Consider the following 43301-nt stretch of genomic DNA (forward strand, 5'->3'; position numbering starts at 1 on the left):
CTCCCATAACACCCACGCTATTAACCGGTAATAACATTGCACCTGCCTGCCAAACTTTATCGTATAAATTCCAAGAACGCAGGTTATTAATGAAAATTGCATCTACCTCCTGTAATATACGTACTTTCTCACGCGTTAGATCTCCAAGTATGCGTATTGCCAATCCTGGACCAGGAAATGGATGTCTGCCCAACAAATGAGAATCCATATTCATAGAAGCGCCTACACGTCTAACCTCGTCTTTAAACAAGGCCTTCAATGGTTCTACAACCTGAAGCTTCATAAAGTCTGGCAATCCACCAACATTATGATGACTTTTAATAGTTGCACTTGGTCCACCTGTTGCAGAAACACTTTCAATTACATCAGGATAAATGGTACCTTGAGCTAACCATTTAACATCTTTAATACGATGTGCTTCATCATCAAAAACTTCAATGAACACGCGACCAATTATTTTTCGTTTTTCTTCTGGGTCGCTCTTTCCTGCTAAAGCATCCAAAAAGCGTGCCGAAGCGTCTACACCTTTTACATTTAAGCCCATATCCGCATACTGATGCAGGACATCCTCAAACTCATTTTTTCGTAATAAGCCATTGTTCACAAAAATGCAATACAAGTTTTTACCTATGGCTTTGTGCAACAACATTGCCGCAACTGAAGAATCAACACCACCTGACAAACCTAATACTACCTTATCATTACCTAACTTTACTTTTAACTCATAAACTGTTTCTTCTACAAAAGCATTTGGCGTCCAGTCTTGATTTACATTTGCAATTTTAATTAAGAAATTATGTAATAGCTGGTGACCATCGGTTGTATGATATACTTCTGGGTGAAATTGAATAGCGTAGGTATCCTCACCCTCTATTTTATAAGCCGCATTTTCAACATCGTGCGTACTCGCTAGCAAAACACCATTTGTTGGTAGTTTCTTAATGGTATCACTATGGCTCATCCAAACCTGGCTATCTTCATGAATATTTTCAAAGAAATCTTCACCTTCTTTAATGAAAGCTAATTTTGCCCTTCCGTATTCCCTTGTATTTGATTCTGCTACTTCTCCACCTGAGAAATGTGCTAAATATTGAGCACCATAGCATACAGCCAGCATTGGTTTTTTTCCTCTGATTTGAGATAAATCTGGATGTAATGCATTTTCTGATCTTACCGAAACAGGACTGCCAGAAAGAATAACGGCGTTGAAGCTGTCAACTTCTTTAGGAATTTTATTAAAAGGATGAATTTCGCAGTAGATATTTAACTCTCTCACACGTCGCGCAATAAGCTGTGTATATTGCGAACCGAAATCTAAAATAAGGACTTTATTATGTTGCATGTGCAAAAGTAATAATTGCAACTAAAAATGAAAGGTCTGTAAAACAAAAATTACCTCAAATTGTTAACACTGTAAATTCGCCCTTCAAGGGTTCTAACACTCGCATTAACTCTGTAACAAGTTCGTCTCCAAATTCGAGATATAATTCAGAAAAATTCAGGTTTCGCTCTTGCAAACTTTGATTTGGAAATAATTGTTCTTGCAAATCTGTACATCGTTCTATTTGATCTGCCAATTTTCTCTTTTGGGCCTTTAATAATCGTTTCTCAAGATGTTTTAAACCTTTTAACTGCTTAACTTCTTGAGCTTTAACCGCACCTAAGAATGACTTATCCGTTTGTTGTGCTAATTGATGAAGTGCTATAAATTGATTTTCTAAATGTTCAATCTGCTCTGAAAAATCAATATCAATATTAGAGATTTTACGAACTCGTTTATTAATAAAGGTATTGCGATTTAAAAACAAATCCTTATCCAAAATCTCCAGCTTATCAAGTTTCTCCTTTTGTTTTTGGGTTTTAACCAAAACCGAATTTCTTAATAAAAGAATTGGGAATATTACTCTGTTAGCCTTAAAATTAGATTTTAACTGCAACCAGTAAATCATTTCCCCTCCTCCACCAATGTAGCAAAGATTTGGTAAAATAACCTCCTGATATAACGGTCTCATAATTACATTTGGTGAAAACCGTTCTGGATATTCCTGAAGATGACTTTTCAATTCTTCTTCCGTCCAACGTATATCAGTTTCTAAAACAGAATAAACACCATCTTCTACAGTGATACGTTCACGTATTCCACTATTTATATAAAAAAGATTAACCTCTCTTGGGTTTACTTGAATTTTAAGGTCTAAGGCTTCAAGTGAATTGTTGGTATCAGTGACATTTTTAAAGGCTACATTCTCTAACAATTCCGCTGTCATTTGCGGAATAAAAAGACACTTTAAGTCTTTATGATCAGCATCAATTATAACCAAACCATATTCACCAAAGAGCTGATTTGCCAAATATCTTGTAGCATCAGCCAAGTTATCATGATTAATATAGGCCTCTTTAAACCATTCTCTTAACTGATCTGCATTTTTTCCCGGTCCAAACTCAGAAGTAATTACATTAAAAACTTCCTCTAATCCATTAGTATTAAAATGCCCAACCGCACCAGTTTGTTCACTGTTCCAACGGATTTTTTTCCCTTTAAAATTGAAATAATTTATCTCATCAAAATCATGGTCTTCTGAGGCCATCCAATAAACAGGAACAAAATTATACTCAGGATAGGTTTTTTTCAACTGATTTGCGAGGTTAATGGCAGAAATAATCTTGTATAAAAAATATAACGGACCAGTAAATAGGTTTAATTGATGACCAGTAGTAATGGTGAATGTATTCTCCTTTGAAAGTAAATCAATATGTTTCAAAGTGGCTTTAGACATTTTAAGATGAGCATATTGCTCATTTAAAACTTTTACTAGAACTTTTCTGTTTTCATCGCTATAATTACTAGCTTTTTCTTCAATTTGATCCTTAAAATCATCTAATGTTGGAAAACGGTTGTAGAATTGCGCCAACTCTGGTTTTTGATCCAGGTAATCACAAATAAACTTAGAGAAATAATTGGTTTCTCTAAACGGTAAATAATCAGTTGGCATGTTAAGTTTAATTATGGCATAAATATAAGGCTCTTCAATTTTCTAACTGCTAATTTTTAGTTAATTCAAATTAACAAATTATAGAATCTAATCTGCAGTCTTTATATTTACTAGCTTTGAAACAAAACTAACTAAACATGCGCAACTTTTTCTTCATTTTGCTAATTGCATTAAGTTCTTCAACCATTGTAAACTCACAAAATTTAAAATCCCCAAGTGAATTTTTAGGTTATAATATTGGCGAACAATTTAGTCGTCATCATCAGGTTATAGATTATTTTGAGCATGTTGCACATGAAATGCCCAAGAATGTCATTTTAGAAAAATACGGCGAAACCAACGAGAGAAGATCCTTAAATCTAGCCTATATTTCTAGCGAAGAAAATCTCAGAAATCTTGAAACAATAAGACAGAACAATTTAAAACAGACCGGTATTTTAGAGGGCACTTCTGAATCTTCAGATATTGCAATAGTTTGGTTAAGCTACAATGTACATGGTAACGAAGCATCTAGTTCTGAAGCTTCAATGCTTACGGTTTTCAAACTTCTTACAGAATATAAAAATCTGCTCGATAATACAGTTGTTATAATGGATCCGTGTATTAACCCAGACGGAAGGGATCGCTATGTTAATTGGTATAACGAGACAGCGAGCAAGCCATATGACATAGATAGTCAAGCTAGTGAACACAATGAACCTTGGCCAGGTGGTAGAGCAAACCATTATCTTTTTGATTTAAATAGGGACTGGGTTTGGGCAACCCAAGTTGAAACTCAAAATCGACTAAAAGTATACAACAAATGGTTACCTCACATCCATGTAGATTTTCACGAACAAGGCATGAATGAACCTTACTATTTTGCTCCGGCAGCAAAGCCATACCATGAAATCATTACCGATTGGCAAACTGATTTTCAAACCCAAATCGGTAAAAACCATGCTAAGTATTTTGATGCTGAAGGTTGGTTGTTTTTTACTAGGGAAAGATTTGATTTATTTTATCCAAGTTATGGTGACACCTACCCAACTTATATGGGAGCTATAGGAATGACATACGAACAAGGCGGTCATGGCAGAGCTGGATTGGGCGTATTAAATGACGAAGGGCATGTTTTAACTTTGGTAGAGCGTTTAACACATCATACCACCACTGGAATATCGACTGTTGAAATTGCTTCTAAAAATGCAAAACAGTTAAATGTGGAGTTCAAAAAATTCTTTGATAATAGTAAACTGAAATACAAGAGTTACGTCCTTAAAGGTGAAAATGATAAAATTGAAAGTCTAAAAAGCTTATTAAACAAACATGAAATTGAATTTGAATACGCATCAGGCACCAAGGCTTCAGGTTATCAATATAGCAAAGGAAAACAAGGTAGCATGAGTCTTACATCAGAGGATTTGGTAGTACATACCAATCAACCAAAAGGTAAAATGGTAAAAGTACTTTTCGAGCCAAATGCAAAACTTTCAGATTCTCTGACTTATGATATTACGGCTTGGTCACTTCCTTATGCGTACGGATTAGATGCAATTGCCAGTACAACAAAGGTGGCAAGTCAATCTATATCAAGTGACCAAAGACAATCGAAAATAAGTGATGCTTACGGTTATGTAAGTAAGTGGAATTCATTAAAAGATGCTCAATTTTTATCCTCATTGCTAAAGAACAACTTTAGAGTTAGATTTACTGAAAGACCTTTCACCTCAAATGGAAACACATTTAAGCGTGGCTCATTAATAATTACAAAAGGTGATAATAAACACATTGACAATTTCCTTGATGCATTAAGAGATCTTACTGAGAAACACAACCAATTGCTCACTCCAATTTATACCGGATTTTCTCAAACCACACCAGACATAGGTTCTCCTGACATAAAACTGATAAACAAACAAAAAGTTGCCGTATTATCAGGTGAAGGTACATCTTCATTGAGCTATGGTGAAATTTGGAATTTCTTTGAAAATCAATTGAATTACCCTTTAACATCCATAAATACTGATAATTTGGGCAGAACAAATTTAGCCAAGTATAATGTCCTTATTATACCAAATGGATATTATGGTAATGTCTTAAACGAAGACAATTCTAAAAAGATTAAGGATTGGGTGCGCTCAGGTGGTAAGATAATTGCAATTGATGGTGCCTTAAGAAGTTTTGCTGGCAAGGAAGGGTTCGGATTAAAATTCAAAGCTACAGATAAAATGGAATCATCAGATAATCTAATACCATATGCAGAGCGCGAGCGTTTATATACAAATAGTATGATTACAGGTGCTATATTCAATGTTAAATTAGATAATACACATCCTATGGCATATGGTTATGACAAGGAGTATTTTACGTTAAAATTGGGTAGCTCTAGTTATAATCTTTTAGATAGTGGATATAATATTGGCCATATAAAAGACACTAAAGTATATTCAGGTTTTGCAGGTAAAAATGCCATTGAGAATTTAAGCAACTCTCTAGTATTCGGTGAAGAAAGAAAAGGTCGAGGAAGTTTTATCTATTTAGCAGACAATGTTTTATTTAGAAACTTCTGGGAAAATGGGAAGCTCTTTTTAATCAACTCCATATTTTTTGTAAATAACAACGTATTTGAATTATAATTATTAATTAATTACTCATGAAAATTTTAAAAAATCTAGCCGTAATCTTCAGCCTAATTATTATTAGTGCGGCATGTAAGCAAAACAATACCGAAGATGAGACCAAAGAATTCTCTGTAGATTTTGAAAAAATCACACTAGACAACGGATTACAAGTTATTCTCCACGTTGACAAGTCTGACCCTGTTGTAGCTGTAGCTTTAACTGCGCATGTTGGCTCAGCGCGTGAAAAAGAAGGTAGAACAGGTTTTGCACATCTATTTGAACATTTATTATTTCTGGAATCCGAGAACTTAGGTAAAGGTGGTTTAGATAAAATGAGTGCACGCATTGGTGGATCTGGTGCTAATGGTTCTACCAGTAGAGATAGAACTAATTATTTTCAAACAGTCCCTAAAGATGCTTTAGAAAAAATGATTTGGGCAGAAGCTGATAAATTAGGTTACTTTATAAATACAGTTACGGAACCTGTTTTAGCTAAGGAAAAACAAGTTGTAAAAAATGAAAAACGACAACGTGTGGACAATCAACCCTATGGACATAATTCTTATGTTATTAATAAAAATCTATATCCAGAAGGCCATCCTTATAGCTGGGAGGTTATTGGTTCTTTAGAAGATCTCCAAAATGCAACATTAGATGATGTTAAAGAATTTTATAGACGTTGGTATGTCCCAAATAATGTAACCTTAACCATAGCAGGAGATATAGATGTAGATCAAACTAAAGCATGGGTTAAAAAATATTTTGATGAAATACCTAAAGGAGAGGAAATTTCAGAAACAGAAAAACAACCTGTTATTTTAAAATCTTCTAAACGTCTTTTTTATGAAGATAATTTTGCGAGACTACCTCGTTTAACTATGGCTTGGCCAGGAGTACCTCAATACGATAAGGAGTCTTATGCCTTAAGTATATTGACAGAGTATTTATCTGTGGGAAAAAAAGCACCTTTAAACCAAGTCTTAATAGATCAAGAAAAACTTACAGATCGTGTGAATTTTTATCAAAACAATTCTGAACTAGCTGGACAAATTATGCTTTCAGTTACAGCATTTAACCAAACAGATTTAAATGCGGTTTCTACTGCACTTTCAGATGGATTTAAGGATTTTGAACTCAATGGCATTTCAGATAATGACCTTAATAGAATAAAAGCAGGCCAAGAAACATCATTTTACAACCGCTTGTCTAGTGTATTAGGTAAAGGGTTTCAACTCGCACAATATGAAATCTTTGCAGGTGACCCAAGTTTCATCAACCAAGATGTGAAGAATATTTTAGCAGTTACGCCAGAAGATGTAATGAATGTCTACAACAAGTATATTAAAGACAAGAACTATGTAGCTACTAGCTTTGTTCCGAAAGGGCAAATTGATCTGGTTTTAGACAACTCTCAACTAGCTAGTGTTGTTGAAGAAAAAATTGTAGATGGAGCAGAAGAATCTTTTGATCCAAGTATAAATGCTACCTACGAGAAAACACCAAGTAGTTTTGATCGTAGTATTGAGCCATCTTATGGTGAGAGCCCAGAATTAAATATACCAGAAGTCTGGAAGCAAAATTTAGATTCTGGCTTAAGCATTCTTGGTATTGAGAATACTGAAGTACCTCTTGTACAATTTGAATTACAAATTGAAGGTGGACTTTTATTCGAAAACAAGCACAAAGTTGGTGTTTCAAATCTATTGGCAAATCTAATGACTAAAGGCACTAAGAATAAAACACCTGAAGAGTTAGAAAATGCCATTCAGAGTTTAGGTGCTCGTATTAATGCCTATGCTACAGATACTAACATTACTATTTCGGGTACTACACTTTCCAAGCATTTTGATAAAACTATAGCTCTTGTCAATGAGATCTTATTAGAACCACGATGGGATGAGAATGAATTTGAACTCTTAAAAGCAAGTACAAAAAGTAGTATTAAACGCAGAAAGGGTAACCCTAACAGTATAGCATCTAACGAGTTTGCCAAGATAATTTACGGTGACAATAACATATTAGCGTACAGTAATAGTGGTACTGAGGATTCTGTTGAATCTATAACATTAACAGACTTACAAGACTATTATAATAAATACTTATCACCTCAACTTGCAAAGATGTTTGTGGTAGGATCTATTTCCCAAGATAAGGTGATAGAAGCGTTAAAAACTATGAATAGTAATTGGGAATCCAAAGCAGTTGAAATTCCAGAATTACCATTGGCTAAAGTTCCTGACGCTTCAAAAGTATATTTTTATGATGTACCAGGTGCCAAACAATCTGTAATTAGGTTTGGCTATCCTGCCCTAAAAGCAACAGATGAAAACTACTATGCAACCACAGTAATGAATTACCGCTTGGGTGGTGGTGGATTTGCTTCACAGCTCACTCAACAATTAAGAGAAGGTAAGGGTTATACTTACGGCATAAGATCTGGATTCTCTGGATCAAATTATACTGGTGAATTTGCAATTAGTAGCGGTGTTAGAACAAATGTCACTTTTGAATCTGCAACCCTAGTAAAGGAAATTCTAGAAAATTATGGAAAAAATTATAGTGAAGAAGATTTAGAAGTAACCAAAGGTTATACTATTAAAAGTACGGCAAGAGCATTTGAAACATTAGGCGCTAAACTTAATATGCTTTCTAACATTGGTAATTATGGCCTAAAGGATGATTATGCAAAACAACGTGAAACCATAGTAAAAAATATGTCCGTAAACGATGTTAAACTGCTAATCGATAACTATATAAAACCTAATAAGATGATTTACCTAATTGTAGGTGATGCAGAAACTCAATTAGATAAACTAGAAAATCTCGGATTTGGTAAGCCAATACTTTTAAATAAATAGCAATTATGCCCTTTCAGGAGCATTGATTTGATTTTACTACCTTTAAGTACTAATCAAAATCAAAATTTATGAAACTTGGTGCATTTTCCGTAAGCTTGGCAGTAAAAGACATAAAGGCGTCTAAAGAGTTTTACGAAAATTTAGGATTTTCTGTATTTGCAGGTGAAATTGAACGTAATTATCTGATTATGAAAAACCAATCTACATTGATTGGATTATTTCAAGGAATGTTTGAGAATAATATTTTAACATTCAATCCGGGTTGGGATCAGGACGCTAACACCTTGGAAGATTATGACGATGTTAGAAAAATCCAAAAGCAACTAAAGTCTAAAAATGCCACCTTCGCCAGTGAGATAGAAGCTGCTGATTCTGGCCCAGCAAGTTTTGTAGTTTTAGACCCAGATGGAAATGCAATTCTAATTGATCAACATATTTAGCGATGAATTGGGATGACGCTTTAATAATTTACGATAAAATAGTTGATGCATGCAATGGGTTTGAGCGTAAAGGCAAAAAAATGATTTATACCTCATCAAATGGGTATATGTTTACGCTTTTAAATAAAGATGCTGAAATTGGTATAAGATTACCTAAGGAGAAAGCGGCTAAATTTATGGAAGATTACGATACTGGTCCTTATTATTCTCATGGTGCAAAAATGAAAGACTATGTCTTGGTACCAGAATCACTTTGGGGCGAATTAGGGCTAATGGTAGCTTATTTTGAGCAAAGCTTCGCTTATGTTGACAGCTTACCATCTAAGTAAGTAGGTAGCTTACAGTATGATGTTCCAAATAAACACACTTAAAACTGTGTAGATTGAAAGCAAAACTATCTTTAATTTATTTCTTTGTGCCGAATTTTTCATAATTAGGGTGTTTAGTTATCTAATAATAAGACACAGCTTTTTTTTAAAGGTCACATTTTGAATGCTTTGGATAATTAGCTCAACTATTTTTTAGCTTTATTTTATAACCTAATGATTTTATATTTACACTAGATTAGCTGTTATATTTTATGCCACAAACTACTATCATCTCTTTTTTTAAGTATGAGGGACTTCGGAACAAATGGAGGGCCTTAGGTCGTATGGGTAGACCGCTTTTAATTGACAAGAATATCAATGGACTTACATTTTGGAAATCTTTAGGTAGTGGCAGTGGAAATGGATTTTCAATTTGGCCAGATTTCTCAACCTTTGGTTTACTCACAGTATTTAACTCGGAATCTGAAGCACAAGCATTTTTAAAATGTGATGTAATTCAATCTTATACAAACGAAGCCAAACAATACAGTCATATACTGATGCATTCCATAAAAGCACATGGAAAGTGGGATAATCAAGAACCTTTTAATTCTTCTATACCATATACTAACGACAAACCTTTGGCTGTAATCACAAGAGCGACAATTAAACCCAAACTAGCCTATAAATTTTGGAGACATGTGCCTTCGGTATCCAAATCTATGGATGGCTATAAAGGACTTGTTTATTCTAAAGGTATCGGTGAATGGCCCATATTTATGCAAGCTACATTCTCATTATGGACCAATGGTGATGATATGATGAACTATGCCTATAAGAATAAAAAACATGCAGATATGGTGAAGAAGACAAGAGAACTAGGATGGTATTCAGAAGAACTTTTTTCTCGATTTCATCCTTTTGAAATCAAAGGAACTTTATTAGATTTTAAGATTAAATAACCTCACCATAAAGGTCAAAATCTTCTGCCTCGATTATTTTCACGTTTGTAAATTCGCCTGTTTTTAAATAGGTTTTTGTAGCATCAATTAAAACCTCATTATCTACATCTGGTGAATCATACTCGGTACGACCAACAAAATAATTTCCTTCCTTACGGTCAATGACAACTTTAAACTCCTTCCCTATCTTTTCTTGATTTAACTCCCAAGAAATCTGAGATTGGATTTCCATAATTTCATTTGCGCGTTGCATCTTTACATCTTCTGGCACATCGTCCTCCAAATTATAAGCATGGGTATTCTCCTCATGCGAATAGGTAAAACAACCTAAACGCTCAAAACGCATTTCTTTAACCCATTCCTTTAAGGTTTGAAAGTCTTCCTCAGTTTCACCTGGATATCCAACTATCAAAGTAGTTCTAATTGCCATTTCTGGTACTTTGGCCCTAAATTCTCTTAGAAGTTTTGTGGTTTTTTCCTTTGTTGTACCACGTCGCATACTTTTTAAAATTGAATCTGAAATATGCTGTAAAGGAATATCTAGATAATTACAGATTTTAGATTCGCGATTCATAACATCTAGTACATCCATCGGAAAACCAGTTGGGAATGCATAATGCAATCTTATCCACTCTATACCTTCAACCTTAACAAGATGTTCTAATAACTCGGCAAGATTTCGTTTTTTATAGAGATCTAATCCATAATATGTTAGATCTTGAGCGATCAATATTAATTCCTTGACACCATTAGAGGCTAATTTTTCAGCTTCAATAACCAACTCTTCAATAGGTGTACTTTTATGTTTACCTCTCATAAGAGGGATTGCACAAAAACTACAAGGCCTGTCACAACCCTCAGCAATTTTTAGATATGCATAATTTTTTGGAGTCGTTGTTAATCGTTCACCTATTAACTCATGCTTGTAGTCAGCACCTAAGGCTTTTAATAAACCTGGTAGCTCTGTAGTACCGAAATACTGATCAACATTTGGTATTTCTTTTTGTAAGTCTGGCTTATAGCGTTCACTCAAACAACCTGTAACAAAAACTTTATCAACTTCACCTGCCTCCTTCTTTTGCATATACTCTAAAATAGTATTTACACTTTCCTCCTTAGCATTATTGATAAAACCACAAGTATTAATAACAACTACATTACCTTCTTGCTCATGCACTACATCTTTACCGCTTGCCTTTAATTGACCCATCAATACTTCACTGTCGTAAACATTTTTACTACAGCCAAGTGTCACCACATTAATTCTATTCTTTTTAATTGTCTTAGTGCGCATACCTTTAACTAAATGAGTGCGCAAAGATAAGCAATGATTTACGATATTTGATTGCTGATTGACTATTGTTAATAATGAGCAATTAAACGATTAACACTAATTGTAGTCTAAAAACCAAATAATTGATATGAGAATTAGTTTTCCTTATTTATTGATGTTTTCCCTGCTTTTATTTTCCTGTTCATCAGATGATAATGCTTCAGATAATAACAATCCTCAATTAGAAGGCATCTATTTTCCGCCTTTGGCATCAGATATTTGGGAAACGAAATCTTTGGAGGAATTGAATTGGGACACAAATGAGCTTCAAGAATTATTAGACTATTTAGAAATTAACAATAGTAAAAGTTTCATGGTTTTACACGATGGGAAAATTGTTGTGGAATCTTATTTTGATGGTCATACAAATACCTCTCCTTGGTATTGGGCAAGTGCAGGCAAAACACTTACAACTTCAGTTACGGGAATCGCACAGGACGAAGGATTACTAAATATAAACGATAAAGTTTCCGATTATATTGGAACTGGTTGGACAAGCACACCGTTAGAAAAAGAAGATCTTATTACTTGCGAAAATTTATTAACCATGACTTCTGGATTAGATGATAGTTTAGGAGACAATGTATCCTCATCTAACCTACAATATATTACAGATGCTGGAGAGCGTTGGGCGTATCATAATGTTTATGTGAAACTTCAAGATGTTATTGCAAGTGCGAGTGGACAAAATTGGTCGTCTTATTTTAATGCAAAATTGAAAGACAGAATTGGTATGTCTGGTGCTTGGATTCAAAATGGTGACTTTAGCGTCTATTGGAGCAACACTAGAAGCATGGCACGTTTTGGTTTATTGACTTATGCCAATGGGAAATGGCAAAATGAACAAATAATTCCAGAGGCATTTTTAAATGATGCCGTAAATACATCCCAAAACCTAAATGAAGCTTATGGTTATATGTGGTGGCTTAATGGAAAGTCTTCTTTTAGATTACCACAAACTCAAATTCAATTTAGTGGAGAACTTATACCAGACGCACCTGGCGATATGTACAGCGCACTAGGAAAAAACGATCAAAAAATATACATATCACCTAGTAACAAGTTAGTTGTGATAAGGATGGGTAACGCAGCTGATAGTGAAAATCTAGCACTATCAGATTTTGATAATCAACTTTGGATTAGAATAAACGCAATGATTAATTAATTATAATTTAGGTGCCTTTCTCGCTTTTGATGCTTGTTCATATACATAAGCCCATTCTAACAACATCTTCTCTTGTAATCGCTTTGCAATAAATGTTAAGCCCTTTGGTTTACCTTCTTTTGTATATCCCATAGGTACCGTAATTGCAGGATATTCAGCCACAGCGGCGAAACCTGCATGATAATTATTAATGGACAAGAATCCATCGAGCTTATGATTTCTCATAGGTATATCAAAATACTGCTTACCATTGGTATTTAAAGTATCTTTAATACGCTCTAAGAAAAGCGAGTCACCTTGATCCTCCACAATACCCTTAAATAAACTTTGACCATACGGCATTGTTGCAATTGAGTCTTGAAGATTATACTCCATTACATCAGCAACAGACATCAGCCCAATATCTTTGTTGGCATAATTTTCCAAATAAGTAGGTAAGTCCTTTTTCATATCAAGATTTAAAAGCCTTAAAAAATTTGGTAAGCCTAGTTTTTCTTCATCTATTTCAACAATTTCTGCACCTTGATTTTTCAATACCTCTAATGCATTTAGGTATAACGTATCTTCTAACAAACGTTTGGGTGCACCAAACCTCTTGCCTACAATGCTAGCTTCCTTTATATCATTGGTATAAAAACCTAGATCCCAAAGTGCATATATGGATTTAGAATCTGACTTGTCTTCGCCAAAAATTGCATCTAAGACAATTGCATTGTCCATAACCGTTCTTGTAATGGGTCCTGCAGTATCTAGCGTTGAAGAGATTGGTACAATTCCCGATCTACTTACCAATCCTATAGTTGGTTTTAATCCTACAGCTGAATTCTGGCTTGCAGGTGACAATATTGATCCAGACGTTTCACTTCCCAAAGTTGCAGCCGCAAAATTTGCTGAAACAGAGACTCCACTTCCTGAGCTTGAACCTCCAGTATCAAACACACGTCTTCCATAAGGATTAAGTGTCTGTCCTCCTATTGCACTATAACCGCTAGGACAATCTCCACAGAAAAAATAAGCCCATTCACTTAAATTTGCTTTACCTAATATTAAAGCTCCCTTAGATTTTAATTGTTTGACAATAAACGCATCATCCACATAATTGTCTTTTAGGGCAACAGCACCAGCTGTTGTAGCCATACCTGAAGCATTTATATTGTCTTTCAACAGTATTGGCATTCCGTAAATAGGATGTGTTTTTTCATTTTTTTGTTGGTCTAATTTCTTTGCTTGGTCAATCACATTAGGGTTAACTGCAATAACAGAATTCAAAGACTTAGGGTTTTCCCTATCGTACTTTCTAATTCGGTATAAATAGAATTTGGTTAGATCTTCATACTTTAAACTACCATCTTTGACATGTTCTTGTAAACTTAAAATATCTTGTTCTACAACAATTGGCATAAGTCTTTGGTAATCTTCCTCTGTAAAATCATCCAATTGTTTGTTAACTGAATCCCAAATTTCAGCTTTAGTCAAATTCTTAGAATCCAAAACCTTAAATTCAGTGAAATCTTTTGTAGATATTGCTTTTACACCAGATGTGTCATCAGAATTTGAGGTCACTTCATCAGTCTGACTTTCTTGAGGTATAGTTGATTTTGATTGTTTGTCCTTTTTACAAGAAACTATGGACAAAAAAAGAATGAAAATAAGGGTGAAACGCATGGTTAGTTTTTTTATAAAAATACGAAAACCATTTGTTTAGAAAATAAAAAAAGCCCTATTAGACTATCGCTAACAAGGCCTTATAATATATCTATACTAAATATTACTTAAAGAAAGAATCTACAAATTCAAATTTATTGAATACTTGCAAATCTTCGACACCTTCACCCACACCAATGTATTTCACAGGTACTTTAAACTGATCGCTTATACCAATTACAACACCGCCTTTAGCCGTACCATCTAATTTAGTAACTGCCAATGATGTAACCTCTGTTGCAGCCGTAAATTGCTTTGCCTGCTCAAATGCGTTCTGACCAGTAGAACCATCTAAAACCAGTAGCACATCGTGTGGTGCTTCACCTAATACTTTTTGCATCACTCGCTTAACCTTAGTCAGCTCGTTCATTAGATTCACTTTATTATGTAATCTTCCAGCAGTATCAATAATAACAACATCTGCATCTTGATTAACTGCACTTTGCAAGGTATCGAATGCCACAGAAGCAGGATCACTTCCCATGTTCTGTTTTACAATGGGTACATCAACTCTATCAGCCCAAACCTGTAACTGGTCAATCGCTGCCGCTCTAAAAGTATCTGCAGCACCTAATACTACTTTTAATCCTTGCTTTTTAAATTGATACGCCAACTTACCAATAGTAGTGGTTTTGCCAACACCGTTAACACCAACCACCATCATTACGTATGGCTTTTTGTCTTGAGGCACTGTAAATTCTGTAGCTTCACCAATATTAGTTTCTGATAGCAATGCTGCTATTTCTTCTCTTAAGATTTGATTAAGTTCTGAAGTGCCTAAATATTTATCTCTAGCTACGCGTTCTTCTATACGCTCTATAACTTTTAATGTTGTATCAACACCTACATCGCTGGTCACTAAAACTTCCTCAAGATTATCTAGTACATCATCATCTACTTTAGATTTACCTGCAACAGCCTTATTTAATTTGTTGAAAAAGGATGTTTTAGATTTTTCTAGGCCTTTATCGAGGGTTTCCTTCTTTTCTGAAGAAAATATTTTTTTAAAAATACTCATATTATCTATTTGCTTTGCTAACAGCAACAACCTTGCCTTTTATAGGATTCTGCAAAGTTGTCATATGCGCTCAAATATAGCCATAAAAAAACTGCTTTCAAACGAAAGCAGTTTTATGAATCTTATATTGGAAATATTATTATTTCTTATTTAAAAAGTCATTGACAAACTCTGGTGACATCACTGATTCTACAAACATGTAGGCACCAGTTTTAGGTGATTTTACCATTTTAATAGCTTTTGTCAAACGCTTAGATCCTGTCTGTAAGGTTGCTACTGATTTCTTTGCCATGATTCTATTATTTTATCTCTTTATGAACTGTCATACGCTTTAGGATTGGGTTAAATTTCTTAATCTCCATTCTATCTGGCGTATTCTTTTTATTTTTAGTTGTAATATATCTTGAAGTTCCTGGCATTCCAGAAGCTTTGTGCTCTGTGCACTCTAAGATTACTTGAATTCTATTTCCTTTCTTTGCCATGGTAAATTGACTTTAGCTTTTGCTATTATTTATAAAAACCTTTTGCTCTAGCTTCTTTAAGTGCTGCAGAGATACCAATTTTATTGATAGTCTTTAATGCAGACGTAGAAACTTTTAATGTTACCCACTTATCTTCCTCAGGAATATAAAAACGCTTCTTAATCAAGTTTGCGTTAAACTTGCGCTTTGTTTTATTCATGGCGTGAGAAACATTGTTTCCGACCATTGCTTTTTTCCCAGTAAGTTCACAAACTCTTGACATTGTATTCTTTCTTTAGGTACGTTAATTTTTAACAGGGTGCAAATTTAGTAAAACTTTATGTTTCAACAAACATAAATTGTCACTTTTTTGAAATTTCTTTAAGAAGTAATTCAAAGGCTTTATTTGTTGCCTTCATTATTACTTTTTCTCTATGATTTCCGAAATTAAAAACCTCAGATAAAACCTCATTTTCAGTGGCAATAGAAATCCATACAGTTCCAACTTCTGCATCAGAATCTCCTTTAGTAGGACCTGCATTACCAGTTGTGCTTAATCCATAATCACTGTTAAAAAGCTCACGAACATTTTTAGCCATGGATTCTGCAACTTCTTTGCTAACTACCGAATAACTATTAATTACATCTTCATTAACCCCCAACACATTTACCTTTGATTCCGTAGCATAACTTACCAAACTACCTTTAAAGTATTTTGAAGCTCCAGCATTTGCAGTAAATGATTGTGCTATTCTTCCTCCTGTACAACTCTCTGCAATAGAAAGTGTTTTGCCAAGTTCGGTTAATCTGTTACCAATTAACTTTTCAATAGTAGCATCCTCTTCAAAACCAACAAAAATATCTTCAACAAGTTTTACAAGATGATTAACCTGTTTCTCCATTTCGGCCTCAACTAAAGACTTATCCATAGCCTTAGATGAAAGCCGTAATCTTACCCTACCCAAACTTGGCAAATAAGCTAGTTTTATAAAATCAGGCAAATTATCTTCAAAATCCTCGATCCTGCTTGCAATCGCACTTTCTCCCAATCCAAAGGTTAAAAGTGTTTTATGTTTAATGAAAGGAAAGTGAAACTTTTCTCTTAAGGCAGGTAAAACTTCATCACTTATTAAGGCCTTCATTTCATAAGGGACTCCTGGTAATGACACAAAGACTTTATCACTTTTCTCCATCCACATTCCAGGTGCAGTTCCATATTTGTTCATTAGTACTTTGGCCTTTGACGGAACTAAGGCTTGATGTCTGTTAATCTCGGAAATAGGTGTTTTGATATACTTTGAAAATAAATGTTCTACATTTTCTAGCACAGCCTTATCTTCAACTAAAGTATCGCCAAAATACTCACAAATAGTACGCTTGGTGATATCATCCTTTGTTGGCCCTAAACCACCAGTGATTATTATGATATCTACATTATCCTCTGCTTCCTTTAGGGATTTTAATATGTGATCCTTATCGTCTTGTACGGAAGTAATCTGAAATATGGAAATTCCAATCTTGTTGAATTCTTTACTAATAAATGCCGAATTGGTATCTATAATCTGACCAATGAGAATCTCATCTCCAATTGTTATTATTTCTGCCGTCAATAGTTAGTCTTTTAAATGATTTTGGCAAAGGTAAAGCTATTAAAAAGTTAATTCATTATTTTTAAACAACCTTTAATAAAATTCTTAGCTAACCATGACCAATAGAAAGATCACTAAAATAGTTTTTTGTTGTGCAATATTTTGCAGTATGTTTTATCAATGTGATGAAGAAAAGGCTACTGAAGTAGCCGAAGATCTGCCAATAGAAGTAAATTTTAAACCAGAGTATACTCTTACCAAGGATCAAACACATAATAAATTTAGCAGTACCATACCACCTGTACTTACCGTCAAATCTGGTGCTGTTATTGAAGCTTTTACTGAAGATGCTAGTGATGAACAGTTTAATTTAAATTCTACGGTTAAAGATTTAGAGAATCTTGATTTTGAACCTATCCATCCCTTAACAGGACCTGTTTTTGTTGAAGATGCAGAACCAGGAGATGTTATAAAAGTAACATTGCATGAAATTGAGCTTGGAGATTGGGGCTGGAATGCCATCTATCCTGGATTTAGTTTTGTTGCCGACTCCATTAAAGGAGAATACTTAAGAATATATGACCTTAAAAATGACAAAACTAAAGTCAACTTTAACGATTCAATTCAACTTAAGTTAAATCCATTTCCTGGCGTTATGGGAGTGGCTCCAGCTACATCTGAACTACTCAGTACCATTCCACCAAGGGCAAATGGCGGAAATATGGATGACCCTAATATGGCTGTTGGCACATCAATTTATTTCCCTGTATTTGTAGATGGTGGCTTATTCTCAATTGGTGATGGCCATGCTGTACAAGGTTTAGGCGAAGTATGTGGTACAGCTATAGAAGTACCGCTAAGAATAGTTTATGAGATTGAGTTGATTAAAAACAAATCCATTGAAGAGCCACAATACGAAACAAAGGATTACTATGCCACTACAGGCTACGGAACAACTATTGATATTGCGGCTAAAAAAGCAACACTTTATATGGTTGACTATTTAATGAAAGACCATAATTTAAGTGAAAATGAGGCTTATGCTTTGTGCTCTCTTGCTGGAGACCTCAAAATAGCAGAAGTTGTAGATTTACCGCATATGCTTGTTACCATGCATATGTCTAAAGATGTTTTAGGAATTAAATAATTACAAATTAAAATCAGACTTAATCTCTGCAGCTGCGTTTTCGACACCTTCTAATACAGTTTGCAATTGTGAAGTAATGTCTTTGTCTTCTTGTTCAAATTTCCCCCAATCTTGTACCTCTATTAAGGCATCATACGACGACAACCCAAATAATTCTAGAGTTGGTTTCATTTTATGAGCAGCTTGATAAGTTTCATAAAAATCATTTTCCGGAACCGCTTTTCTCAACCGATCCGCATCTACCGGAACTTCTTCAATAAACGCAGCGGCCAATGCCATAACGAAATCTTCATCGTTATCTGCCATTTCTCTTACTCGATCTAATGTATAATGTTGTGCCATTTATTTTATTTTTATTGAAAACATTTCTTGGTCTTCAATGTATCCTTTTAATTGATCATTTGCAAAAACCTTACCAACTCCGGCAGGTGTTCCTGTAAATATAATATCTCCAATTTTTAAAGTAAAATATTTTGAGACATATTCTATCAGTTCATCTATTTTCCATAACATTAGTCTGGTATTTCCTGTTTGCACTTGCTCTTCATTCTTTTTTAAACAAAATTTTATATTATCAATGTCAGCAAACTGAGTTTTGGGTAACCATTTACCTATTACTGCTGCACCATCAAAGGCTTTGGCTTTTTCCCAAGGTAATCCTTTTGATTTTAATTTTGCTTGTAAATCTCTGGCGGTGAAATCAATACCGAGACCTATTTCATCATAATATTTATGTGCAAATTTCTTATCAATGTACTTCCCTACTTTTATAATTTTAACCAATACCTCAACCTCGTGATGTACCTCATCCGAAAACTCAGGGATAAAAAATGGTTGTTTCTTCAATAAAATTGAAGTATCAGGTTTAAGAAAAACCACTGGATCTGAAGGTTTTTCATTCTCTAATTCCTCAATGTGTTTTGTATAATTTCTTCCTATGCAGATAAGTTTCATTAGCCTAATTTATTATTAAACTGACGTAATTTAATTGCAGTTAACACTTTTTTAGTATACAACGGAAAATCCGCATTAAGCAACCATCCAAAATATCCAGGTTCCTGTTCCATAACATCAACAACTCGCTTTCCCTTATGCTTTCCAAATGAGAAACACTCCTCTCCCTCTTTATTGTAGATTAAAAAACCGGCAAAATCTGCAAACTTTTTACGAGAACTAAATTCAGCTAAAAATTTAGTGTCGTTCTCTAACTCATCATATCTTGAAAGTTGAGCCTTTAATACTTCATAAGTAGCTTTTGTATCTGCTTCTGCACTATGTGCATCATCTAAATTTTTATCACAGTAAAACTTATAAGCGGCACTTAGTGTCCTTTGCTCCATTTTATGGAATATGGTTTGCACATCTACGGCAACTCGGTTTTTCATATCAAAATCTACTTCAGTACGTAACATTTCTTCAGCCAAAAGCGGAATATCAAATCGATTAGAATTAAACCCACCTAAATCAGAATCCTTGATTAAAGTATGGACCTCTTTTGCAATTTCCTTAAAGGTCGGAGCATCTGCAACGTCTGCATCTGAAATTCCATGCACTTTTGTAACCTCTGGCGGAATTGGTATGGTAGGATTAACCAATTTCGTATACGATTCTTCTTTGCCATTAGGAAAGACTTTAAGTATAGAAATCTCAACGACTCTGTCTTTTGAAATATTAATACCTGTGGTTTCTAAGTCAAAAAAACAGATTGGTTTATTCAGATTTAATTGCATACTCTAAAATTTTCTACAAAGGTAGTGGATTTAGTCACAATAATAATTGAAAACAAATATTTGAGGAAACGATAAATTTAGGCGAATTTTGTTTTGAAAAATAATAGTCATGACACAAAATTCCAAAACTAAATTGGCCTTTAATTGTGGTGCAACAATGAAAAATAGATTTATGATTGCACCTCTAACCAACCAACAGAGCCACGAAGACGGAAGACTATCTGATGATGAGTATAAATGGCTCACCATGAGAGCTAAAGGCGGTTTTGGCTTGGTAATGACTTGCGCATCTCATGTACAAGAGGTCGGAAAAGGTTTTTCTGGACAATTAGGTATATTTTCAGATGATTTAATTGATGGTCACAAAAGGCTAGCATCAGAAATTAAATCTCATGGTAGTTTGGCCGTTATACAATTGCATCATGCAGGTATGAGGTCACCATATGAGGTGATAAAACAAAAAGCCGTTTGTCCTTCAGATAGTGAAAAACACAATGCTAGAGCATTAACACTTACAGAGGTTCATCAATTGAGGCAAGATTTCATAGGTGCAGCTACAAGAGCAAAGAAATGCGGTTATGATGGTATTGAAGTCCATGGCGCTCATGGTTACATCCTAACTCAGTTTTTAAGTTCTAAAATTAATCAACGTACTGATGAATATGGTGGTTCATTAGAAAATAGAGCACGATTATTATATGAAATCGTAGATGGAATTAGACAAGCATGCGGTAATGAATTTTTAATTGGTGTAAGATTATCACCAGAGCGATTTGGAATGCAATTAAGTGAGATGATGAAAGTCAGTCAAACGCTAATTAACGAGCATGAAATCGATTTCTTAGATTTATCCTTATGGGATTGTTTTAAAAAGCCTGAAGAATATCCTGAAAGCGAACTTAGTTTAATGGAACATGTTCTTCAACTAAATTTCAAAAATGTAAAGCTTACTGTAGCTGGGAATATTCGAAGTGGTAAAGATGTTAGAAAGGTGCTTGAGGCTGGTGTTGATTTTGTAACTATTGGCCGTTCTGCTATTTTACATCACGATTTCCCTCAAAAAGTTATTGAAAACCCAAGTTTTATGCCAGTAGAAAATCCTGTTTCAGAAGATTATTTAAAATCTGAAGGATTAAGTAAAACATTTATTAATTATATGAAACGCTGGGAAGGTTTCGTAAAATAAAGAAGCACAGTAATTAAACTGTGCCTCTAAATAAATATAATATTTGAGTAAAAATTAAATTTCTCTATCCATATCCCAAGCTTCGAGATAATTTTTAACGGCTTGGACAAATTGCCCTCCCAACGCACCGTTAACAACACGATGGTCGTACGAATGTGAAAGGAACATTCTGTATCGTATTCCAATAAAATCGCCCTCTGGAGTTTCAATTACTGCCGGAACTTTTCTTATAGCACCTAAAGCCAATATACCAACCTGTGGCTGATTAATAATAGGCGTTCCCATAATACTTCCAAATGTACCAACATTAGTAACAGTATAAGTACCATCTTGGATCTCATCTGGTTTTAATTCGCCTATTCTTGCTCTGTTGGCTAAATCATTTACTTTTTTGGCCATACCAAGTAAATTCAATTGATCAGCATCTTTAATTACAGGTACAATTAAATTACCATCAGGTAAAGCGGCAGCCATTCCTAAATTTATATTCTTCTTTTTTACGATATTGTCACCTTGAACGGAAATATTCAACATCGGATAATCTCTCAATGCCTTGGCAACTGCCTCTAAAAAGATAGGCGTAAATGTTAGATTTTCACCTTCACGTTTTTTGAAAATGTCTTTATGCTTGTTTCTCCAATTCCAAATATTTGTCACATCTGCCTCAATGAATGATTGCACATGAGCCGAAGTTTGGACCGATTCTACCATATGCTTGGAAATGAGTTTACCCATTCTGGTCATTTCAATGATTTCATCACCTCCAGATGCAATAACAGGTGTAGCTTCTTGATGTTGTACAACAGGTTTTGACACAGATTTCGTCTCAACTTTTTGTTCTACTACTGGCTGTACTTGAGATACTTCAGTAGGTTTAGCACCTCTATTTTCTAGATAGGCCTTCATGTCATTTTTTGTAACACGTCCATCTTTACCAGTTCCTGGAATTATATCTAACTCACTTTGTGATACGCCTTCCTGCTTTGCTATGTTTCTAACTAGTGGTGAATAAAACCGATCTCCAGATGATATTACAGGTTCAACAGATTGTTGTGCAGCCACAACCGTTTGGGCTACCTCTTGAACTATTTCTTGTTCTTTTACCTCATCCTTAACTGCCTCAACAGGAGCACTTGCAGTCTCTTGTTCTTCGCCTTCAATTTCAATTACGGCAATAGTTTGCCCAACTTGAACAACATCATCTACATTAAACAATTTTTCAACCAAAACACCATCTACTTCACTAGGAACTTCACTATCTACCTTATCAGTTGCAATTTCTAAAACTGCCTCGTCCGCTTCAATAGTATCACCAACTTCCTTTAACCATGACGTAATTGTTGCTTCAGCAACACTCTCTCCCATTTTAGGTAACTTAAGTTCAAACTTTGCCATATCTATAATTTGAAGGTCTTTATTAGTCAATTAAATGCAAAATTAATAAAAAATCAGATATTTTGTTGATTTTTATTCATTTTGAATCTATTTAAAATTTTACCACAACGCCTCTACTGACAGAAGAATCGCTTCCAAGGATAAAATTACTGCTTTTCAGTAAAAATCTATAGACACAATTAACTTGTTTTGATTTTTGCTTCATATCGTTAATTATGGTCTTAAATTCTGTATAATCGCAATCATAAACCAGCATACTATCTGGTTGTAATTCAATCCCCAAGTCTTGTATAGGCTCAATTGGTTTAACTAACTTATTTGAAACACCGCTATTCAAGTTTTCCGCAAAAATATAGGTGCTTTTTATCATTGGTGCTTTAGACTGTTTAGATCTACTTGTAATCTTTAGGGCTTTTATCCCGAACCAAACAATAGTATTAAACAAAGGATTGCTTTTAAAATGCTTCTTATAAAAAATTTGCATCGCATTGAAAAATCGTTCTGCATAAACACTATTTTTCATAGTACTCTCACCCTTGAAATGTATTATGCTCGTTTTGCCAAAATAATAATTTGTATAACCAGATTTTTTAATTCTATACGATAGATCTATATCCTCACCGTACATGAAGTAGTCCTCATCAAATCCTCCTACTTCATTATATATTTTTGATTTCAAAAACATAAATGCACCTACATAAACATCTGCCTTGCCTACTCCATCTTTATCAATATGATTGGCATAGTATGATTTATCCATACCAATCATTTTCCTAATAGATACAAACGGTGTTGGAATATTGCGTTTACTTTCTGGCAGAAAACATCCCGTCCCATCAATAAGCTGGCAACCAACTATCCCAGTTTTTGCTCTTTGGTTATAAAACTCTATTAGTTTAATAAAGGTGTCTTCTGCAACAACCGTATCTGGATTAAGGATGCAAAGGAATTCTCCCTTTGCGGAGGCTACTCCAATATTATTACCTTTTGAAAAACCAAAATTATCTTCATTCTCAATCAATTTAACCTTGGGAAATTTAGACTTAACCATGGCGCAACTTCCATCATTGGAGGCATTGTCTACAACAATTATCTGACTCTCTATTGTACTAGTTGCCCTTACCACACTTTTTAGACACAACTCTAAAAAGTGCTCAACATTATAATTAAGAATAATAATTGAAAGTTTCACGAATCCCTAGGATTTTAAAGAGGCTTCAAACGGAACTCTATCAATGATACTTCTTCCTAAAGTTATTTCATCGGTATACTCTAACTCGTTACCAGCTGCAACACCTCTAGCTATTGTTGAAGTAGCAACTTCAGTTCCTTGAATTTGCCTGAATATATAAAAATTGGTAGTATCACCTTCCATAGTTGGACTCATTGCAAAAATTAGTTCTTTTACATGTCCACTCTTCACTTTTTGAACCAATGAATCAATATTTAAATCTTGTGGACCTATTCCATCCATTGGTGAAATTTTACCACCTAAAACATGGTACAATCCTTTAAATGAACTTGTATTTTCAATGGCCATAACATCTCTGATATCCTCAACTACACAAATTAAATCCTCTTGTCTATTTGGATTGGAACAAATTTCACATAATTCCTTATCGCTGATATTATGGCACGATTTACAAAACTTTATTTCAGATCTTACTTTAGTTAACGCATCTGCCAATTGAAAGGTTTGGGAGTCTGGTTGACGGAGCATATGCAATACTAATCTCAAAGCTGTACGCTTACCTATACCAGGTAATTGAGACATCTCATTTACTGCATTTTCAAGAAGTTTAGATGAAAATTCCATAGTTGCGAAGGTACAGTTTTTAAGTTCAATGAAAAAGTATAAAAAAGTCCAATTATCAAGTAAAACAATTGGACTAAACTTGTTTTAAGTTTGAGAATTCTAATCTAAAACTAACTTCTTAGTTACTTCACCGTAGTCACTGTTTAACTTTACAAAATAGATACCCTTCTCAAAGTTAGAGACATCGATTTTATGACCTCTAAATACTTCAAGGTTTTTTGCATAAAACATTATTTTACCCAAACTATTATATATCCTTAAAGTAACCATTTCTGGTTTTGTCCATTTAATATTTACTTCATTATTTGCAGGATTTGGATAAATACTAAAATCGTCCGAATCAAATTCTGCTATACTAAGCGAAGCATCATATAAATTAGATCTCCATAATCCTCTACCGTAGGTCGCCGCATATAACTTATTGTCAGTACTATTAATTTCAAGTTCGTTAATTCTCACATTAGGAAGCCCATTATTAAAAGGAATCCAGGTATTGCCCAAATCATTATCCGTGTAATAAATACCATAGTTCATACCTACATAAAGACCGTCTTCACCATTATCTTGCCAGGCAACAGCTTGTGACGAAAAATTTGGCAAATCCCATGGTATTGGAGTAAATGTAAGACCACCATTTGTGCTAATGTAAACCTTATTACTATTAGTTGTTGCAGCGGCAATTTTGTCTGGATCTGAAGGATGAACCGCAATACTGTTAATTCGACCACTTGAAAGATTTAATCCGGAAGGTGACCATATTAAACCACCATTTGTTGTATACCATAGAGCTCCATCAATTGCTAGGTACATTTTATTGTTATCTGATGGTGCTATCTTAAGTTCATCAATATCATCACCGAAATTTTGTGAGATTGACGTCCAATTAGATCCACCGTCAACAGATTTATAAACTTGGTCAAAAGCACAATAAATGGTGTTTTGGGTGATTGGGTCTTGTTCAAAAGGTACAACCCAATTCCAATTGTTTTGTCCACCTTTTCCGTCTGGTTGCCCTACACTTATTACACTATTTCCACCGTTAGTTGATTTTACAAAAGAACCATACTGTGATGTCCCATATATAATTTGAGTGTTATTTTTATCAATAAAGCCTTCCATACCATCTGCACCCCACCAATCGTACCAGTTTCCATCTGCTCTAAGTACAGAAGATCCATTATCTTGTGAACCTCCTGTTACAATAACAGGATCAGTTTGGCTAATTCCAATTCTATAAAACTGTCTAATACCCAAACCTGGTGTAAGATCTGTGTAATAACTGGCATCTACCGTTGTTGGATCATCTGCTTTGAAAATACCTCCGTCCGATCCAACAAATAACTTAGCATTTGCGCCTGTACCAACAAATTGCATAATATCAACATCTGCATGACAGTAACCAATATTCTCATTTGATGCTCCTCCAGGTGTCCATTGAGAACTAATACTAAATGATACGCCACCGTTTGTAGAACGCCATGTATTAATACCAGCTATATGCACATCGTTAACATCATTCGGGTTAACCGTAATGGCCATATCTCTTGGTGCTTGACCTAGATTATCAAAACCATTTGAATCGTAACCAAAATAATTTTGAAATGGATGACTCAATTGAGTGAAGGTGGCACCGCTATCCGTAGATTTGTGTATACCTCCAAAGGTTCCACCATCGGCCTCCACAACATATACGACAGACGGATCATCTGCAGAAACACCTATCATCTTAACTCCTGAAGAGAAATCATTCGATGCGGATTCAAAACCATCTGAAAACACAATGCCTAAATTTGTAGCTTCAACAGAAACGTCATCTAAAGTAAGTCCACGACTCCAATTAGCAATTCCTTCAAATGCTATAAAATAATCTGAAGTAACATTAGGCAAATTAAGTGTAATATCTGTCCATTGAGCCGCCTCTGCAGTATAATGCGCTAGTTGTACCCAATTACTTGATACTGAAGTTTTATAATATACTTTTAATTGATCTATATTCCCTACCCAGTTGACTTGAGAATAAGAAAAATTTAATGTTGGATTTGTCGCACCTGATAAATCCAAAGAAGGTGAAATTAACCTAGTAGTAGGAAAAGTGTAATTATTAATATTTAAAAATGCCATTGAATCACCAGTTCTTGGAGTTATAGAACCATTTTGATTTGAATCAGACGTCGTCCAACTATTGGTTCCACTGACATATTCTTGCATCCATGCATCCAAACCATCACTTGTATCGAAAGTTGCTCCGCCATCTGTAGAAACATAGAATCTTGTACCTGAAGCATAAACCGTTGTAGGGTCTCCTGGTTTGAATTGAAAATCATATCCAGTGGTCGCACTAGAATTAATTGAAGTCCATGTTGATCCTCCATCTAAAGATTTAAAAAGACCACCTCCTTGAGCACTGGCATACAATTTAGAAGTATTAGTAGGATCAATTAGGATTCTATTTACATTACCATTTGATACATCACCGTGTAATGTCCAAGTTGCACCACCATCAGTAGATTTAAAAATTGTTCCTCCTGTTGATCCCCAATAATATGTACTACTATTTAATGGATCTATTGCTAATGCATATACATCGATATTTGCCAAATTATCAGTAAGCCCGGTCCAAGTATTACCACCATCTAAACTTTTCCATACGCCACCAGTTGGACTTCCAACAATAATATGATCTAAATTAGATTCATCTACTGCAATAGATGTGATACGACCTACACCAGGATTATAACCAGAAGTAGCATTCCAATACGTTGGGCCCATTTCTTCCCAAGTACCAACCGTTGTTCTTAAAAACAATGACTCGCTATTTTGTAATGCATTATAATTTTGAAGCTCATTGTAGTAAAACTCAGGAGATTTTAGCATACCATTTTCGTCCATGGCGCGCTCAGCAAAATACTGCCACCTTCTAAATGGTTTGTACCCAGTACCACGATCTCGACCAACTTCATCAAAGTGAGCTTCGGCTCGTTGAGATATGTATTGTACAGTGTGAGTTCCTTCTGCAATTAAATCAAGATATTCTTGTGAATTCCCGATTAACGCAATAAATAAGAGCGAAAATAAAAGGATTAACTTTTTCATAATTATTCAATTTGAGGTAGCTTTTTTTTTCAAAAATAGTATTTTTCTAAAATATTCTTAAATATACGCTTTATGTCACCAGTTTCCATACTGATATTAATTGTAAGTTATTTTAGTATTCTCATCTTAATTTCCTACCTAACAGGTAAGGACGACAGCAACGCTGTCTTTTTTAAGGCCAATAAGCAATCACCATGGTATGTAGTGGCCTTTGGGATGATTGGTGCGTCACTTTCTGGTGTCACGTTCATCTCTGTTCCTGGATGGATAGAAGGATCGCAATTCAGTTATTTTCAGGTGGTACTCGGCTATATGTTTGGATATTTCGTGGTAGCTTTTATACTTCTACCACTTTATTACAAACACAATGTTACCTCAATCTATGAGTACTTGATGTTACGATTTGGCGTGGTGAGTCATAAAACAGGTGCTTTTTTCTTCTTTATTTCAAGGGTAATCGGTGCAGCATTTAGGCTATTTCTTGTAGCCATTGTTTTGCAACAGTTTGTTTTTGATGCATGGGACATTCCGTTTGAGATTACGGTGATTATTTCAATTTTACTTATTTGGGTATATACTAATAAAGGTGGTATAAAAACTATTATTTGGACAGACACCTTACAAACCTTGTTTATGTTAACTGCTGTTATACTTTCAATATATTTTATCAATGACAATTTGGGCTGGTCATTCAGTGAGTTTCTCGCATCAGATGAGCTTAAAAACTACGACAAGATCTTTGTAACAGATAGCTTTTTAGAACGTAGTCATTTTATAAAATCTTTTTTAGGAGGTATGTTTATTACGATTTGCATGACAGGTCTCGATCAAGATATGATGCAAAAAAATCTCACGTGTAAATCTCTCAAAGATGCTCAAAAAAACATGGTGACATTTAGTATTGTGTTAGTTGCCGCAACTTTTCTCTTTATGCTTTTAGGTGCGTTATTATACATCTATGCTAATAAAAACAACATCTCAATTCCGTTAATGGATGGAAATCCGAGAACTGATTTATTATTCCCTGAAATTGCCTTAAACAGTGGCTTAGGTATAACATTGGCTATCACATTTATGCTTGGTTTAATCGCTGCAGCGTATAGCAGTGCAGATAGCGCACTCACCTCGTTAACAACTTCATTTTGTGTTGATTTTTTAGATATCGATAAGAAACCAGAAAAAGATCAAAAAAGCCTTCGGAAAAAGATACATATCGCAATGAGCATTTTACTAATTGTCGTAATAATTATATTTAAATATGTATTAACAAGTAATGTTATTGACAGTCTACTTACAGTTGCAGGATATACCTATGGGCCATTACTAGGACTATTTGCATTTGGAATCTTTACCAAATATAAAGTTAAGGACAAATACGTTTGGATTGTGGCATTAAGCTCTGCTATTATAATTTCAATAATTGGATCAATTTCACCCGAAAACCTTGGAGGTTACACATTAGGTTACGAACTACTTCCAATTAATGGCCTAATAACATTTTTAGGACTTTTATTAATCAGAATAAAGACCACAAATTAAAATTACAGTGGCATTAATTCATAAGGGAATAGCTTAAATTATTAGTATATTTGTTTAATAGATTTTGCTACTATTCCAATGAAAAAATTTTCTATACTAATATTAGTTTTTGCTTTTATTTTCACATGCTCAAAAGAAGGAGATAAAAGCTCTGAAAACTCATCCTTTTTACTCACGGAAATTGCACCAGAAACCTCAGGTATTGATTTTTCAAATTTAGTTTCTGAAGATCCAACCCATAGCATTATTAATTACATCTATTATTATAATGGAGGTGGTGTAGCAGCAGGTGACATAAATAATGATGGGCTACCTGATTTGTTCTTTGTATCAAACATGGGTGACAATAAACTTTATCTCAACAAGGGTAATTTTAAATTTGAGGATGTTTCAGTCAAAGCTAATATTAATGGTAAATCCAACTGGCAAACTGGAGTTACAATGATAGATATTAATAATGATGGTTTATTAGATATTTACGTCTGTGCTGTCTCTGGTTTGTTAGACTTTAAAGGTCATAACGAACTTTTTATAAATAATGGCGATGGCTCTTTTACTGAAAAGGCTAAGGACTATGGACTTGACTTTGAAGGCTACTCCACACAAGCATACTTTTTTGACTATGACAAAGATGACGATCTTGATGTATATATCGTAAACCATGCTGTACACACAACACTATCTCATGGTAATGCTGATTTAAGAAATAAGCGCGTACCTCTTGTAGGCGATGTTCTTTTAAACAATGACAATGGCAAGTTCACGGACGTAAGTGAAAAGGCTAATATCTATGGTGGCGTTAATGGCTACGGCTTAAGTGCTACCGTTGCTGATTTTAATAATGACGGTTGGGATGATATATATGTTTGTAATGATTTTCATGAGGACGACTACTATTATTTAAATAACCAAGACGGCACATTTAAAGAAAGTCTTGGAGAATCATTCACCACAATTAGCAGGTTCTCTATGGGAAGTGATGCTGCAGATATTAATGGAGATGGGTACCAAGATTTAATGACCTTGGATATGCTTCCTAAAGAAGAAAGAATCTTGAAAGAGACCGAAGGTGATGACGCTATGTTTAATATGCAAGAACATCTGGAAAACCTAGGTTATAAAGATCAATATGCGCGCAATATGCTTCAAATAAACAATGATGGTGCGTATTTTCACGAGACTGCCTTATTAAACAAAGTTGCTGACACTGATTGGAGTTGGGCTCCACTTTTTGCAGATTTTAATAATGACGGTCACCAGGATTTATTTGTTTCCAATGGAATTTTAAGACGTCCTAATGGTTTAGATTTTAAGAAGTATGTATCCAATGCTTTTAAGGGCCGAACGGAAAGTGAAGGCCTGGAATGGTTATTTAATTCTATTGGTGAAATGACTCCTGGTAAAGTAACCAATGAAATTTTTGAAGGCAATTCTGAAAGATTAATAAGCCAAACTGGAAATTGGATAGAAAATAAACCAAGCCTTTCTAATGGCGCAATTTATGTTGACCTTGACAATGATGGCGACCTAGATATTGTTACAAACAACTTTAATTCAACTGCTGGCCTGTACAAAAATACAACTGACAATAATAGCAATTATATTTCATTAGATGTAAGTTATAAAGGCTCAAACAAGGAAGGAATTGGCACAAAAGTAATTATTTATGCCGATGGTAAAACTCAAACAAAGGAGATGTTTAAATCTAGAGGGTTTTTATCTTCATTAGAGAGCAAGCTTCATTTTGGAATTGGTAGTACTGAAAAAATTGATTCTATAGAAATCATATGGCCTAATAACGAATACCAAACTATTCAGACTCCAGAAACAAACAGATTAATAGCTGTTGAATATACTCCTTCGGATAAGCTTTATGTCTACAATAACTCTAAAAACAAAAACTCCCTGTTTAATGCAGATAACAGTATTGATTACGTGCATATTGAAGATAATTATACAGATTTTTTAGAAGAAAAATTAATTCCTTACAAGGTCTCAACATTTGGACCGGCTTTTGCCAAAGGTGATGTGGATGGTAATGGATTTGAAGATGTATATATTGGTAGTGCTTCAGGTAAAGTAAGTGAACTATATCTTAACTCTGGATCTGGATTTGAATTATCAGAACAAAAAACATTCAAGAATGCTGGTTATTATGAAGATAACGATGCCACATTTTTTGATGCAGACAATGACGGAGATCTTGATCTTTACGTAGCTACAGGTATTAATGAGTTGAAGGTAGAAGGGTTAATGAAAGACAGACTATACATTAATGAAAATGGTCAATTTATTGATGCATCAGACAGAATACCTTCTAATATCAATATTTCAACAAGTGTCGAAGCTTATGACTACGATAGTGATGGTGATACAGACCTTTTTATTGGTAATCATTCAGTCGCAAATGACTACGGTAAAAAAGTGAAATCTTACGTTTTGAATAATGATGGTTCAGGTAATTTCACAATAAAAGAAACTCTTGAAGCTTCAAAAGTAACATCTGCTGAATGGACCGATATTAATGGTGATAATATCAAGGACTTACTTGTATCTTGTGAGTGGGATGCTCCAAAAATATATATCAACACTAACGGAAAATTAGAATTACTTGACATTCCGGAAAACATAAATGGTTTATGGCAGTCAATCAGCACATTTGACATTGATGCAGATGGTGATAAAGATATTTTGTTAGGAAATTGGGGACTTAACACAAAATTCAACCTTTATTTTGATGGCCCACTTTTATTATATTATTCAGACTTTGACAAAAACGGAATTAACGAAACGCTCATTGCCTACAATAGAGATGGAAAATATTATCCATTAAACTCAAAGGATGAAATGGCTGGTCAAATGAATATTATGAACAAAATTTATTTAGATCATAAAAGTGTAGCAGGTAAAACGATAGAAGAAGTAATTAAACAAGGTAGTATTAACAAGGCTGAAAAGTCAGTAGCTCATACTCTGGCATCTGGTTATTTACGAAATGACAATGGTAAGTATTCAGATTTTGTTGAATTTGGAGATGTCATGCAACTTGCACCAATTACAACTTTCGCAGAAATTAAGTCTAACAACAAAACCAAGTTAATTGTTGGTGGAAATTCTTATAAAGTAAACACCTATCATGGTTCGTACTCCTCATTAAAAGGATTGTTAGTTGAAGATCAATCCAATTATCAACCTGTTTCAAAATTAGGCATGTCTCCATTTAATGATCAAATAAAGCAAATTGAAATTGTAAAGATGCAAGACACTAATGTGATTTTTGTCTTATCAAATAATGCAGAGTTAAAGCAATATACTTACTCAGAATAAGAGATTAATATTGATTTGTAGCCAGCAAAACTAGTGTACAGGCAACTTCAACTTCAATATTATTTTCTTCCAATAATTTATATAGCTCAGGGTTTTCTGTACCAGGATTAAAAATAACCCGCTTAGGACTTAAACTAATTATATAATCATAATAAAATTTCTGCCTTGTTGGATTAAGGTACAATGTAATAGTATCAATATCATTATAAGAAATCAACTCTGTATCAATAGGTACATTATTAACTTCTCCTGGCTTCAAGCCAAAAGCCTTTACTTCATAATCCTTATCTCTTAATCTATTGATAGCAATATTGGAATAACGTTCTGGTTTTAATGAGGCACCTAAAACTAAAGTGGTTTTATTCATGTGTTAAAAAGATGTTAAGTTCTGTTAAATGTGGTAACACGTTGTAAAAATAGTCGTCTTAACACTAAGAAACTATCAAATCAATCAAAAAACAATCAAAAAATGAAGCATTTCTTCTTAATGCTTTTAATGGTCTCATCAGCCATTTTAAGCGCCCAACCTAAATCCAATTCAGATATTAAAAACGGTTCTATTTCAGGCCGTGTAATGGATGCAGACCTTAATGAACCATTACCTTATGTTAATGTAATTATTAAAGATGCTAACAATAAAATTATTACTGGAAGTATCACACAAGCAGATGGAACTTTTAAAGTTGATAAAATTCCTGCAGGTGTTGTAAAGGTAGAAATAAAATTTATTGGATATAAGACCATAGAAAAAGAGATAAACATTGGCCGAAACAGTTATAAAATAAATGTTGGAGACATTTATCTCAGCGAAGATGCCGAAAACCTTGAAGAGGTTACAATTGTTGCGGAAACATCAACAATACAACAAAAGATTGACCGTAAAGTTGTAAATGTAGGTAAAGATCTTACCACTTCCGGCCCAACAGCATCAGATATAATGAACAATATTCCTTCGGTTAATGTAGATCAGCAAACGGGAAATATAGCACTACGTGGTAATCTAAATGTACAAGTAATGGTAGACGGTAAATTATCTAATATCCCAACTGCTCAATTACTGAGACAAATTCCTTCAACATCAATTAAACAAATAGAATTAATCACTAATCCATCAGCAAAATATAATCCAGATGGCATGAGTGGTATCATTAATATCATATTGCATAAAAACGTTAATGTAGGCTTTAATGGTAATGTAAATTTTGGCTTGGGATACCAATTAGCTCCAAAGTTTAATAGTTCAATTGATATGAATTACAGAAATGGAAAATTGAATTTTTACGGTAGTTATGGCAATAATATATCAGATAATATAAATACCGGAATATTAACTCAAACCGAGTCAGGACTTACTCAACTTTTTGATATTACAGACGAAAGAAATTCACATCTATTTAAAGTAGGAATTGATTATTACATCAACGATAAACATACGCTGTCATTCTTTACAAATCAGAATATTTTTGATGGAGGTGCAATTGGTGAAACTGAGTTGATATTTGGAGATATGTCTAGTACAAACCAGCTACAGATATTCGATAATAACAACGAAAACAATAGTCAGCAATATAATGCAAACTACAAGTTAGATTTTGATGACAAGGGTCACAACATTGAGCTAGAGGTTGACCATAATATTTTTGAAAATGACATTTTCACAGATAATAACTTCAGTGGATTTGGTAGCCGACCAGATTTTGACGAATTCACAGAAACAGACAGAGTAAGAACTGAAATAAATTTAGATTATGTCAATCCATTATCAGAAACTTCAAAATTAGAAGCCGGCTTACAAGCAAGATTATTTGAGAACACCATTGACTATTCTTCTGATGGCCGAGTTTTAAATGAAATGGGTAACTACATACCTACTTCTACAAATTTTGATTACGAGCGTAACATTTATTCTGCTTATGCGAGTTACAGTTTTCAAAAAAATAAATGGTCTTACCAGCTTGGTTTAAGAGCAGAAACAGTGAATGTAGATGCTTTGGCTATAGACACAGACTTAACAAATGATACAACAACGGATTTTCCATTTGAAAATGACTATGTGCAAGTATATCCATCTGCTTTTGTAACGTATGAAGCGTCTGAAAAGAATTCTTATCAATTTAGCTTTAGTAGACGTGTCGACAGACCTGGTGTAGGGCAAGTAAATCCAATACCAGAATTTAATACACCTTTAATTTCACAATTTGGTAATCCGGAGTTGGAGCCACAATTTACAAATTCATTAGAAGTAAACTACACCAGAAATTTTGAAAAAGGAAGTCTAACAACTGGAGTATTTTATAGGCTAATTGAAGACGAAATAAATCAAGGCGTTTTCGTAGATCGGTCTACTTTGGGTTCTGGACGCGTCATATTAAGAATTGACAACTTTGACAACACCTCTGCATTTGGTTTTGAAGTATCAAGCAATTATAGACCTACAAAATGGTGGAGCTTTAATGCAAGTTTTGATCTGTATGGCAGAACTCAACGTGGATTTGCCGAAACATTAGACCCAACCATTGATAACCCAACGGAAAGTGATATAGAATTTAATGAAGTAGAAGTTGATAACCTTATTTACAACTTCAGAATGTTTAACAATTTTAAGGTGACCAAAAAATTATCATTATCGGCATTCGCAATGTACAGAGGTAAGGATACTGGACTAAATTTTGAAATGGAACCAATGTACTTCGTAAATCTTGGACTTCGTTACAATTTTCTTGAAGAGAATAGAGCTACATTCAGTTTAAACTTCAACAATGTTTTTGATACACAGGAGGTTAACATTACTAGTGAGCGACCATTTAACCAAGAAGTAAGTTTTGTACCTGAATTCAAAACCATTTTTGCAGGTCTGTCTTATAGATTTGGTGGTGGTAAATACAGAGCAAAATCGCGTAAACGAAGAGATAATGATGAAAAATCAGGAGGAGGTTTCCTGTAAAGTGTCACATTATTGACTTTAATGAGTCTTTAATGAGTCTTTAATGATATAGATAAAAATATATTTAATAGTATACATAAATAGTTGATGGTTAGTGTTAGTGTAATGCTATTAAATAAAAAAACCCGAAACGCTTGTTTCGGGTTTTTGTTAAAATTCACTTAAATATGTTAAAGTTTGAAATAAATCTGAATTCGTTACGTCTTAAGTATGGAGATAAGTTTTAAGTAATAATCTTTATAAAATTTATGTTTTATAATGTAGTGTTAGTTAAAGTTGGTTAATAGCTGAAAAAGCCCAGATTAATTGTCTGGGCTTTTTTTGTTCATTATTTAATTATTACCATTTAATAATTGCACTCCCCCAAGTAAATCCACTTCCAAAAGCTGCAAGAACTACATTGTCACCTTCTTTAATTTTACCATCTTCCCATGCTTCGGTCAATGCAATAGGTATTGAAGCCGCAGTCGTATTACCATAACGCATTATATTATTGTAGACTTGGTCATCAGACAACCTAAACTTCTTTTGAATGAATTGAGCAATTCTAAGATTAGCCTGATGAGGAATCAACATATCTATATCCTCTTTTTGTAAATTATTGGTGGCCAAGCCTTCAACTATAGCTTCACTAAATCTTACAACAGCATGTTTAAAAACAAATTGTCCATTCATATATGGATAATAAGATGTATCATCAGGGTCATTTTCTTCCATAATAGCATCAACCCAACGTCCTGTACTCGGTCCTTCCAAGGCTAATTCTTTAGCGTGTTTCCCTTCAGAATGTAAGTGAGTTGATAAAATACCTTTACTATTGTCCTCTTCTCTACTAAGAACTGCAGCACCTGCTCCATCACCAAAAATAACTGTTACACCTCTACCTCGAGTTGAACGCTCTAATCCTCCTGAGTGATTTTCACTACCAATTACTAATACATTTTTATACATGCCGGTTTTAACAAACTGGTCAGCAACAGATAATCCATAAATAAAGCCAGAACATTGATTTCTTACATCTAAGGCACCTATTGTGTCCATTTCAAGCAATTCTTGGACCCTTACTCCTCCTCCAGGGAAATACATATCTGGACTTAAGGTTGCAAATACAATAAAATCAATATCGTCTTTGGTTAAACCTGCGCGTTCAATGGCTATTTTGGCCGCTTTCACTCCCATAATAGATGTAGTATCGTCACTGGTTTTTGGATCTATCCAACGACGCTCCTTTATACCAGTTCGCTCTTGTATCCATTCATCGCTGGTATCCATCCATTCTCTAAGATCGTTGTTTGTTACAACATTTTCTGGCAGGTATTTACCTAACCCTGTTATTCTAGAATTGTACATTAGTTGTTATATATAGTTAGATTAACAAATTTAACCCATTTGAACCTATTCTTAAACCTATTCGTTATGCACGCATAATAAATTTAACAGATTAAAAATTTCATCTAATTTTAACATGCCTATCACATTTTGGAGATGTTTTTTTGAGTAAATTCAAACCACTAATCCATAATCAAAAAATAATGAAACAATTACTTAGAATCTTCGTATTTCTTTTCGTGATTAATGGTTTTGCACAGCAGAATCTTACATACCAACAACCTTCTGATGAGATTTTAGAACTTGCTGATGTAGAATTAGCTCCAGGCGTTCAAATTGACAGTAAAGGTGAGCAAATGGTATTGCTTTATCGCAATCAATACAAATCAATTGCTGAGTTATCTGAAACAGAATTAAGATTAGCTGGTCTTAGAATTAATCCGGTAACTAATATTGGAAGCAGAACTAATTATTATACTAATATTAAGGTAAAAGGTGTAAAAGATAAAGACGCAAAACAAGTTTCTGGGTTACCAGAAAACGCAAGACTTTCAGGATTTAGATGGTCTCCAGATGAAAGTATGATCGCCTGCCTTAATACAACATCTACTGGAGTAGAAGTTTGGGTATTAAATATTGCCAATGCCAAGGTTACTAAACTTACAGATGCTAAGGTCAATGCCAATATGGGAAGTACAATAAATTGGTTTAAGGACAACCAAAATCTTTTGGTTAAAATGTTACCTGCTGATAGAAAACCATTGATAAATACGGCAGTTGCTGTACCAACTGGACCAACTGTTTCGGTAAGTGATGGTGCTAAGGCACAAAATAGAACCTATCAAGATTTATTAAAAACACCTAATGACGAGTTTAACTTTGAACAGTTAGCACGATCTGAGATTAAAAAGGTTTCCATTGATGGTAAGGTAGACGATTTTCTAGGTGCTGATATGTATAGAGGCATAAGCTTTTCGCCTGATGGTAATTATGTAATGATTACAAAGGTTAAAAGACCGTTTTCTTATTTAGTAACATATGGCAGATTTCCTAGTGAAAGCACTATGTATAGTAAAAATGGCAATAAAGTAACCGTTGTAAATGAAGTTCCTTTAGATGAAGTTAGACCTAAAGGATTTATGTCTACCAGACTTGGTAAACGCAATATGACATGGCGAGGCGACAAGCCATCTACTTTGGTATGGGCTGAAGCTTTAGATAGCGGTGATCCGGTAATAGAAGTAGAATATAGAGATGCTGTATATGAGCAGAACGCACCATTTAATGGATCAAAAAAAATGATCCTTAAAACAAAACAACGTTTTGCCGGGATAGAATGGGGAAATGACAATACAGCAATGGCATATGATTATTGGTGGAATACAAGAAATACCAAAACATATATGTTTAATCCTTCTACTGCTGAGGCCAAAGTCATTTCTGATAGAAACTATCAAGATGTTTATAGTGATCCTGGAAATTTTGTGACCTCAAAAAATGAATACGGTCGCTACACACTTAATATGAACGGTGATAAACTTTACCTCATGGGTGATGGATATTCAAAGGAAGGACAGTTTCCTTTCATTGATGAATACAATACAAAAACAGGCAGAACTAAGCGACTTTATCAATCTAAGTTTACAGATAAGTTAGAAAGTCTCAATAGTGCCTTAGATATGAAAAAAGGTAAAATACTGGTTCGTATTGAGTCAAAAACCGAATATCCAAATTACTACATTAGGAATATAAATAAAGAAAACGATCTCACAGCTATAACAACATTTGAAAATCCGTTTAAAAGCCTTGAAACGGTGGACAAACGCGTCATCAGCTACAAACGTGATGATGGTTTAGATCTAGAAGGGACGCTCTATTTACCATTAGACTATAAGGAAGATGAAAAATATCCAATGATTTTATGGGCATATCCTAGGGAATATAAGGACAAGGCAAGTGCTTCTCAAAGTACGGCTAATCCAAACGAATTTGTGTACCCATATTGGGGCTCTCCTATTTATTGGGTGACAAAAGGTTATGTGGTGCTAGATGATGCGGCATTCCCAATAGTCGGTGAAGGTGATGAAGAACCTAACGATTCGTTTAGAACACAACTCGTAGCTAATGGTAAAGCGGCAATAGACGCAGTTGACAATTTAGGCTACATTGATAGAGAAAAAGTTGCAGTTGGAGGGCACAGTTATGGTGCATTTATGACAGCCAATTTGCTGTCTCATTCTAATTTATTTGCTGCAGGTATTGCAAGAAGTGGAGCCTATAATAGAACATTAACGCCTTTTGGTTTTCAAAGTGAAGAACGTAGTTACTGGGAAGCTCCAGAAATTTATTACAATATGTCACCTTTTATGCATGCAGATAAAATGAAAACCCCATTACTTCTTATTCACGGTGTGGCAGACAATAATTCTGGGACTTATCCATTGCAAAGCGAGCGTTATTTTAATGCCTTAAAAGGACTAGGCGCACCTGTTAGACTGGTAATGCTACCTAAAGAAAGTCATGGTTATAGAGCCAAAGAATCTATAATGCATATGCTATGGGAGCAAGATCAATGGTTAGAAAAGCATGTGAAGAATAAAAAGAAGAAAGAAGAAAAGATTGAAGTTAAAGAAACAATCAAAAATTAAAAATATTCCCAAAACGAAAAACCATTCCATAGCGAATGGTTTTTTTATGCCATCTTGTCACAGTTTAAGACTTGGTACTTTATTTGAACATGGGATAAGCGAATTAAACAATTAAAATCAAACCTGTTAATACAGGGATAAAAAAACAACATATCATGGCAAAAGGAAATATTAATGTATCGGTAGAAAACATTTTCCCGTTAATTAAAAAATTCTTGTATAGTGACCACGAAATATTTTTACGTGAGTTAATCAGTAACGCTACGGATGCAACTCTGAAATTAAAACATCTAACGAGTATTGGCGAATCTAAATCAGAGTATGGTGAGCCTAAAATTGAAATAAAAATTGATAAGGAAAGCAAGAAGCTTCATATCATTGACCAAGGTATTGGTATGACAGCTGATGAAGTTGAGAAATACATCAACCAAATTGCATTCTCAGGTGCAGAAGAATTCTTAGATAAATACAAGGATGCGGGAAAAGATGCAGGGATTATAGGTCACTTTGGTTTAGGTTTCTACTCATCATTTATGGTGGCAGACAAAGTAGAGATTATAACAAAATCTCATACTGATGCTCCTGCGGTACGTTGGACATGTGATGGATCACCAGAATTCACTCTAGAAGAAGCTGACAGAAAAGATAGAGGTACAGAAATAGTTCTTCATATTTCTGAGGATGAACAGGAGTTTCTTGAAGAAGCAAGAATAAAAGAGTTACTCACAAAATATAACAAGTTTATGCCTATTCCGATTAAATTTGGAACTAAGGAAATAAACGATCCGGAGTTCACTCCAAAAACTACAAAAGATAAGGACGGTAAGGAAACTACAGAACCGCACAAACAAATCACAGTAGATGATATCATTAACAATCCTAATCCGGCCTGGACTAAGCAACCAGCAGATTTAAAGGATGAAGATTACAGCTCATTCTACAGAGAATTGTACCCAATGCAGTTTGAAGAACCACTTTTTCATATTCACCTTAATGTAGATTATCCATTCAATTTAACGGGAATCTTGTATTTCCCAAAGATGACCAATGACCTTAACATTCAAAAGGATAAGATTCAGTTATACCAAAACCAAGTATTTGTAACCGATAATGTTGAAGGTATTGTACCAGAGTTTTTAACTATGTTGCGTGGTGTTATAGACTCACCTGATATTCCATTAAACGTATCTCGTAGTTACTTACAAGCTGATGGAAATGTGAAGAAAATTTCATCTTACATCACTAGAAAAGTAGCTGATAAGCTGAAATCATTATTCAATAATAATCGTGAAGATTTTGAGAAAAAATGGGACGATATTAAAATTGTTATTGAGTATGGTATGTTATCTGAAGAAAAGTTCTTTGAAAAAGCAGATGCATTCGCTCTATACCCAAGTGTAGATGGCAAGTTTTACACCTTTGAAGAATTAACAAATGCTATTAAAGCAAAACAAACCGACAAGGATGATAAAATGGTGATTCTTTATGCATCTAATAAAGATGAGCAACATGCTTACATACAAGCGGCGAAGGATAAAGATTATGAGGTTTTATTATTAGACTCACCAATAGTTAGTCATTTAATGCAAAGGCTAGAAACATCTAAAGAAAACATCTCTTTTGCACGTGTGGATGCTGATCACATAGATAACTTAATTAAGAAAGACGATACAACTATCTCTAAGTTGAGTGAAGATGAAAAAACCAAATTAGACGAGTTATTAAAAGAGGTTGTTCCTTCTGAAAAATTCATGGTACAGTTAGAAGCAATGGATAGTAATGCGTCACCATTTATTATTACACAGCCAGAATTTATGCGTCGTATGAAAGAAATGCAACAAACTGGCGGAGGCGGTATGTTTGGTATGGGGAACATGCCAGAGATATACAATTTGGTAGTAAATACAAATCATGATTTAGTGAATGAAATTCTAAACACCAAAACACGTAAAAAACAAGAGCGTTTAATCAATCAGAGTTTAGATTTAGCAAGGTTATCACAAGGCCTATTGAAAGGCGAAGAGTTAACCAACTTCATTAAACGAAGCTATGATATGATTAAATAATTTTTACAAAAAGCATTTTGTAATACAAGTTTTCGACAAACTGCACTGAAAACCGTCAAATTTATTGTTTGACGGTTTTTTTCATGATAAATATCATTGTAAGAAAATAGCTAAAACTTTAGCTTCATAACTTATGTTTAACCAAAATTTTTATCATGAAATCACTTTATACTTTTATGTTATTAGTGCTTTGTAGCACAATTTCAATTAATGCTCAAAAAGTAGTAGCATTGCACAGCCCAACAAATGGTGTGCAATATTTTGATGGCACTTCTGCCTTGCAAGATGCATATAACGCCGCCGTAGCCACAGACACCATTTACTTACCTGGAGGAACCTTTACACCTCCAGCATTATTTGACAAACAACTCACCATTTTTGGTGCAGGACACCATCCAGATGCAACCTCAGCTACTCAAGCAACAACTATTTCTGCACATGTATATCTTGGTGACAATGCGGATGGATTCTACTTAGAAGGGGTCAATATAAGTGGTAGCTTATATTTAGGTGATGCAAACGATGTATCTGTTAACGATATTGTGGTTAAACGAAATCATTTTGATTCTCTTATAGCACAAGGTACTGGAGACACTAATACCAGTAATAATAATCTGTTTGTAGAAAACGTTATTTACTCTCTTTCTACTCATAATTTAAGAAGTAGTTCGTTTAGTAACAATATTATAGAACATCGAAGTAATGGTCCATTTTTTAATTTACAATTCGTCAATAATGTTTTTATTACTTCATATTATAACGGAAGCTATCCAATTATAACTTATGCCAATAGTTGTGTATTTAGAAACAATATCTTTCTTCAGGAATACACATATTTATGCTCTGGCGATGGACAAAGTGAGTGGATGAATAATATATTTTGTCATTCCAATCCAACTTTAGGATTAGATCCTGTTTTAACTAGTAATTACAATATGTCTCGTGCAGATGTATTAGTAGACCAAACAGGATCTATTTTTGATTATGTTCATGATTATCACTTAAAGACAGGAGCTTTATCAAATTTAGGTGACGATGGCACACAAACTGGACTTTATGGAGGTGTATATCCTTGGAAAGATTTTTCTATACCAACAAACCCACACATTGTAAGTAAAACTATTTCTGGGTCTTCAGATGCCAGTGGAAATATACAAGTTGATATCACTGTAGAAGCTCAAGATAACTAGGTATGAAAGCACTTAAAGTAATTCCACAGCTGTGGATATTATTAAGCTTGCTTTTTACTATCCACAATACAGCTCAAAATGCTATTGTTGGCTATGAATATGCCTTTAATAATGGTGAAGGACTTCAGTATGTCTCGGTGACACCAACGACCAGTCTAAATTTAGTCACCAACATTGATGTTAGCAACTTAACCAATGATGTAAATGTTATTCATATGCGATTTTTAGATGATAATGGTAAATGGAGCTCCATTATCAGTAAAATATTCGTAAAACCACCTAGCAGTTTCGATTCTGCAAGTACTATAGTTGGCTATGAATATGCGTTTAATGATGGCGAAAACCTTCAATATATACCAATCACTCCTACAGCCAGCTTTAATCTTTTAACTGATATTGATGTTAGCAGTTTAGTCAATGACATTAATATCCTTCATATTAGATTTAAAGATGATCT

At 34.2% G+C, this 43301-nt stretch carries 33 protein-coding genes (1 of these 33 only partly in view); 15 read left to right on the plus strand and 18 right to left on the minus strand.

The annotated features are described in order from the left end of the window. A protein-coding gene (gene guaA / locus LBV24_RS11160) for a glutamine-hydrolyzing GMP synthase (RefSeq protein WP_224478739.1) crosses the window boundary here: on the minus strand, positions 1-1342 show its 5' portion. Its footprint begins 194 nt before the window's first position; the window shows 1342 of its 1536 coding nt (coding positions 1-1342); it begins with the start codon at positions 1340-1342; its stop codon lies beyond the left edge, outside the window. A 55-nt stretch (positions 1343-1397) separates the two neighbouring features. Next, on the minus strand, positions 1398-2993 hold the full coding sequence (gene bshC / locus LBV24_RS11165; RefSeq protein WP_224478740.1) for a bacillithiol biosynthesis cysteine-adding enzyme BshC: 1596 nt from the start codon (positions 2991-2993) through the stop codon (positions 1398-1400). Positions 2994-3130: 137 nt separating this feature from the next. Between bshC and LBV24_RS11170 the strand changes: the two genes are divergently transcribed. The 5 genes from LBV24_RS11170 (at position 3131) to LBV24_RS11190 (ending at position 10164) form a co-directional block, all read left to right on the plus strand. Further along, positions 3131-5611, plus strand: a complete 2481-nt coding sequence (locus tag LBV24_RS11170) for a M14 family metallopeptidase (protein WP_224478741.1) — start codon at positions 3131-3133, stop codon at positions 5609-5611. 17 nt (positions 5612-5628) lie between these two features. Beyond that, positions 5629-8454, plus strand: coding sequence for a M16 family metallopeptidase (locus LBV24_RS11175; RefSeq protein WP_224478742.1), 2826 nt, complete (start codon positions 5629-5631; stop codon positions 8452-8454). Between the two features lie 68 nt (positions 8455-8522). Then, positions 8523-8894 (plus strand): VOC family protein, encoded by a 372-nt coding sequence (locus tag LBV24_RS11180; protein WP_224478743.1) that lies wholly within the window; start codon positions 8523-8525, stop codon positions 8892-8894. A gap of 2 nt (positions 8895-8896) precedes the next feature. Further along, entirely contained in the window at positions 8897-9223 is a 327-nt protein-coding gene (locus tag LBV24_RS11185; protein WP_224478744.1) for a hypothetical protein, read from the plus strand. Between the two features lie 251 nt (positions 9224-9474). Further along, positions 9475-10164, plus strand: a complete 690-nt coding sequence (locus tag LBV24_RS11190) for a hypothetical protein (RefSeq protein WP_224478745.1) — start codon at positions 9475-9477, stop codon at positions 10162-10164. Here the strand turns inward: LBV24_RS11190 and rimO are convergent. Continuing rightward, positions 10157-11458 carry a 30S ribosomal protein S12 methylthiotransferase RimO gene (gene rimO, locus LBV24_RS11195; protein ID WP_224478746.1) on the minus strand — a complete coding sequence of 434 codons (1302 nt, stop codon included), beginning with the start codon at positions 11456-11458 and terminating at the stop codon, positions 10157-10159. The genes LBV24_RS11190 and rimO overlap by 8 nt on opposite strands. 127 nt (positions 11459-11585) lie before the next feature. On the opposite strand from rimO, the gene LBV24_RS11200 reads away from it, so the two are divergent. Next, positions 11586-12662, plus strand: a complete 1077-nt coding sequence (locus tag LBV24_RS11200) for a serine hydrolase domain-containing protein (RefSeq protein ID WP_224478747.1) — start codon at positions 11586-11588, stop codon at positions 12660-12662. On the opposite strand, the gene LBV24_RS11205 is transcribed toward LBV24_RS11200, so the two are convergent. The 6 genes from LBV24_RS11205 to LBV24_RS11230 form a co-directional block, all read right to left on the minus strand. After that, complete coding sequence (locus LBV24_RS11205) at positions 12663-14327, minus strand: amidase family protein (RefSeq protein ID WP_224478748.1); 1665 nt, start codon at positions 14325-14327, stop codon at positions 12663-12665. A 103-nt stretch (positions 14328-14430) separates the two neighbouring features. After that, positions 14431-15384 carry a signal recognition particle-docking protein FtsY gene (ftsY, locus tag LBV24_RS11210; RefSeq protein ID WP_224478749.1) on the minus strand — a complete coding sequence of 318 codons (954 nt, stop codon included), beginning with the start codon at positions 15382-15384 and terminating at the stop codon, positions 14431-14433. A gap of 139 nt (positions 15385-15523) precedes the next feature. Next, the gene (locus tag LBV24_RS11215) at positions 15524-15676 is read right to left on the minus strand and encodes a DUF4295 domain-containing protein (protein ID WP_114301299.1); all 153 of its coding nucleotides are present in this window, start codon (positions 15674-15676) and stop codon (positions 15524-15526) included. A 7-nt stretch (positions 15677-15683) separates the two neighbouring features. Next, entirely contained in the window at positions 15684-15866 is a 183-nt protein-coding gene (gene rpmG, locus LBV24_RS11220) for a 50S ribosomal protein L33 (RefSeq protein ID WP_076616981.1), read from the minus strand. 25 nt (positions 15867-15891) lie between these two features. Next, positions 15892-16128 (minus strand): 50S ribosomal protein L28, encoded by a 237-nt coding sequence (rpmB, locus tag LBV24_RS11225; protein WP_114301300.1) that lies wholly within the window; start codon positions 16126-16128, stop codon positions 15892-15894. Between the two features lie 79 nt (positions 16129-16207). Beyond that, positions 16208-17455: a competence/damage-inducible protein A gene (locus tag LBV24_RS11230; protein ID WP_224478750.1), complete on the minus strand. Its 1248-nt coding sequence runs from the start codon at positions 17453-17455 to the stop codon at positions 16208-16210. A 94-nt stretch (positions 17456-17549) separates the two neighbouring features. On the opposite strand from LBV24_RS11230, the gene LBV24_RS11235 reads away from it, so the two are divergent. Beyond that, positions 17550-18581, plus strand: coding sequence for an acetamidase/formamidase family protein (locus tag LBV24_RS11235; protein ID WP_224478751.1), 1032 nt, complete (start codon positions 17550-17552; stop codon positions 18579-18581). Here LBV24_RS11235 and LBV24_RS11240 read toward each other — a convergent pair whose 3' ends face one another. Genes LBV24_RS11240 through LBV24_RS11250 form a run of 3 tightly spaced genes read right to left on the minus strand, consistent with a single transcriptional unit; the run spans position 18582 to position 20311 of the window. Next, positions 18582-18923, minus strand: coding sequence for an Hpt domain-containing protein (locus tag LBV24_RS11240; protein WP_224478752.1), 342 nt, complete (start codon positions 18921-18923; stop codon positions 18582-18584). Beyond that, positions 18924-19535 carry a fumarylacetoacetate hydrolase family protein gene (locus LBV24_RS11245; RefSeq protein WP_224478753.1) on the minus strand — a complete coding sequence of 204 codons (612 nt, stop codon included), beginning with the start codon at positions 19533-19535 and terminating at the stop codon, positions 18924-18926. Next, a complete protein-coding gene (locus LBV24_RS11250; protein WP_224478754.1) occupies positions 19535-20311 on the minus strand; it encodes a 3'-5' exonuclease in 777 nt (258 codons plus the stop codon). Before LBV24_RS11250 ends, LBV24_RS11245 begins: the two co-directional genes overlap by 1 nt. Positions 20312-20420: 109 nt before the next feature. Here LBV24_RS11250 and LBV24_RS11255 point away from each other — a divergent pair, with 109 nt between their 5' ends. Next, on the plus strand, positions 20421-21497 hold the full coding sequence (locus LBV24_RS11255) for an NADH:flavin oxidoreductase (protein WP_224478755.1): 1077 nt from the start codon (positions 20421-20423) through the stop codon (positions 21495-21497). Between the two features lie 54 nt (positions 21498-21551). On the opposite strand, the gene LBV24_RS11260 is transcribed toward LBV24_RS11255, so the two are convergent. The 4 genes from LBV24_RS11260 to LBV24_RS11275 form a co-directional block, all read right to left on the minus strand. Continuing rightward, on the minus strand, positions 21552-22892 hold the full coding sequence (locus tag LBV24_RS11260; RefSeq protein WP_224478756.1) for a dihydrolipoamide acetyltransferase family protein: 1341 nt from the start codon (positions 22890-22892) through the stop codon (positions 21552-21554). A gap of 91 nt (positions 22893-22983) precedes the next feature. Beyond that, positions 22984-24084, minus strand: a complete 1101-nt coding sequence (locus LBV24_RS11265) for a glycosyltransferase family 2 protein (RefSeq protein WP_224478757.1) — start codon at positions 24082-24084, stop codon at positions 22984-22986. Positions 24085-24090: 6 nt separating this feature from the next. After that, the gene (recR, locus tag LBV24_RS11270; protein WP_224478758.1) at positions 24091-24708 is read right to left on the minus strand and encodes a recombination mediator RecR; all 618 of its coding nucleotides are present in this window, start codon (positions 24706-24708) and stop codon (positions 24091-24093) included. 99 nt (positions 24709-24807) lie between these two features. Then, the gene (locus LBV24_RS11275) at positions 24808-27801 is read right to left on the minus strand and encodes a VPS10 domain-containing protein (RefSeq protein WP_224478759.1); all 2994 of its coding nucleotides are present in this window, start codon (positions 27799-27801) and stop codon (positions 24808-24810) included. A 72-nt stretch (positions 27802-27873) separates the two neighbouring features. Here LBV24_RS11275 and LBV24_RS11280 point away from each other — a divergent pair, with 72 nt between their 5' ends. Together LBV24_RS11280 and LBV24_RS11285 are read left to right on the plus strand one after the other, a co-directional pair. Next, the gene (locus tag LBV24_RS11280; RefSeq protein ID WP_224478760.1) at positions 27874-29340 is read left to right on the plus strand and encodes a sodium:solute symporter; all 1467 of its coding nucleotides are present in this window, start codon (positions 27874-27876) and stop codon (positions 29338-29340) included. A 78-nt stretch (positions 29341-29418) separates the two neighbouring features. Continuing rightward, positions 29419-32667 (plus strand): VCBS repeat-containing protein, encoded by a 3249-nt coding sequence (locus LBV24_RS11285; RefSeq protein ID WP_224478761.1) that lies wholly within the window; start codon positions 29419-29421, stop codon positions 32665-32667. A gap of 4 nt (positions 32668-32671) precedes the next feature. On the opposite strand, the gene LBV24_RS11290 is transcribed toward LBV24_RS11285, so the two are convergent. Next, complete coding sequence (locus LBV24_RS11290) at positions 32672-33034, minus strand: CoA-binding protein (protein ID WP_224478762.1); 363 nt, start codon at positions 33032-33034, stop codon at positions 32672-32674. A 102-nt stretch (positions 33035-33136) separates the two neighbouring features. Between LBV24_RS11290 and LBV24_RS11295 the strand changes: the two genes are divergently transcribed. Beyond that, positions 33137-35611 carry a TonB-dependent receptor domain-containing protein gene (locus LBV24_RS11295; protein WP_224478763.1) on the plus strand — a complete coding sequence of 825 codons (2475 nt, stop codon included), beginning with the start codon at positions 33137-33139 and terminating at the stop codon, positions 35609-35611. A gap of 339 nt (positions 35612-35950) precedes the next feature. Here the strand turns inward: LBV24_RS11295 and LBV24_RS11300 are convergent, their stop codons facing one another. Further along, the gene (locus LBV24_RS11300; RefSeq protein WP_224478764.1) at positions 35951-36961 is read right to left on the minus strand and encodes a 3-oxoacyl-ACP synthase III family protein; all 1011 of its coding nucleotides are present in this window, start codon (positions 36959-36961) and stop codon (positions 35951-35953) included. A 182-nt stretch (positions 36962-37143) separates the two neighbouring features. On the opposite strand from LBV24_RS11300, the gene LBV24_RS11305 reads away from it, so the two are divergent. From LBV24_RS11305 to LBV24_RS11320, 4 genes are all read left to right on the plus strand, one after another. Beyond that, positions 37144-39588 carry an alpha/beta hydrolase family protein gene (locus tag LBV24_RS11305; protein ID WP_224478765.1) on the plus strand — a complete coding sequence of 815 codons (2445 nt, stop codon included), beginning with the start codon at positions 37144-37146 and terminating at the stop codon, positions 39586-39588. 155 nt (positions 39589-39743) lie between these two features. After that, on the plus strand, positions 39744-41654 hold the full coding sequence (htpG, locus tag LBV24_RS11310; protein WP_224478766.1) for a molecular chaperone HtpG: 1911 nt from the start codon (positions 39744-39746) through the stop codon (positions 41652-41654). Positions 41655-41809: 155 nt separating this feature from the next. Continuing rightward, on the plus strand, positions 41810-42844 hold the full coding sequence (locus LBV24_RS11315) for a right-handed parallel beta-helix repeat-containing protein (protein ID WP_224478767.1): 1035 nt from the start codon (positions 41810-41812) through the stop codon (positions 42842-42844). Positions 42845-42846: 2 nt separating this feature from the next. Then, the coding region (locus LBV24_RS11320; RefSeq protein ID WP_224478768.1) for a hypothetical protein at positions 42847-43301 on the plus strand (455 nt) is incomplete at its 3' end.

It is taken from the genome of Winogradskyella vincentii, assembly GCF_020166345.1.
Lineage (GTDB): Bacteria > Bacteroidota > Bacteroidia > Flavobacteriales > Flavobacteriaceae > Winogradskyella > Winogradskyella vincentii.

Bases quoted from the DNA above. Each gene is read 5' to 3' on its own strand.
- bshC (WP_224478740.1), bottom strand. From the start codon at position 2,993: ATGCCAACTGATTATTTACCGTTTAGAGAAACCAATTATTTCTCTAAG.
- LBV24_RS11170 (WP_224478741.1), top strand. From the start codon at position 3,131: ATGCGCAACTTTTTCTTCATTTTGCTAATTGCATTAAGTTCTTCAACC.
- LBV24_RS11175 (WP_224478742.1), top strand. From the start codon at position 5,629: ATGAAAATTTTAAAAAATCTAGCCGTAATCTTCAGCCTAATTATTATT.
- LBV24_RS11180 (WP_224478743.1), top strand. From the start codon at position 8,523: ATGAAACTTGGTGCATTTTCCGTAAGCTTGGCAGTAAAAGACATAAAG.
- LBV24_RS11185 (WP_224478744.1), top strand. From the start codon at position 8,897: ATGAATTGGGATGACGCTTTAATAATTTACGATAAAATAGTTGATGCA.
- LBV24_RS11190 (WP_224478745.1), top strand. From the start codon at position 9,475: ATGCCACAAACTACTATCATCTCTTTTTTTAAGTATGAGGGACTTCGG.
- rimO (WP_224478746.1), bottom strand. From the start codon at position 11,458: ATGCGCACTAAGACAATTAAAAAGAATAGAATTAATGTGGTGACACTT.
- LBV24_RS11200 (WP_224478747.1), top strand. From the start codon at position 11,586: ATGAGAATTAGTTTTCCTTATTTATTGATGTTTTCCCTGCTTTTATTT.
- LBV24_RS11205 (WP_224478748.1), bottom strand. From the start codon at position 14,327: ATGCGTTTCACCCTTATTTTCATTCTTTTTTTGTCCATAGTTTCTTGT.
- ftsY (WP_224478749.1), bottom strand. From the start codon at position 15,384: ATGAGTATTTTTAAAAAAATATTTTCTTCAGAAAAGAAGGAAACCCTC.
- LBV24_RS11215 (WP_114301299.1), bottom strand. From the start codon at position 15,676: ATGGCAAAGAAATCAGTAGCAACCTTACAGACAGGATCTAAGCGTTTG.
- rpmG (WP_076616981.1), bottom strand. From the start codon at position 15,866: ATGGCAAAGAAAGGAAATAGAATTCAAGTAATCTTAGAGTGCACAGAG.
- rpmB (WP_114301300.1), bottom strand. From the start codon at position 16,128: ATGTCAAGAGTTTGTGAACTTACTGGGAAAAAAGCAATGGTCGGAAAC.
- LBV24_RS11235 (WP_224478751.1), top strand. From the start codon at position 17,550: ATGACCAATAGAAAGATCACTAAAATAGTTTTTTGTTGTGCAATATTT.
- LBV24_RS11240 (WP_224478752.1), bottom strand. From the start codon at position 18,923: ATGGCACAACATTATACATTAGATCGAGTAAGAGAAATGGCAGATAAC.
- LBV24_RS11245 (WP_224478753.1), bottom strand. From the start codon at position 19,535: ATGAAACTTATCTGCATAGGAAGAAATTATACAAAACACATTGAGGAA.
- LBV24_RS11250 (WP_224478754.1), bottom strand. From the start codon at position 20,311: ATGCAATTAAATCTGAATAAACCAATCTGTTTTTTTGACTTAGAAACC.
- LBV24_RS11255 (WP_224478755.1), top strand. From the start codon at position 20,421: ATGACACAAAATTCCAAAACTAAATTGGCCTTTAATTGTGGTGCAACA.
- LBV24_RS11260 (WP_224478756.1), bottom strand. From the start codon at position 22,892: ATGGCAAAGTTTGAACTTAAGTTACCTAAAATGGGAGAGAGTGTTGCT.
- recR (WP_224478758.1), bottom strand. From the start codon at position 24,708: ATGGAATTTTCATCTAAACTTCTTGAAAATGCAGTAAATGAGATGTCT.
- LBV24_RS11275 (WP_224478759.1), bottom strand. From the start codon at position 27,801: ATGAAAAAGTTAATCCTTTTATTTTCGCTCTTATTTATTGCGTTAATC.
- LBV24_RS11280 (WP_224478760.1), top strand. From the start codon at position 27,874: ATGTCACCAGTTTCCATACTGATATTAATTGTAAGTTATTTTAGTATT.
- LBV24_RS11285 (WP_224478761.1), top strand. From the start codon at position 29,419: ATGAAAAAATTTTCTATACTAATATTAGTTTTTGCTTTTATTTTCACA.
- LBV24_RS11290 (WP_224478762.1), bottom strand. From the start codon at position 33,034: ATGAATAAAACCACTTTAGTTTTAGGTGCCTCATTAAAACCAGAACGT.
- LBV24_RS11295 (WP_224478763.1), top strand. From the start codon at position 33,137: ATGAAGCATTTCTTCTTAATGCTTTTAATGGTCTCATCAGCCATTTTA.
- LBV24_RS11300 (WP_224478764.1), bottom strand. From the start codon at position 36,961: ATGTACAATTCTAGAATAACAGGGTTAGGTAAATACCTGCCAGAAAAT.
- LBV24_RS11305 (WP_224478765.1), top strand. From the start codon at position 37,144: ATGAAACAATTACTTAGAATCTTCGTATTTCTTTTCGTGATTAATGGT.
- htpG (WP_224478766.1), top strand. From the start codon at position 39,744: ATGGCAAAAGGAAATATTAATGTATCGGTAGAAAACATTTTCCCGTTA.
- LBV24_RS11315 (WP_224478767.1), top strand. From the start codon at position 41,810: ATGAAATCACTTTATACTTTTATGTTATTAGTGCTTTGTAGCACAATT.